At 39.6% G+C, this 54724-nt stretch carries 69 protein-coding genes, 9 tRNA genes and 1 pseudogene (1 of these 79 cut by a window edge); 65 read left to right on the forward strand and 14 right to left on the reverse strand.

Annotated features, from left to right (window positions below; translation table 11 throughout):
* Position 1: 1 nt before the first annotated feature.
* The 9 genes from HF881_RS05970 to HF881_RS06010 all read left to right on the forward strand — a co-directional run bounded on the left by HF881_RS05970 (position 2) and on the right by HF881_RS06010 (position 766).
* Positions 2-73, forward strand: a tRNA-Glu gene (locus tag HF881_RS05970).
* A gap of 5 nt (positions 74-78) precedes the next feature.
* Positions 79-168, forward strand: a tRNA-Ser gene (locus HF881_RS05975).
* Positions 169-180: 12 nt separating this feature from the next.
* Positions 181-254 (forward strand) — tRNA-Met (locus HF881_RS05980).
* Positions 255-257: 3 nt separating this feature from the next.
* Positions 258-330 (forward strand) — tRNA-Phe (locus HF881_RS05985).
* A gap of 14 nt (positions 331-344) precedes the next feature.
* Positions 345-425 (forward strand) — tRNA-Tyr (locus HF881_RS05990).
* Between the two features lie 5 nt (positions 426-430).
* A tRNA-Trp gene (locus HF881_RS05995) sits at positions 431-501 on the forward strand.
* A gap of 14 nt (positions 502-515) precedes the next feature.
* Positions 516-588: transfer RNA gene (locus HF881_RS06000), tRNA-His, on the forward strand.
* A gap of 13 nt (positions 589-601) precedes the next feature.
* Positions 602-673 (forward strand) — tRNA-Gln (locus HF881_RS06005).
* A 9-nt stretch (positions 674-682) separates the two neighbouring features.
* Positions 683-766, forward strand: a tRNA-Leu gene (locus HF881_RS06010).
* 86 nt (positions 767-852) lie between these two features.
* Here the strand turns inward: HF881_RS06010 and HF881_RS06015 are convergent.
* From HF881_RS06015 to HF881_RS06035, 5 genes are read right to left on the reverse strand one after another with little or no spacing between them, the layout of a single operon-like run.
* Positions 853-1986, reverse strand: coding sequence for a site-specific integrase (locus HF881_RS06015; protein WP_049550050.1), 1134 nt, complete (start codon positions 1984-1986; stop codon positions 853-855).
* Between the two features lie 3 nt (positions 1987-1989).
* Complete coding sequence (locus HF881_RS06020; RefSeq protein WP_000598356.1) at positions 1990-2184, reverse strand: DUF3173 domain-containing protein; 195 nt, start codon at positions 2182-2184, stop codon at positions 1990-1992.
* Positions 2185-2243: 59 nt separating this feature from the next.
* Complete coding sequence (locus HF881_RS06025) at positions 2244-2630, reverse strand: hypothetical protein (RefSeq protein WP_061599443.1); 387 nt, start codon at positions 2628-2630, stop codon at positions 2244-2246.
* Positions 2631-2632: 2 nt separating this feature from the next.
* Positions 2633-3829, reverse strand: a complete 1197-nt coding sequence (locus tag HF881_RS06030; RefSeq protein WP_009732036.1) for a replication initiation factor domain-containing protein — start codon at positions 3827-3829, stop codon at positions 2633-2635.
* Positions 3830-3869: 40 nt separating this feature from the next.
* Entirely contained in the window at positions 3870-4343 is a 474-nt protein-coding gene (locus tag HF881_RS06035; RefSeq protein WP_000182279.1) for a hypothetical protein, read from the reverse strand.
* Positions 4344-4662: 319 nt separating this feature from the next.
* Here HF881_RS06035 and HF881_RS06040 point away from each other — a divergent pair, with 319 nt between their 5' ends.
* On the forward strand, positions 4663-5109 hold the full coding sequence (locus HF881_RS06040) for a helix-turn-helix transcriptional regulator (protein WP_000287814.1): 447 nt from the start codon (positions 4663-4665) through the stop codon (positions 5107-5109).
* A 163-nt stretch (positions 5110-5272) separates the two neighbouring features.
* Here HF881_RS06040 and HF881_RS06045 read toward each other — a convergent pair whose 3' ends face one another.
* Positions 5273-5599, reverse strand: a complete 327-nt coding sequence (locus HF881_RS06045; RefSeq protein WP_009732038.1) for a multidrug efflux SMR transporter — start codon at positions 5597-5599, stop codon at positions 5273-5275.
* Positions 5600-5771: 172 nt separating this feature from the next.
* On the opposite strand from HF881_RS06045, the gene HF881_RS06050 reads away from it, so the two are divergent.
* Positions 5772-6170, forward strand: coding sequence for a hypothetical protein (locus tag HF881_RS06050; RefSeq protein WP_009732039.1), 399 nt, complete (start codon positions 5772-5774; stop codon positions 6168-6170).
* 334 nt (positions 6171-6504) lie between these two features.
* Here the strand turns inward: HF881_RS06050 and HF881_RS10405 are convergent.
* Positions 6505-7025 (reverse strand): annotated as a pseudogene (locus tag HF881_RS10405) (IS3 family transposase).
* A 271-nt stretch (positions 7026-7296) separates the two neighbouring features.
* On the opposite strand from HF881_RS10405, the gene HF881_RS06065 reads away from it, so the two are divergent.
* The 8 genes from HF881_RS06065 (at position 7297) to HF881_RS06100 (ending at position 15353) form a co-directional block, all read left to right on the forward strand.
* A complete protein-coding gene (locus HF881_RS06065) occupies positions 7297-8574 on the forward strand; it encodes a gamma-glutamylcysteine synthetase (RefSeq protein WP_169446802.1) in 1278 nt (425 codons plus the stop codon).
* A gap of 75 nt (positions 8575-8649) precedes the next feature.
* Positions 8650-10134, forward strand: a complete 1485-nt coding sequence (gene thrC / locus HF881_RS06070) for a threonine synthase (protein WP_169446803.1) — start codon at positions 8650-8652, stop codon at positions 10132-10134.
* Between the two features lie 60 nt (positions 10135-10194).
* Positions 10195-11475, forward strand: a complete 1281-nt coding sequence (locus HF881_RS06075) for an MATE family efflux transporter (RefSeq protein ID WP_169446804.1) — start codon at positions 10195-10197, stop codon at positions 11473-11475.
* Positions 11476-11478: 3 nt separating this feature from the next.
* Positions 11479-12099, forward strand: coding sequence for an HAD-IA family hydrolase (locus HF881_RS06080; protein WP_169446805.1), 621 nt, complete (start codon positions 11479-11481; stop codon positions 12097-12099).
* Positions 12100-12264: 165 nt separating this feature from the next.
* Positions 12265-13383, forward strand: a complete 1119-nt coding sequence (locus HF881_RS06085; protein WP_169446806.1) for a LysM domain-containing protein — start codon at positions 12265-12267, stop codon at positions 13381-13383.
* A 149-nt stretch (positions 13384-13532) separates the two neighbouring features.
* Positions 13533-14396: a DUF2262 domain-containing protein gene (locus HF881_RS06090; protein ID WP_169446807.1), complete on the forward strand. Its 864-nt coding sequence runs from the start codon at positions 13533-13535 to the stop codon at positions 14394-14396.
* A 158-nt stretch (positions 14397-14554) separates the two neighbouring features.
* Positions 14555-14980, forward strand: coding sequence for a MarR family winged helix-turn-helix transcriptional regulator (locus HF881_RS06095; RefSeq protein WP_000723483.1), 426 nt, complete (start codon positions 14555-14557; stop codon positions 14978-14980).
* A 10-nt stretch (positions 14981-14990) separates the two neighbouring features.
* Positions 14991-15353 carry a DUF1304 domain-containing protein gene (locus HF881_RS06100; protein ID WP_169446808.1) on the forward strand — a complete coding sequence of 121 codons (363 nt, stop codon included), beginning with the start codon at positions 14991-14993 and terminating at the stop codon, positions 15351-15353.
* A gap of 40 nt (positions 15354-15393) precedes the next feature.
* On the opposite strand, the gene HF881_RS06105 is transcribed toward HF881_RS06100, so the two are convergent.
* The 4 genes from HF881_RS06105 to HF881_RS06120 form a co-directional block, all read right to left on the reverse strand.
* The gene (locus tag HF881_RS06105; RefSeq protein ID WP_169446809.1) at positions 15394-16251 is read right to left on the reverse strand and encodes a DUF975 family protein; all 858 of its coding nucleotides are present in this window, start codon (positions 16249-16251) and stop codon (positions 15394-15396) included.
* A gap of 106 nt (positions 16252-16357) precedes the next feature.
* Positions 16358-17503 (reverse strand): site-specific integrase, encoded by a 1146-nt coding sequence (locus HF881_RS06110; RefSeq protein ID WP_169446810.1) that lies wholly within the window; start codon positions 17501-17503, stop codon positions 16358-16360.
* 351 nt (positions 17504-17854) lie between these two features.
* Positions 17855-18628, reverse strand: coding sequence for a hypothetical protein (locus HF881_RS06115; RefSeq protein WP_169446811.1), 774 nt, complete (start codon positions 18626-18628; stop codon positions 17855-17857).
* Positions 18629-18643: 15 nt separating this feature from the next.
* The gene (locus tag HF881_RS06120; RefSeq protein ID WP_169446812.1) at positions 18644-19399 is read right to left on the reverse strand and encodes an XRE family transcriptional regulator; all 756 of its coding nucleotides are present in this window, start codon (positions 19397-19399) and stop codon (positions 18644-18646) included.
* 174 nt (positions 19400-19573) lie between these two features.
* Between HF881_RS06120 and HF881_RS06125 the strand changes: the two genes are divergently transcribed.
* The 46 genes from HF881_RS06125 (at position 19574) to HF881_RS06345 (ending at position 52580) form a co-directional block, all read left to right on the forward strand.
* Positions 19574-19780 carry a helix-turn-helix transcriptional regulator gene (locus HF881_RS06125; RefSeq protein ID WP_169446813.1) on the forward strand — a complete coding sequence of 69 codons (207 nt, stop codon included), beginning with the start codon at positions 19574-19576 and terminating at the stop codon, positions 19778-19780.
* 81 nt (positions 19781-19861) lie between these two features.
* On the forward strand, positions 19862-20122 hold the full coding sequence (locus HF881_RS06130) for a hypothetical protein (protein WP_169446814.1): 261 nt from the start codon (positions 19862-19864) through the stop codon (positions 20120-20122).
* A gap of 47 nt (positions 20123-20169) precedes the next feature.
* A complete protein-coding gene (locus HF881_RS06135) occupies positions 20170-20877 on the forward strand; it encodes an ORF6C domain-containing protein (RefSeq protein WP_169446815.1) in 708 nt (235 codons plus the stop codon).
* Positions 20878-20975: 98 nt separating this feature from the next.
* Positions 20976-21266 (forward strand): hypothetical protein, encoded by a 291-nt coding sequence (locus HF881_RS06140; protein WP_169446816.1) that lies wholly within the window; start codon positions 20976-20978, stop codon positions 21264-21266.
* A 10-nt stretch (positions 21267-21276) separates the two neighbouring features.
* Entirely contained in the window at positions 21277-21705 is a 429-nt protein-coding gene (locus HF881_RS06145; RefSeq protein ID WP_169446817.1) for a hypothetical protein, read from the forward strand.
* Entirely contained in the window at positions 21702-22040 is a 339-nt protein-coding gene (locus tag HF881_RS06150; RefSeq protein WP_036756819.1) for a hypothetical protein, read from the forward strand. Before HF881_RS06145 ends, HF881_RS06150 begins: the two co-directional genes overlap by 4 nt.
* A complete protein-coding gene (gene dnaB, locus HF881_RS06155) occupies positions 22037-23371 on the forward strand; it encodes a replicative DNA helicase (protein WP_169446818.1) in 1335 nt (444 codons plus the stop codon). The genes HF881_RS06150 and dnaB overlap by 4 nt, the downstream gene beginning before the upstream one ends.
* 3 nt (positions 23372-23374) lie before the next feature.
* Positions 23375-24112 (forward strand): conserved phage C-terminal domain-containing protein, encoded by a 738-nt coding sequence (locus HF881_RS06160; RefSeq protein WP_169446819.1) that lies wholly within the window; start codon positions 23375-23377, stop codon positions 24110-24112.
* Complete coding sequence (locus HF881_RS06165) at positions 24113-24934, forward strand: ATP-binding protein (protein WP_169446820.1); 822 nt, start codon at positions 24113-24115, stop codon at positions 24932-24934. It abuts the gene before it with no gap.
* The gene (locus HF881_RS06170; RefSeq protein WP_143989128.1) at positions 24934-25608 is read left to right on the forward strand and encodes a DNA methyltransferase; all 675 of its coding nucleotides are present in this window, start codon (positions 24934-24936) and stop codon (positions 25606-25608) included. Before HF881_RS06165 ends, HF881_RS06170 begins: the two co-directional genes overlap by 1 nt.
* Before the next feature lie 6 nt (positions 25609-25614).
* Complete coding sequence (locus HF881_RS06175) at positions 25615-26406, forward strand: DNA methyltransferase (protein ID WP_169446821.1); 792 nt, start codon at positions 25615-25617, stop codon at positions 26404-26406.
* A complete protein-coding gene (locus tag HF881_RS10500; protein ID WP_240956789.1) occupies positions 26399-26626 on the forward strand; it encodes a hypothetical protein in 228 nt (75 codons plus the stop codon). The genes HF881_RS06175 and HF881_RS10500 overlap by 8 nt, the downstream gene beginning before the upstream one ends.
* A 220-nt stretch (positions 26627-26846) precedes the next feature.
* Positions 26847-27368: a DUF1642 domain-containing protein gene (locus HF881_RS06180; protein ID WP_169446822.1), complete on the forward strand. Its 522-nt coding sequence runs from the start codon at positions 26847-26849 to the stop codon at positions 27366-27368.
* A gap of 184 nt (positions 27369-27552) precedes the next feature.
* Positions 27553-27891 carry a hypothetical protein gene (locus tag HF881_RS06185; RefSeq protein WP_169446823.1) on the forward strand — a complete coding sequence of 113 codons (339 nt, stop codon included), beginning with the start codon at positions 27553-27555 and terminating at the stop codon, positions 27889-27891.
* A 150-nt stretch (positions 27892-28041) separates the two neighbouring features.
* Entirely contained in the window at positions 28042-28179 is a 138-nt protein-coding gene (locus tag HF881_RS06190) for a hypothetical protein (protein WP_006154920.1), read from the forward strand.
* Positions 28180-28196: 17 nt separating this feature from the next.
* Positions 28197-28424, forward strand: a complete 228-nt coding sequence (locus tag HF881_RS06195) for a hypothetical protein (protein WP_169446824.1) — start codon at positions 28197-28199, stop codon at positions 28422-28424.
* Positions 28421-28825, forward strand: coding sequence for a YopX family protein (locus tag HF881_RS06200; RefSeq protein ID WP_169446825.1), 405 nt, complete (start codon positions 28421-28423; stop codon positions 28823-28825). The genes HF881_RS06195 and HF881_RS06200 overlap by 4 nt, the downstream gene beginning before the upstream one ends.
* Complete coding sequence (locus HF881_RS06205) at positions 28822-29070, forward strand: DUF1372 family protein (protein ID WP_169446826.1); 249 nt, start codon at positions 28822-28824, stop codon at positions 29068-29070. Before HF881_RS06200 ends, HF881_RS06205 begins: the two co-directional genes overlap by 4 nt.
* On the forward strand, positions 29067-29468 hold the full coding sequence (locus HF881_RS06210) for a hypothetical protein (protein ID WP_169446827.1): 402 nt from the start codon (positions 29067-29069) through the stop codon (positions 29466-29468). The genes HF881_RS06205 and HF881_RS06210 overlap by 4 nt, the downstream gene beginning before the upstream one ends.
* A 9-nt stretch (positions 29469-29477) precedes the next feature.
* Positions 29478-29984 carry a MazG-like family protein gene (locus HF881_RS06215; RefSeq protein WP_169446828.1) on the forward strand — a complete coding sequence of 169 codons (507 nt, stop codon included), beginning with the start codon at positions 29478-29480 and terminating at the stop codon, positions 29982-29984.
* Positions 29968-30378, forward strand: coding sequence for a YopX family protein (locus tag HF881_RS10505; protein ID WP_240956790.1), 411 nt, complete (start codon positions 29968-29970; stop codon positions 30376-30378). Before HF881_RS06215 ends, HF881_RS10505 begins: the two co-directional genes overlap by 17 nt.
* Positions 30368-30532 (forward strand): hypothetical protein, encoded by a 165-nt coding sequence (locus HF881_RS06225; protein WP_169446829.1) that lies wholly within the window; start codon positions 30368-30370, stop codon positions 30530-30532. The genes HF881_RS10505 and HF881_RS06225 overlap by 11 nt, the downstream gene beginning before the upstream one ends.
* 22 nt (positions 30533-30554) lie before the next feature.
* Positions 30555-30908, forward strand: coding sequence for a helix-turn-helix transcriptional regulator (locus tag HF881_RS06230; RefSeq protein WP_169446830.1), 354 nt, complete (start codon positions 30555-30557; stop codon positions 30906-30908).
* A complete protein-coding gene (locus tag HF881_RS06235) occupies positions 30890-31354 on the forward strand; it encodes a hypothetical protein (RefSeq protein ID WP_033585811.1) in 465 nt (154 codons plus the stop codon). Before HF881_RS06230 ends, HF881_RS06235 begins: the two co-directional genes overlap by 19 nt.
* 115 nt (positions 31355-31469) lie before the next feature.
* Entirely contained in the window at positions 31470-32036 is a 567-nt protein-coding gene (locus HF881_RS06240; protein WP_169446831.1) for a tyrosine-type recombinase/integrase, read from the forward strand.
* 341 nt (positions 32037-32377) lie between these two features.
* Complete coding sequence (locus tag HF881_RS06245) at positions 32378-32695, forward strand: HNH endonuclease signature motif containing protein (RefSeq protein ID WP_169446832.1); 318 nt, start codon at positions 32378-32380, stop codon at positions 32693-32695.
* Between the two features lie 107 nt (positions 32696-32802).
* Complete coding sequence (locus HF881_RS06250; protein ID WP_007519093.1) at positions 32803-33141, forward strand: hypothetical protein; 339 nt, start codon at positions 32803-32805, stop codon at positions 33139-33141.
* The gene (locus HF881_RS06255; RefSeq protein ID WP_169446833.1) at positions 33138-34778 is read left to right on the forward strand and encodes a terminase TerL endonuclease subunit; all 1641 of its coding nucleotides are present in this window, start codon (positions 33138-33140) and stop codon (positions 34776-34778) included. Before HF881_RS06250 ends, HF881_RS06255 begins: the two co-directional genes overlap by 4 nt.
* A 58-nt stretch (positions 34779-34836) precedes the next feature.
* Positions 34837-35988 (forward strand): phage portal protein, encoded by a 1152-nt coding sequence (locus tag HF881_RS06260; protein ID WP_169446834.1) that lies wholly within the window; start codon positions 34837-34839, stop codon positions 35986-35988.
* Complete coding sequence (locus tag HF881_RS06265; protein WP_169446835.1) at positions 35969-36751, forward strand: head maturation protease, ClpP-related; 783 nt, start codon at positions 35969-35971, stop codon at positions 36749-36751. Before HF881_RS06260 ends, HF881_RS06265 begins: the two co-directional genes overlap by 20 nt.
* A gap of 16 nt (positions 36752-36767) precedes the next feature.
* On the forward strand, positions 36768-37889 hold the full coding sequence (locus tag HF881_RS06270) for a phage major capsid protein (protein ID WP_169446836.1): 1122 nt from the start codon (positions 36768-36770) through the stop codon (positions 37887-37889).
* 15 nt (positions 37890-37904) lie between these two features.
* Positions 37905-38195, forward strand: a complete 291-nt coding sequence (locus HF881_RS06275; protein ID WP_169446837.1) for a phage gp6-like head-tail connector protein — start codon at positions 37905-37907, stop codon at positions 38193-38195.
* Complete coding sequence (locus tag HF881_RS06280) at positions 38188-38364, forward strand: hypothetical protein (protein ID WP_169446838.1); 177 nt, start codon at positions 38188-38190, stop codon at positions 38362-38364. The genes HF881_RS06275 and HF881_RS06280 overlap by 8 nt, the downstream gene beginning before the upstream one ends.
* Positions 38348-38740, forward strand: a complete 393-nt coding sequence (locus tag HF881_RS06285; protein WP_169446839.1) for a phage head-tail adapter protein — start codon at positions 38348-38350, stop codon at positions 38738-38740. The genes HF881_RS06280 and HF881_RS06285 overlap by 17 nt, the downstream gene beginning before the upstream one ends.
* The gene (locus HF881_RS06290) at positions 38733-39134 is read left to right on the forward strand and encodes a hypothetical protein (RefSeq protein ID WP_169446840.1); all 402 of its coding nucleotides are present in this window, start codon (positions 38733-38735) and stop codon (positions 39132-39134) included. The genes HF881_RS06285 and HF881_RS06290 overlap by 8 nt, the downstream gene beginning before the upstream one ends.
* Entirely contained in the window at positions 39135-39515 is a 381-nt protein-coding gene (locus HF881_RS06295; RefSeq protein WP_169446841.1) for a hypothetical protein, read from the forward strand. It begins immediately after the preceding gene.
* Between the two features lie 22 nt (positions 39516-39537).
* On the forward strand, positions 39538-40122 hold the full coding sequence (locus HF881_RS06300; RefSeq protein ID WP_169446842.1) for a major tail protein: 585 nt from the start codon (positions 39538-39540) through the stop codon (positions 40120-40122).
* A 50-nt stretch (positions 40123-40172) separates the two neighbouring features.
* Positions 40173-40466, forward strand: a complete 294-nt coding sequence (locus HF881_RS06305; RefSeq protein ID WP_007519106.1) for a hypothetical protein — start codon at positions 40173-40175, stop codon at positions 40464-40466.
* A gap of 199 nt (positions 40467-40665) precedes the next feature.
* Positions 40666-44916: a phage tail tape measure protein gene (locus HF881_RS06310; RefSeq protein WP_169446843.1), complete on the forward strand. Its 4251-nt coding sequence runs from the start codon at positions 40666-40668 to the stop codon at positions 44914-44916.
* Complete coding sequence (locus tag HF881_RS06315) at positions 44916-45611, forward strand: phage tail protein (protein ID WP_169446844.1); 696 nt, start codon at positions 44916-44918, stop codon at positions 45609-45611. Before HF881_RS06310 ends, HF881_RS06315 begins: the two co-directional genes overlap by 1 nt.
* A complete protein-coding gene (locus HF881_RS06320; protein WP_169446845.1) occupies positions 45608-50038 on the forward strand; it encodes a phage tail spike protein in 4431 nt (1476 codons plus the stop codon). Before HF881_RS06315 ends, HF881_RS06320 begins: the two co-directional genes overlap by 4 nt.
* Positions 50035-50244, forward strand: a complete 210-nt coding sequence (locus HF881_RS06325) for a hypothetical protein (RefSeq protein WP_169446846.1) — start codon at positions 50035-50037, stop codon at positions 50242-50244. The genes HF881_RS06320 and HF881_RS06325 overlap by 4 nt, the downstream gene beginning before the upstream one ends.
* The gene (locus tag HF881_RS06330; RefSeq protein WP_169446847.1) at positions 50234-50881 is read left to right on the forward strand and encodes a hypothetical protein; all 648 of its coding nucleotides are present in this window, start codon (positions 50234-50236) and stop codon (positions 50879-50881) included. Before HF881_RS06325 ends, HF881_RS06330 begins: the two co-directional genes overlap by 11 nt.
* A gap of 16 nt (positions 50882-50897) precedes the next feature.
* The gene (locus HF881_RS06335; RefSeq protein WP_169446848.1) at positions 50898-51314 is read left to right on the forward strand and encodes a hypothetical protein; all 417 of its coding nucleotides are present in this window, start codon (positions 50898-50900) and stop codon (positions 51312-51314) included.
* Positions 51301-51633, forward strand: coding sequence for a phage holin (locus HF881_RS06340; RefSeq protein WP_169446849.1), 333 nt, complete (start codon positions 51301-51303; stop codon positions 51631-51633). Before HF881_RS06335 ends, HF881_RS06340 begins: the two co-directional genes overlap by 14 nt.
* A gap of 2 nt (positions 51634-51635) precedes the next feature.
* Positions 51636-52580, forward strand: a complete 945-nt coding sequence (locus HF881_RS06345) for an N-acetylmuramoyl-L-alanine amidase family protein (RefSeq protein WP_169446850.1) — start codon at positions 51636-51638, stop codon at positions 52578-52580.
* A gap of 105 nt (positions 52581-52685) precedes the next feature.
* Here the strand turns inward: HF881_RS06345 and HF881_RS06350 are convergent, their stop codons facing one another.
* From HF881_RS06350 to HF881_RS06360, 3 genes are all read right to left on the reverse strand, one after another.
* Positions 52686-52865, reverse strand: a complete 180-nt coding sequence (locus HF881_RS06350) for a hypothetical protein (protein ID WP_169446851.1) — start codon at positions 52863-52865, stop codon at positions 52686-52688.
* Between the two features lie 141 nt (positions 52866-53006).
* Complete coding sequence (locus HF881_RS06355) at positions 53007-53156, reverse strand: hypothetical protein (RefSeq protein WP_169446852.1); 150 nt, start codon at positions 53154-53156, stop codon at positions 53007-53009.
* Between the two features lie 601 nt (positions 53157-53757).
* Positions 53758-54724, reverse strand: partial view of a site-specific integrase gene (locus HF881_RS06360; protein WP_169446810.1) — the 3' portion only. 179 nt of this gene lie beyond the right edge of the window; the window shows 967 of its 1146 coding nt (coding positions 180-1146); its start codon lies off the right edge, out of view; it ends in the stop codon at positions 53758-53760.

Raw genomic sequence — 54724 nt, forward strand, 5'->3', positions numbered from 1 at the left:
TGGTCCGTTGGTCAAGGGGTTAAGACACCGCCTTTTCACGGCGGTAACACGGGTTCGAATCCCGTACGGACTATTTTTGGAGGATTACCCAAGTCTGGCTGAAGGGAACGGTCTTGAAAACCGTCAGGCGTGTAAAAGCGTGCGTGGGTTCGAATCCCACATCCTCCTTTTTATTATTAACGCGGGATGGAGCAGCTCGGTAGCTCGTCGGGCTCATAACCCGAAGGTCGTAGGTTCAAATCCTGCTCCCGCAATTTGGCTCGGTAGCTCAGTTGGTAGAGCAATGGATTGAAGCTCCATGTGTCGGCGGTTCGATTCCGTCTCGCGCCATGTACTTATGACTAGGAAGGGTAGCGAAGTGGCTAAACGCGGCGGACTGTAAATCCGCTCCTTCGGGTTCGGGGGTTCGAATCCCTCCCCTTCCATGGATACGGGCATAGTTTAAAGGTAGAACTAAGGTCTCCAAAACCTTCAGTGTGGGTTCAATTCCTACTGCCCGTGTTAATAAGATTATGGCGGGTGTGGTGAAGTGGTTAACACACCAGATTGTGGCTCTGGCATGCGTGGGTTCGATCCCCATCACTCGCCTATTTTATATTATTGGGGTATAGCCAAGCGGTAAGGCAAGGGACTTTGACTCCCTCATGCGTTGGTTCGAATCCAGCTACCCCAGTTACTATTTGCCGGCGTGGCGGAATTGGCAGACGCGCTGGACTCAAAATCCAGTGTCCGCAAGGACGTGCCGGTTCGACCCCGGCCGCCGGTATAGATTGAAAGACAAGGTTTTCGGACCTTGTCTTTTTTTATTTGATTGTTGAATTTGTAACGCTGAGTTACTTAAAATTACTAATTTTATAACAGATCATCTAATTTATCCGCTAATTTTTGTTGCTTGCTTGGATACAAATGTGAGTAAGTATCTATTGTTGTAGTTATAGATGCATGGCCTAATCTTTCTTTTACGACAAGATAATCTTCTCCTTGATTTATTAGTAGGGAAGCATGTGAATGCCTGAAGTCATGAATTCTTATCTTTTTTAAAGAACCATCTCTTTGCAATATTTTTTTATATTGTTTTTCGATTGAATCTTTAGTTATTGTAATCGGGCTATTTTGAAATATCTGTAGATCATCTAGGTTGGTTGTAAATTCTTTCAATCTTTCATGCTGTATTTGTTTCCACTCTTCTAGTGTCTCTACTAGTTTGGTATTCATGATGATTCTTCGAGTTCCAGCCTTTGTCTTTGTGCTACTAATGTGTTCTTCACCTTTTTTGACGTATACTGATTTACTTACATGGATTGTATTTGTTGAAAACTCTATGTCCTTCCACGTTAGAGCAAGAGCTTCTCCCAGTCTTAGACCAGTAAAAAATAGAACTGTGAATAGTAATTTTATATTGTATTCTTCGTTGCTAAATAGTGTTAAGAAGTGCTTAAATTCTTTTACTGTCCAGAAATTTAATTTTGCTTTTTCTATTGGTAATTTTTTCAGTAATCCTACGGGATGTTCCTTGTAAAATCCCTTTCTTAATCCAACATCCATAATTTTCTTTAGTAAAATTATAATTTTATTAATAGTATTTGGACTTAGCTTCTTTTCTGAGTTTTGAGCATTTTTATCTCTTAGATGTTCTCTGAATTGATAGATATCTTCATAAGTTAATTTAGCTACATCATCAACTTTTTCAAAATAGTTTTTTATATGCCTGTTATAGTTGTTTTCTTGTGTATCTATATAGCTTTGTTTTCTGTTGTTTATTTTATCCTCTTCTTTTAAGAGATCATAAAGGATATCAATTGATATTTTTGAGTTGAAACTTTTTTCTTTAAGTTCGACACTTCGTAAGTATTGTTCGGCCTCCAATGCTTCTTTTTTAGTTTTGAATCCTTTTCTTACAATTCTACGTTGTTTTAGAGATATTGGATTTATACCATTGGAAACATCGACAATCCAAGTTCCGTCTATATTTTTACGTAAAGCCATAAGTTACGCTTCTTTCTGGAGTTCAATTCCTAATAGTTCTTCAGCGACACTGGCTGGAATTGTACCTATCCGTTTGTTATCGTAGATATTAAAACCACGATTCACTAATAGTAATTTGCCAGTATGGATAATCTTTCTTGCAGTTCCTGGAGCAAATCCAAGTTCGATAAGGTCATCTTTTGTTACAGTTTTAATCATGTTATCTCCTTTTCTAATTAGATTAAGTAAGGGGAGGATTTACTCCCCTTGTCTGATACTTATTTTTGTTTTACATCTACTAAATGGATAGCATCCGCTTTATAGTACATTGTCGTACTAATCATAGTGGCTTGTAAATTGTCAAATGTAACTGGTACTTCATCCATTGCTTGGATATAGTCATTATCAACTAAAGCTTCTGGATTGTCTACTGAGACTTGGGTTGATTTCTTTTTGAATTGTCCATCCTTGATCGTTACATTGTATTTCCAACCAATGATTTTATCGGTATTAAAACGTCTTTCGCTACCATCTCGGTTTTTGATAATTTCTCCGTTTGCATCAGCTCGGACTTCCGTTTCAAATTTTGGAATGACTTCATCCAATTCAAATTTTGTTCCAATGTTATTAAAATTCCAGTCATTTTGTGAAAGCATTTTTGCCATAGTTAATTTCTCCTTTTGATATTTTCTTTGATTGTGGGGATCAAATCCTCTCTTTTAAAGAGTATTGCCCTTTCTATTAATCCACTTGCTAAATCTGGTGGATATTCCATATTGTTGAGTGCGAGATAGTTAGACTTCTCATACTCATGCAGTAAGTTATTGTCGTATAGAAATTTATACGCTTTTAGAATAGCTCCAGAACCTTTATAGGTAAACCATTCTAATTTTTGTTCTAGTTCTGTTTTTGGTTTTGAAATAATGATAGACACAGGTTTTGAGTGACCTAAAAACTTTTCCCAAGATCTCAAAGGTTTTGAGAAGTGACTATCACTATAGAACCTCACTTTTTCTTTGAGATATCCCTTGGTAAAGTTGAGAAGATCTATTTCTGAATGCAACCATTCTTGAATGAAGTAGTGAGCTTTTTCTTTCCTAAGTTCTAACTCAGTTCTTATCCAATTTTCTATATACCGCTTGCTGATACCGAGCTTCTCAGCTCGTTCTAAGCGTTTATCGTAAATTCTAAGTCTTTCATCATCATTGGGTTTTCTCAAATATAAGGTCTGGCCGATTGTTTCATCTCCGTAGGTATTGTAGTAGGTACTTTTTCCATATATAAAGCGTTTCTTCTGACAAATCTTTAGAAGCTGATTAGGAGTGAAATAGGGTGTTTCATTAAAATCATCTATTGCAATATCAATTCGTCTTACTGAAAATTGATTGTAATTGTAGTAGAGGTTGTTCAGAAACTGTCTTTCGGACAGACTATTTGGATCTAATACCATATCTCTATAGAACTCGAGTGCCTGTCCTGACATGACAAGCATGTAGGACGACTCTTTCGCTCCATAGTAGATACGGATATTTCCATAATGAAGCTGGCTATCATAGTTATAGTATTTAAGGCTCCCTATATTCTCAATAAATAGGTCATAGTCAAGAAATAGAATGTCTTCGATTATTTCTCTTGGCGAAAATTCAGTCTTATCAAACTGAATTTGAATCCAGTCAAATACAGAACGTAAATGTTCATTTTTTGCCATAGATTTTGATTCAACTTTTTGCCTAATTTTGCCACCCTTAAAATCTGCGAAACCCTTGGCAATACTGAATTCTTTCGATGGTACACCTAACTTGCAGAGGGTGGTGTTACTACACACCCTATCGGTCAAAAATGGTCCGTCCGCATCTACGCTCATTTTCGGCTTTCTGCCTCATGGCTCAGCCGAAAACTCGCTATTAGCCGAACCTATTTTTTGACCTCTTGTTAACAAACCCTAGTAAGCCGGTTTGCATCGACTCTTCAATATCTTGGATTTTCTTTTTTAGGTTGGAATTCTCAATTTTTATCAGTCGCATTTCTCGCTTAAATTCCTGTTTTAAGGCGCTCAGTTCATCGTAGAGCTCATCTATTACTTGGTTTAGGGATTCATGTTCATTGTCTGCTAGACTCCCAAATACGGCTTGTATAGCCTCTTTTAGACCTATTTCAAGTTTTAGTTTAGCTAACTTTTGAAATTGTCTAAGGTCTTCGTCTGTAAAATCATAGGCAACTGTATAACTTAATTGATGAGTTCTGGGATTTCTACTGATAGGAACTTTAATTTTCTTAAATTCCTTGCCACTTATCTCTTTAATCAGTTGAATCCAATTTTTAAGAGTAGAGGTAGAGTTTAGGCCAGAAATTTGATTTACTAACTCTTTATTGGTCATCTTTTTGTGAAACCTCCGAAATTTTCTTGTGCAACTGAAGAGTTTTCTGTGGTATAATTGTTACATAATATGTTTTGATCTTGGAACGAACGGCACATTTGTTTCAAGATTTTTTATTTTGTCGAATCCTACCTCCTTTATTAAAATTTTTTAAATCGACTACTAGTTACATACGCTTTTACCTCCTTTTATGCTATAATATTCTCAATGGAATATTCAATCTCAAAATAAATATTCCTTATGGAATAATTCTATTTTATACCGTTTAGAATATTTTGTCAAGCTAAAATATACGAATAAGAATATCTATAGGAGAATTATGTATACAGAGGATTATAAATTTTCAGAGAGGTTAAAAACTCTCAGAAAATCAAAAAAGTTAACTCAAGTACAAATATCGGAATTAATTGGAGTTCAACAAGGGACATATTCTCGGTGGGAGAATGGAACGTTAGAACCAGGATTAGAATTCGTTGTGAAATTAGCAAATATCTTTGGGACTACTACAGATTATTTGCTGGGACAAAAACCTTATTCAATTATCAGTAGTTTACCTCTAGAACAATTAGATCTTACCAATATTGCAAACTTTTCAAAGGATGAGTTTGATATTTTGAAACATTCAATAGCAGTTTCGGTGGCAAGAAATAAAATAAAGGCAACAGAACTAAAAGATAGAGTTATAGAAAAAAATCAGTTGTCAGAAAAAGATGCAGAACTTTTGAATAAGATTTTTGAAGAAGTTAAAACTTATTGGGAAAATTAGGAGGACGCTAGTCTTCAAAATTCCCTCCCAAAATGTGTCCAAAATATTGACAGAATTCTAGCTTTTCATTATAGTTCTTATGGAACTTTTTTTCTACAACAAAATAGGCTCCATAATATCCATAGGGGATTTACCCACTACAAATAGTATAGAGCCGGTTTTATTAATGTCCTGCATTTCCTAATAAGTTAACCATGACAACACCAATGATAATCAAAATTAAACCGATAATGCTATAAACATTTAGTGTTTCTTTGAAAATCATTACTGCGATAGAGGCTGTCAAAACTAAACCGACAGCTGACCATGTTGCATAAGCTATTCCTAAAGGAATTTTTTGCATTGCTAGTGAGAGGAAATAGAAACAAACGCCATAGCTAAGTAGGGCAGAAACGGTTGGAATAGGCTTTGTAAAACCGTCTGATAATTTCAAAAGGTTAGTTCCCAATATCTCTCCTACAATGGCGATAAAAAGATAAAAGTATGACATGTCTTTAACCTCCTATATGTCATGTTTTTGCTCTAAGAGCTATTATAGCTATCCGTTTTTTATAAATCTTGGCACAAGTCATGAGAATTTGTAGTAAAACTGTGGCAGACACTTTTTCAGAACCAATAGCTGATAAGTTTAGTATATCATAAGATAAATTTTAAAAAAAGTCTTGATTTATTTCAATGTCTTGCGTGGTCTCGATTTTACTGGTAAAATTACTTTTAAGAACTTTAAAAAAGAGGTTTCTATATTTGACAAAACAATGACTTGTTGTCCCGAATGTGGGCATCCTTTGGAGAAAAAATTTTTAAAAGATGAGGGAGATATTCCTTATTGTTCACAATGTGCGAGTTTTCGTTTTCCAGTCTTTAATACAGCAATTAGTGCGATTTTATTTAATGAAAAACATGATAAGATTCTCTTGATTAAGCAATATGACATGGCTGAGCATATTTTGCTAGCTGGTTATGTGTCTAATGATATTCACAACCAATTTCTACAATCATTAAAGGCAATTAATTTAGCCTCTCTTATTACGGATATGGGTAATAAAATTGCACAAAACTAGTCCAAAACTCTTTTTAATAAGGAGTATACTTTCTAGCATTTTATAGTTACTAAAAAGTATCTAAACTTTGGAAGTGATACTAAGTTTTAAAAAATATTATGGAAAAAAAGCTTATAAAATCAATATTTCTGAGATTTAAAACTAATAATATTAGACTCAAAATCCAGTGTCCGCAAGGACGTGCCGGTTCGACCCCGGCCGCCGGTATAGTAATGAAGACAAGGTTTTAAGACCTTGTTTTTTTGTTATGTGACTATTAGTCCGTCTCGCTCCGTAAGGTGCGAGACAACTAAACCACCCGCTATTGTACTGCCCCCAAAAGTTAGACAATTAATTAAGTAAAGGATTTAGTTCTGTATTGTACAGGACTAAGTTCTTTTAGTTTGACTTTAATTCGTTTGTTGTTGTAGTAATCGTAGTAATCGATGTAGTTTACAATGGTTTTCTCCAAATCTTCAAGCGACTGAAACATCTTCTCATATCCATAAAACATTTCTGATTTCAAAATACCGAAGAAGAACTCCATCATACCGTTGTCGGGGCTGTTGCCCTTGCGTGACATGGATGCGTGAATTCCTTTACTCTTTAGGAATCGATGATAAGAATTGTGTTGGTATTGTGCCAGCCAATTTGGAAGCATTCCACTACTTGGAAGTGCAAATTCGAGAGAAACACTTCTTTGTGAACAACCTTCCAGCAGAACTTTATCAATTTTTTCTTGCTTTAATTCAGGGAAATAGTAACGGTTTTTCCCTTTCTTGATACTTTCTATTCCGTAACGATCAATCAACCGGATTAAGTATCTAAGATTTGAAAGATTAATTCCATATTTTCTGAAAGACGCTTAAAGCTGATTCCTTATTTTCTTAGTTCATAGATTTGAACTTTATCTTCATAATTCAATTTCATAATAAAACACCCCAAAAGTTAGATTTTTTCTGTCTAACTTTTGGGGATCAGGACATAGACGGGTGATTATGATTTCCTACTAAATTCTATCTTTTTTAAAGTGTTATAAAGGCTCAATAATTATTTTTGAGTGACATTCTAATTGTTTTTGAAAGGAATTTTGGTATAATATTACTTATTCACATTTTATGTAGATTATGAAAGAGTTTGGTGGTTAATGTCTCGTTCGGTTGACTTGCTTAAGAAGCGCTACTTAGAAAATATGAAAGAGAAGCCTGATTTATTTGTGGGAATTGAGCTGGAGTATCCTGTTATCAATTTAGAGGGGAATGCTACAGATAGTGAGGTTGTAAAGGATCTCTTTCGGTATTTACCATCAGTTCTGGGTTTTACTATCGAAAAAGTAGATGACTTTGGAAATCCAATTCAGTTGCAAGATCCAGTTAGCCAAGATACTATCTTATTCGAAGTCTCCTATACAACTATCGAGTTTGCTTTCGGTAGGGCGGAAACTATCCAAGAGGTTGAAGAGCGTTTTAGAGCCTACATTGATTTGATTCAGAAAAAACTTGGGGAAGCAAATCATGCTATAGTTGGCTCTGGAATCCATCCATACTGGGAGAAGAATGAGAATCAACCTGTTGCTTATGCACGTTATCAAATGTTAATGAATTATTTGAAGTTGAGCAGAACAGTTCTAAGGTCAGATTTACATGATTACCCGCAATATGGTGCTTTTATCTGTGGAAGCCAAGTTCAATTGGATGTTTCAAAGTCTAACTATTTGCGTGTCATCAATGCATTTACTCAGATCGAAGCTGCCAAAGCTTATTTGTTTGCCAATTCTGAGTTTTCGGGGGCAGATTGGGATACCAAAATTTCTAGAGATATTTTCTGGGAAAAATCTATGCATGGTATCTATCCAGAGAATGTAGGTGTCAATGCTAGACTCTTTAAGGATGAGGATGATTTTTTTGACTATCTAAATCATTCTGCGATTTTCACAGCGGGGCGTGATGGGCAGACCTATTATTTTTATCCTGTTCAGGCTAGGGATTATTTGACTACACCTGAAATTCATGCCTTCTCTCTTGATGGGGAAGAGATTCTTCTTTATCCTCAGGAGGAAGATTTCCAAACTCATCGTAGTTACCAGTACCAAGACTTAACGACTCGAGGGACTATCGAGTTTCGTAGTGTGTGTACGCAACCTCTAAATAGAACCTTTGCTTCAGCAGCTTTTCACTTGGGCTTGTTGGTCAATTTAGACAAGCTTGAAGCTTACTTGCGAACTGCTCCATTTTTTACCACAGCTGGTCGTGATTACAAGTCTTTAAGGAGACAATTTTCTAAAAAACAACTCACAGATGAGGAAGAAGCTGCGGTTCTCGAGTTTTCTAAAGACTTACTCATTCTAGCTGAGGAAGGACTGGAGAAAAGAGATAAGCAAGAAATGATCTATTTACAGCCTTTGAAAGAAGAATTGGGATTATAATTTTTGCTATAAAGCGAGAATTTTCTGAAAAATCATGATATAATGGAAGAGACTATAGATAAAGGATAGAGATTCATGACATTAGTTTATCAATCAACGCGTGATGCCAATAATACAGTAACTGCCAGCCAAGCTATTTTGCAAGGTTTGGCGACGGATGGTGGTCTGTTTACACCGCTTACTTATCCAAAGGTGGATTTGGATTTTGAAAAATTGCAAGATGCTTCTTACCAAGAAGTGGCTAAGTTAGTTTTGTCAGCCTTTTTAGATGACTTTACTGCGGAGGAGTTGGACTACTGTATCAACAATGCCTACGATAGCAAGTTTGATACCCCAGCTATTGCGCCATTGGTGAAACTGGATGGGCAATACAACTTGGAATTGTTCCATGGTTCTACGATTGCCTTTAAAGATATGGCCTTGTCCATCTTGCCATACTTTATGACAACAGCTGCTAAGAAACATGGTTTGGAGAACAAAATCGTCATTTTGACAGCGACATCGGGTGATACTGGAAAAGCAGCTATGGCTGGATTTGCGGATGTACCTGGTACTGAGATTATCGTTTTTTATCCAAAGGATGGTGTCAGCAAGGTACAAGAGTTGCAAATGACCACTCAAACTGGAGACAATACTCATGTTATCGCTATTGATGGAAACTTTGATGATGCGCAAACAAATGTGAAACATATGTTTAACGATGTAGCTCTTCGGGAAAAGTTGGCTACTAACAAACTGCAATTTTCATCAGCTAACTCTATGAACATTGGTCGTTTGGTACCACAGATTGTCTATTATGTTTATGCCTACGCTCAGTTGGTCAAGTCTGGTGAGATTGTGGCTGGTGAAAAGGTCAACTTCACAGTACCAACAGGAAACTTTGGAAATATCTTGGCTGCCTTTTATGCCAAGCAAATTGGTCTTCCAGTTGGCAAATTGATCTGTGCTTCAAATGACAATAATGTTTTAACTGACTTCTTTAAAACACGTGTTTACGATAAGAAACGTGAGTTTAAGGTAACGACTAGTCCATCTATGGATATCTTGGTATCCTCAAACTTGGAGCGTTTGATTTTCCATCTTTTGGGGAATAATGCGGTTAAGACAACTGAACTCATGAATGCCTTGAATACACAAGGACAATATGAATTGACAGACTTTGATGCAGAGATTCTGGATCTCTTTGCAGCTGAATATGCGACTGAGGAAGAAACTGCGGCAGAAATTAAACGTGTTTATCAAACAGATGCTTACATCGAGGACCCCCACACAGCTGTTGCCTCAGCAGTTTATAGAAAATACCAAGTGGCTACTGGCGATGTAACAAAGACCGTGATTGCTTCAACAGCTAGTCCATACAAGTTCCCAGTGGTTGCAGTAGAAGCTGTAACAGGGAAAGCTGGCTTGACTGACTTTGAAGCTTTGGCTCAATTACATGACATTTCAGGAGTGGCAGTGCCGCCAGCAGTTGATGGGCTTGAGACAGCTCCTGTTCGTCACAAGACAACAGTGGCAGCTGCTGACATGCAAGCAGCGGTTGAGGCTTATCTAGGACTTTAAGACAGAGGAAGTAAACTCGGTTGGGAAACCAACTGAGTTTCTTTTCATCAGGAGGACAGATTGTTTAGGAAAAATAAAGACATTCTCAACATTGCCTTGCCCGCTATGGGCGAAAACTTTTTGCAGATGCTCATGGGGATGGTGGACAGTTACTTGGTCGCCCACTTGGGCTTGATAGCTATTTCGGGTGTTTCAGTAGCTAGCAATATTATCACGATTTATCAGGCGATTTTCATTGCTCTGGGAGCTGCTATTTCTAGTGTTATTTCAAAAAGCATGGGGCAGAAAGATCAGTCGAAGCTAGCTTATCATGTGACTGAAGCGTTGAAGATTACCTTGCTACTGAGTTTGCTTTTAGGGGTCTTGTCTATCTTTGCTGGGCAAGAGATGATAGGACTTTTGGGGACTGAGCAGGCTGTGGCTGAAAGTGGTGGACTTTACCTTTCTTTAGTGGGTGGTTCGATTGTTCTTTTGGGCTTGATGACTAGTTTGGGGGCCTTGATTCGTGCGACTCATAATCCACGTCTACCCCTCTATGTTAGTTTTTTATCCAATGCCTTGAATATTCTCTTTTCAAGTCTAGCTATTTTTGTTCTTGATATGGGGATAGCTGGTGTTGCATGGGGGACTATCCTGTCTCGCTTGGTTGGTCTTGTGATTTTATGGTCACAATTAAAGCTGCCTTATGAGAAACCGTCTTTTGGTCTAGATAAGGACTTGTTGACTTTGGCTATACCAGCAGCGGGAGAACGTCTCATGATGAGAGCTGGAGATGTCGTCATCATTGCCTTGGTTGTTTCTTTTGGGACGGAGGCAGTAGCGGGAAATGCAGTCGGAGAAGTCTTGACACAGTTTAACTACATGCCTGCCTTTGGCGTCGCTACGGCAACGGTCATGCAGGTGGCTCGAGCAGTTGGAGAGAATGACTGGGAAAGAGTAGACGAGGTAAGCAAACAAACCTTTTGGCTTTCTTTCGTCCTTATGTTGCCCTTGACACTTGGCATCTATGCCTTGGGAATACCGTTGACACATCTCTTTACGACGAATCCTGTAGCGGTTGAAGCTAGTGTTTTGGTGGCGCTTTTCTCACTACTAGGGACTCCTATGGCGATAGGGACAGTGATTTATACGGCAGTTTGGCAGGGGTTGGGGAATGCTCGTCTCCCCTTTTATGCGACAAGTATCGGGATGTGGTGTATCCGCATTGGGACAGCCTATCTGATGGGAATTGTGCTTGGTTGGGGCTTGCCAGGTATTTGGGCGGGAACCCTTTTGGATAATGGTTTTCGTTGGTTATTTCTACGCTACCGATACCAGCGTTATATGAGCTTGAAAGGATAGGAAATGCAAAAAACAGCTTTTATTTGGGATTTAGATGGGACCTTATTGGACTCTTACGAAGCGATTTTGTCAGGGATTGAGGAAACCTTTTGTCAGTTTTCTATTCTATATGATAAGGAGAAAGTGAGAGATTTTATCCTCAAGTATTCGGTGCAGGATTTGCTGGAGCAGGTGGCAGAAGAGCGAAATTTGGATGCTAAAGAGCTCAATCAGGTGCGTTCCCAGAGTTTGGCTGAGAAGAATGCCCAGGTAGTTTTGATGCCAGGTGCGCGTGAAGTACTAGCTTGGGCAGATGAAGCAGGGATTCTGCAGTTTGTTTATACCCATAAAGGAGACAATGCCTTTACCATTCTAAGAGACTTGGGTTTGGAATCCTATTTTACAGAAATTCTGACCAGTCAGAGTGGCTTTTCACGGAAACCAAGTCCAGAAGTGGCTACATATTTGCTAGACAAATATGAGTTGAATCCTAGGACTACCTATTATATAGGGGACCGGACTTTGGATGTGGAATTTGCCCAGAATAGTGGGATTCAAAGCATTAACTTTTTAGAGTCATCTTATGAAGGGAATCAGAGGATTCAAGTACTTGCAGATATTCCTTATATCTTTGAGGAAAAGTGATGAGAAGATTGTGTCAGTTTTGTGACAGAAAGCTAACAAACTATTTCAACTGATCTAGTTTGTTACAAGGAATGGACAGTTCTGTTAAATAGCCCCGAGAGGGCTTTTTTTCTACTTTTTTTGTGTTATGATAGACAGGTACTCATTTGAAAGGAATGTGAAAGAATGAAGAAAAGAATTATTTTAGCCTCAACAGTAGCCTTGTCTCTTGCCCCAGTTTTGGCAACTCAAGCAGAAGAAATTGCATGGACAGCACGTAGCGTTGAGCAAATCCAAAATGATGTGACGAAAAACAAGAACAAAAATAGCTATACAGTTCAGTATGGTGATACCCTGAGCACAATTGCAGAAGCCTTGGGTGTAGATGTCACAGTTCTTGCTAATTTGAATAAAATCACTAATATGGACTTGATTTTCCCAGAAACTGTTTTGACAACGACTGTCAATGAAGCTGAAGAAGTAACAGAAGTTGAAATCCAAACTCCCCAAGCAGACTCTAGTGAAGAAGTGACAACTGCGACAGCAGATTTGACAACTAATCAAGTGACAGTCGATGAACAAACAGTTCAAGTAGAAGATCTTTCTCAACCAATTGAGGAAGTACCAAGTGCAACAGAGACCGAAAAAACAACAGAAGTAGCGCCAAGTTCAGAAGTTTTTGAGACAACAACAGTTGCTGAAGAGACACCATCTACAGAAGTACCTGTAGTTGAAGAAACAGCTGAAACGACTCCAGCGGAAAAACCAGTAGCAGCTGCACCAGCAACAGAAACGCCTGCTGATACAACGGAAACAAGTGCAACAGAAGAAACAGCAGCATCAACAGCAACTTCTGACACCGCAACTTCGACTTATCAAGCAGAGCAAAGCCAAACTCCTTCAAGAACTTATTCAGCTCCAGCGGCTCCTGACTATGCAGGACTTGCTGTAGCTAAGTCTGAGAATGCTGGTCTTCAACCACAAACTGCAGCCTTTAAAGAAGAAGTAGCCAACTTGTTTGGCATCACATCCTTTAGTGGTTACCGTCCTGGAGACAGTGGCGACCATGGAAAAGGTTTGGCCATTGACTTCATGGTTCCAGTGAGTTCAGCACTCGGAGACCAAATTGCAGAATATGCAGTCCAAAATATGGCTAGCCGTGGCATCAACTACATCATCTGGAAACAACGTTTCTACGCTCCATATGATAGTAAATATGGACCTGCCTACACTTGGAATCCAATGCCAGACCGTGGTAGTGTGACCGAAAACCACTATGACCACGTTCACGTATCTATGAATTAAGAATAATAAGAAGCTATACATTTAAAAGTGTAGCTTCTTTTTGTGTAAAATAGTATTAATAAGTGAAATAAAATCTAAAACATGTTAAAATGTAAGCGAATACAAAACTATACTAACGCTTTTAAGCATAGAGAGAAAGGATGAAGTGAATGACAAATCGATTAAAAACTCTATTTGAGAAAACAAGAGATGATTTTGAAGAGGAATTTTGTGGTGAAATTGTCGAATTCTTGATTTTTACCCTCCAAAATGTAACTGGGGCCGCTTCTTTAAAAGATGGTTGTAAAATGCCGTCCGTTCATTTTAAAGCTAGTGTCAATGTTGCAACCCAGGAATTCTCTGAACGTGAGGGACGTTTGGAATGGGTATTGACTCCTGAGGAATTTGAAGAAAAGAGATGGGGCTTTAGTTTTGAACCCTACAAAATTCATCATATCAAATGTCAAAAACGCCCTTTCATGGAGTTAGAGCCATATATGTCAGAAGTAGCTAATAACTGCTACCACTTGCTGGAATACCTAGATGACCAATCCTCAGACTCTAGGTTAGAGACCTTGATTGAAACCTATCAAAAACCGGTCATCATTCAAGACGATATTGGCGAATTCACCTTAAACAGAGCCTATTCTTGGTTTGAAGGATTTATCACTTACGAGGGTGGTAAGATTCATGCTATCTTTGCTGCGAGTGCAGATGAAAGTCTCCCTCCAAGTTCTTTTGATGATCTAAAGAAATTTATGGGAACTTTCCAAGTTCAAGATACTCGGATTAAAGACTATATTGTCAAAGAACTGTGGGAAACAGCTCAAGACTGGATAGATTCAGATGAAAATGATGTGGAGTTAACAGAAGAGTATTTTACCAACTCTCTTTCCTTGAGTGAACTATCGATCAACGAAGACAGGGAGTTGACCCTCTACTATGATGATAGCGAGGAAATTTTTGCAGGCCATGCCATCGAAGTTGTCATTGATAAAGAGGGAGAAATCCTTCGAGTAGATTTGGTAGGTTAGTGCTGGATTTTATCTAGAATATAGAAATAATAGCCTTTTGGGTTTGAAACCAAGAGGCTATTTTTCGTGAGTAAGCAAAATGGTTGCGTTTTTAATCTTTCTGTAATATACTTGATAAGTCAATAGTTGATAAATCAAGTGTACACAAGGAGGTAGAAATGAAAAAAATTAACGACTTACTGTACCAGCTCCATTTAACAGATCAGATGATCACTCAACTTTTTGAGAAACAATTGGGAATTAGTTTGACCCGCTATCAAATCTTGCAGTTTTTACTGCAGCAGTCACCCTGCAACCAGATTGCCGTTCAGGAGAAGTTGCAAATCGACCAGGCGGCCTTGACCCGTCATTTTAAGATACTAGAGTCAGAGGGCTATGTCAGTCGCAAGCGTAATCCGGCCAATCAACGAGAAGTCTTAGTTGAATTAACCCAAGAAGCCAAGAATCAACTCTTAGTCAGTCCGCCTAAACATCATTTGCGAGTGAAGGAACAGATGGAGAGCATCTTATCGACAACCGAGCAGAAAGAGCTAACAACTTTACTGACGAAACTAGTGTCAGGTTTAGAAAAAATAGAATTTTAAGGAGAAAACGATGTCAATCATTACTACTATTTTAGCAACCCTTGTTGCCCTCGAACATTTTTATATCTTTTATTTGGAAAGTGTGGCTACGCAATCAGATACTACTAGTCGCGTGTTTAATGTGGATAAGAAAGAACTGGCTCGTCCTTCAGTGAGTTCACTGTTTAAAAATCAAGGGATTTATAATGCTTTGCTGGGTGTCTTTCTCTTGTACGGGATTTATTTCTCACAAAGTTTGGAAATTGTGACCATCTTTGTTTTATTTGTGCTTGGTGCAGCGACCTACGGTTCTCTAACAGCAGATAAGAAGATTCTTCTGAAGCAAGGTGGGCCTGCTATTTTGACTCTGCTGAGTATGTTGCTTTTGAAATAAGAAAACTAGCGTCCTGAACGACGCTGGTTTTTGTATGCTCTTATCCATTTCGACGTTTACGGGCTAGTAGGACTCTATAAAAGAAGATGTGATTGTTTTGGATATAGGGAAGGATTGAAAAACTAGCAATTCCAAAAGTGATCCAGTTGAGGAAGTACCAAGGGAGTAGTTGTAGGTCGAGGACAAAGCGTTGAAATTTGTAACCCTTCATCAAGAAACGGCTGGTTTTCAGGATTTGACGGGGTTTAGCCTGGCCTAAATCCAGAGTGTCGCAGAGGAGGAATTCTACCTGCGAGTAGGCATAATGTTGCGGAACGTAGAGGATGTTCCCCACAATCATCAAGATGAGACTCGCGAAAAAGTAGAGCCCAAAGGTCATAAGGAACTGCTCGGTTTCAACGGATGAAAGGTCTAGTTTTGGAAATTCAGGATGTAGGGCAACAAATCTTCGAGCCAAGAGATTGCTATAAAAGAGAAAATAAACGCCTACTAAGTTTGGAATACTCCATAAAAAAAGATAGAAACGTTTGAGGAGCAGGGTTAGAAAGGTTTGTGAGAAGCGCTCTTCAGCAAAGAGGGTCAGGCTTGATTTTACTGAGAGTTCCGTATCAGGATCCTTGAGGAGTCGGAGTGTCGCAAAGGCAGCACCTGCTAGAAAAATTGTGCTCATAAAAGAAACCACTAGTGGGAAGAGATAGGCTTGGAGCACTTGCGTCAGCATGCTGAAAAAGGATTGCTCTAAAACATTTTCTTGGAGACGAGCCAAGGGGTTGAGAAAGCCTGATAAGATGACCAGCATACTAGGAAGGAGATAGACAAGAAAGAGGCGGGGATTTTCAGCCTGAAATTGCCTAGTCTGCAGACGAATGGTTTTTAAATCAATTTTTGGGTATTTCATTCTTTCATTATACCATAAATAGTACACAGCTTGCTAATCCTTTGAAACCAGTGGACTTCTAGCGTGTTAAGCAAAAGTGAATACGATATTGAATACGACTTTACTTTTAGCTGGAGCGGATGAAATCCATGAGCTGGTCAACGACTTCAACACGTTGATTATCATTGATGTGGGTATACATATCAAGGGTGATTTGAACATTATTGTGACCGAGTCTATCTGAAATGATTTTCGCTGTAACACCAGCTTCAAACAGAAGAGAAGCATGTGTATGCCTAAATCCGTGAGGCGAAATTTTTTTAAGATCTTTGTGTTTACAAAAGAATCTGCTAAGTTTCACTTTCATAGTTGCAGCCAAAAGCCATCCCCCACTATTATTCGTAAAGATATAATTCGAATCATGTTTGTAAGGCACACCAGCCTGGAAATATTCTTTTATCTGCTGACGTTTCCAGAGCTTCAGTACATTCAGGGTTTCATCATCCAAGGTGATAACTCTCTTACTCCTTTTGGTTTTAGGGTCCTGAACAGTTTGTTTTTTTCCAATCACGACAGCCGTGCGAGAAATGCTTAACCGTTTATTTTCAAAGTCAACATCTGACCACATGAGGCCGATAGCCTCTCCAGTTCTCAATCCAGAAAAAGCGAGTAAGTGAAAAAAGGTATAGTCTACTGGCTTACAATTTGCTTTGTAAACTTTAAGGAACTCCGTTAGTTCCTGTTTTGTATAGTAGTTTTCTTTGCCCTTTAAGGGTTTATTTTTAGGCTTGATAATCTTATCTAAGGGATTTGACTTAATGATGTCAAGAGAAGCGGCATACTTGAAAATACGGCTAATAACAGAGTAGTAATTAGCATATAGGATATAGCGTTTACTTAACTTGATAGCAACCTTTTGACAATAAGCTACACTGATTTGCTGAATCTTCATATCTGTAAAATATGAGTCAACCATAACATTAAGTTTCTTCTTAGTGTTCTGATAAGTTGTTGGTTTTACAGTGCTCTTGTAGCTTTCAAGCCATAGCTCAGCAACTTCAGCGAATGTAGGGTTCTGGAAATCTTCATTGTTTGAAAAACCATTCTCTTCGACGTCTAAGAGAAGGTCACGTTCGGCAACCTTGGCCTCTTTAATGGTTTTAAAACCACGTCTTGTTGTGCGTTTTTCTTTTCCAGTTGCAGGGTCTATACCCAGATATGTTTGAAAGAGGTATCTAGTCTCTCCTTTTTTTGTAATGTATTTTTTTATCATAAAATGTCCTTTCTTTTCGATTGCTTGCCCGCATAGTTGAAAAGGTGCAGAATTTATGATAAACTATAGCTGTATTTTTTTATCATCTTTTCCATTGCTTGCTAGATGGAAGGTTGAAACCTCACACTCAAAGTTTGGCGACGGCGAGTGTGAGGATTTTTTTATTTTTAATTCAACAAAAAACGGTAACTAAATTTATAGTTACCGTTTCTGCGTGGCAGCTTGTGCCAACCAGATTATTTGCACTAGGATTTCTCCTAGGTTAGTAACTATATATTATCAAATATATATCCTTTTGTCAAATAAGATAGCGCGCTTTGATTTCATCGCTTAAAATTTTCAGGGGATTATTTATTTTTTTAAGACTTTCAACTTAATTCGAATCTTGAATGAATCCTTAACTGTACGAAGTCTACCACTATCCGGATTAATATCTTTGTAATCACCGCCATAAATTTCAGCATTTTTGATAACTTCATTATTTGGATCTACGGTTAATCTTAATACCTTTCTATTTTTGGACTTAGTGACATAGCCTAAGTGATAACCTCGAACCACAATTTTAACTGCATTAGGGTCAAATTTATTATCAAATTCAGGGATAAACTCTACATCTGGAATTTTAAAAGGCAAGTATTTATAAAATCTTCCTCCAAAAATTAATTCCTCTTTAATTTCTTTAGAAGTATATCCTAAATAAGGGGTATCATCTGATTCTCTTATAAGTTCTTGACATAAATCTGAGAAAGCTTCTTGGCGATAAGATATTCCTTTCACTTTGAGAATAACATCATAAATAGTTCTCTCGTCAATCTCCTGTTTTTTTATTCTGTCTTCTATTTGAACAACCAATAGTTTATTCAGCTCTTCAATTTCATACTCTAGTTGATCAGTATTAGATTGCCTAGGAAAAACACCAATCAAAAAGAGAATAACTAAACTGCCGATAATAAAAGAGAAAATTGTTAGTAGTATATTTCCAACGATACCAAGCAGAAAAACAGATATTAAAGTCAGCAAAACCAAAAAGGCTATTAAAGACCTTTGATTTTCCAGTTTACTAATTGTTTTTCTGTGTTCGTCTATTAGTACTTTGATTTCCTTTTCAGTAAGAGTAGTAGACATATAAGCACCTTGACCTTAATTTTCAGATGGCATGAAGTTTCCGACAATTTTTCCAATAATTCTAGGATCTTCTTCAAATGGTGCGAACTTATCTTTATATTTTGGATTAAGGGAGACTAAACGCAATCCATCAGGTTCACGATAAACCTTTTTAATATACGTTTGACCGTCCCAATCAACGGCATAAACCGCTCCGTCATAATCAAAACCAGTCTCTTTTATGAGGACAACCTCTCCGTTTTGGAATTTAGGTTCCATTGAGTCTCCGAAAACCCAAGAAGCAAAATCGTGGTCTAGGTCTTTATCATAAAAAACAGTATCATAGTTCCCATCGTTGAAGTATGAAAAACCAGTACCAGCTGATAGTTTTTCAAAAACACGGTATTCAAAAAGCTTTTCCTCAATTGTGATTACTTTATTATTTTGCTCTTTCAATTGTTCGTTAGCGTAGTTAAGAACCTTTTGTTTTCTCGGAGTTGATAGCTTGACAACTTTTTCAGTGATTTTATGAATCAATGGGGATGTGGGGATTTTTAGCTCATTTACTTCCTGAGTTTTATCCTCTATCAAGTCTGATTTATTAACTCCAAAATAGTCCGCAAGTAATTCGATCTTTCCTATCCGAGGATAAGTTATGCCTTTTAACCAATCTCTTACAGTAGTGTACTTCAATCCGAGATCAGAACAGAGCTTATTTCTATCAATCCCTTTGCTACTCATCAAATTCTCTAAGTTCGCAGAAAAAATTTCTTTACTTTTATTATTGCTCATTTTTATCGCTCCTTTATATAGTATATATTACGGCAAAAACGCAAAAAAGTAAAGAAAAAAATAAAAAAATACGGCAAAAACGCAAAAAACACTTGACATTGCGGTTTAACCGCATTATAATGTAGTTATAGTTGAGCTAGTCAATTATAAAAAAATGATAGAAAGGACAGCAACATGCCAAAAATGACTCTTAAAACATTGCGAACTCTAAAGAACTGGCGACAAGTGGACGCAGCAGAGGCTATTGACGTCTCTGTTGACACTTGGGGAAATTGGGAGCGAGGAAAAACAGAACCTACTGTAACCCAAGCTTATCAAATCGCTACTACTTTTGATGTGTCTATTGATGACATTATTTTTTTACACGATATTGCGGTTTAACCGTAATATAAAAGGAGCACTATGAACAACGCAGTTAAACGATTGGTAGTTGGCAGTAATGTCCTAGAGTAGGAGAGGGATATGAGTAAACCATCAAAAAAATCACTACCAATTCAAAATTTAGAAATTAAGATAGATAGCGACTCTAGTATTCCACGAGTTATTTTGAACGGGATTGATTTTCAAGCAGAAGATATTGGTCTTCAAGGTATCAAGATAATTTGGGAGACAAAGAAAGATGAAGTACCAGAGACACTTATTCAGGTTGATTATATAAATAACCGTGAAGCATCTCATATAGTATCTGTCAAACAGTCGTTTAAAAATACTTTACTTAAATAGTTTTGGCGAGTTTTATTTACATTATATCAAATTTAGAAAGGAATATTATGAACGAAATTTTTAACTTTCACGGGCGGGAAGTCCGTACAGTGATGTTTGATGACGAGCCGTGGTTTGTCGGGAAAGATATAGCAGAGATTCTTGGATATGTAAATTCAAGAGATGCTCTGGCAAAACACGTTGATGAAGATGATAAGCTAACGTCGCAAATCGCGACGGCAGGTCAAATGAGAAATCAGACAGTTATCAACGAATCTGGTCTCTACTCTCTTATCTTATCCAGCAAGTTACCTCAAGCCAGAGAGTTCAAGCGTTGGGTAACATCTGAGGTCTTACCAGCTATTCGCAAACAGGGTGGATTTATCCGAGAGGATTTGGACGAGGATGCCTTTATTGCTCTATTCACTGGGCAGAAGAAGTTGCGTGAGCAACAGACTAGCATGCTGGAAGATATCGACTATCTCAAGAGTGAGCAACCGATTCATCCGAGCTATGCTCAATCGCTACTGAAGAAGCGCAAGGCTCGGGTCGTTGCTTGCTTAGGTGGTATTGACAGTCCTGCTTATGCTGATAAGATTTTTGCTCAATCAGTATTTAGACAAGCTGAGATTGATTTCAAGGACCACTTCAACATCAGTCGCTATGATTTGCTACCTAAAAAGTTTGCAGAAGCCGCATTGGCCTATTGGATGACTTGGGAACCAAGTACCAATACTAAGATGAAGATTATGGAACTGAACGCTTATGCATTGTAGAGCAAAAAAGCACCTGACAGCAATCAGGCGCATACTTAAATAATTAAAACCATTATATCACAAAAATGCTTGCCCGCATAGTTGAGAGGATGTAGAAAATGGAAGGAATAACGTTACAATTACGATTGGACGGCGAAAGTGCTGAATTGTTCACGAATCAATTATTGGCCTTTGCTAAAAAGCAGGTCAAGGAGCAGTTAGAGAATGATCGTATGCCAATCAATCAACAGGCTTTGATGAAGAAGTTTGGCTTTACTCATGGCTATATTAAGAAGTTAGAACGTAAAGGATTAAGATTTCGTAAGCAAGGGAAAGATATTATGTACGATGTCAATGATGTTTATGAGATTTTAGAGTTAGAAAAACAAGTACGAAAATTAAGAGCGTAAGGAGAACAAAATGACAGAACCAACTTTATCAAGCCAATTGCTTGGCTTAGCAGTGATTTTCATTGGGATGTTTATCCTAATGGTGCTTACGGCTAAAAATGAAAAATCGGATAAGCAAAATGTAGTGGTCATTATTGAAGAAACAGAAGATTTCAGGGAAGTTGCTCGAAGAAACCTGAGAATGTGTGACAGAAAGTCTACCTATGACACCCAACCACCTATAGGTCTTGCTTCATCGATTGAGGATGTACCACAAGTTTTTAGAGCATGCATCGAAGACTATGATAGACTTGCCTATGATTTTCAGGAAGAAGCAAGTAATAATGAACTTCTAAGAAAGCAAAATGCCGAGCTTTTAGTTGAAAATGGTCGCTTGCTTTATCAGGAAATGACTTTGGATTTCCGTAAGAAGCCAAGAAAATGGAGGGCAAAGATATGAGTGTTAGTCGTGAAATGAGTGAGATGGAAATCCGTGTGTTAAACATGATCATGAATTGCGCGACTTTCGACCTGCCAATCCAAGCCAGTGAAATTCGTTTAGAAACTGGGCTCTCAAAACGTAAGGTAGAAGAAATTATCGAAAGCCTGCGTGTCAATTTTGGGCATCCTATCGTAGCCAAGAAGATGAAGCCAAACGGATACTACTTGCCACGAAGTGAGGAGGAGCGACAAGCTGGTCTTGCTCCTTATCGCAGACAAATATTGACCGAGCAAAAGAACCTTGCTGCGGTGATGAATGTTGATCTAGAAAAATACTGGGGGAATAGCGCATGAATGAAGAATTTAGAATATTACCTCATGATTTAGCTGCTGAACAGTCTGTTCTTGGTTCAGTATTCATCTCTCCTGATTCACTTATATTTCTAGCGGATGAATTGGTTCCAGATGACTTTTACAAGCCGGCAAACAAAATTGTATTTAAGACCATGTTGTCCTTGCTTGAAAAAGGTGAGCCAATCGATGCTACGACTATGGGCTCTGCTCTCACGAATCAAGGAGATATTTCAAAAATCGGGGGTATCAACTATGTTGTCGAGCTAGTAAACTCCACTCCGACATCAAAGAATGTGGAGCACTATGCAAAGCTTGTGAAAGAAAAGGCTACGCTCAGAAAGATGATAGCAAACCTATCTGACTCCCTCTCGAGTGCTTATCAGGGTGATGTACCTGTTGGTGACATCATCGCAAGAACTGAAAAGTCTATGCTTGACATCAGTAATCAAAATGCAGGGACAGGATTTCGTAATGTGGCCGATATCCTTGATACACATATGCAGATGGTGGAGACTCGCTCTCAGACAGATGGAGTTGTGACAGGTCTATCGACTGGGTTCGTTGGACTGGATAAGATTACGACTGGTCTTCATGAGGACAATCTTATCATCCTTGCCGCTCGCCCTGCAATGGGGAAGACAGCGCTAGCTCTAAATATCGCTCAATATATCGCTGTAAAAGAGAAAAAGCCTGTTGCTATTTTCTCGCTTGAGATGGGGGCGGAGAGCTTGATTGAGCGGATGTTAGCATCTGAGGGCATGGTAGAAGGGTATCACCTAAAAACTGGGAATCTGAGTGTTGAGGAATGGAGTAGGCTAGTGCATGCGCAAGGGAATCTCTATGACGCTCCTATTTTTGTTGATGATACGGCTGGTATTCGTATCTCTGAGATACGGTCAAAAGCTCGAAAACTTGCCCAGGAGATGGGGGGTCTTGGAGTCATTATCATTGACTACTTGCAACTGATCACTGGCTCAAAAGGTGAGAATCGTCAGCAGGTAGTTTCTGAGATTTCTAGGGAATTGAAGATACTAGCTAAGGATTTGAAAGTACCTGTCATTGCCCTGTCACAACTAAGTCGTGCAGTTGAACAGAGACAAGAAAAACGTCCAATGATGTCAGATTTGCGAGAATCTGGCTCTATTGAGCAAGATGCTGATATTGTAGCCTTCTTGTATCGTGATGCCTACTATCAGAAGGAACAGACAGACAGTCAAGAAGCTAACAATGTAACCGAGCTGATCCTGGAAAAGAATCGGCATGGTAGTTTAGGGACGGTTAAACTATATTTTCACAAAGAATACACAAAATTCTCAAGTGTGGAGGAGTAGAAGATGGCACAACGAAGAATGTTTAGCAGGAAGATTACTGAAACAGACAGATTTCTTGAGATGCCTTTATCATCACAAGCTCTCTATTTTCATCTTAATATGGGGGCAGATGATGAAGGGTTCATTGACAAGGCTAAGACTACCCAGAGAACAATTGGGGCAAGTGATGATGACATGAGGTTACTTATCGCAAAAGGATTCTTGATTCCGTTTGAAAGTGGAGTGGTTGTTATCCGACACTGGAGAATCCACAATTATATCAGATCTGACAGATTTCAGTCTACTTTACATCAGGATGAAAAAAATCAACTAGAATATGACCACTCAAAAACAGCTGTGTTAAAACCTTTGGAAAATGTCATACCAAATGGATACCATTCGGATACACAGGATAGGGTAAGTAAGGTTAGCTTAGATGAGGATAGCTTAACTACCTACCCTAAAGAACCTGACAATATCCCTTACAAAGAAATTATCGATTATCTCAATTCAAAGACTGGGAAGAATTATAGAGATAATGTTCAGAAGAACAGATCTCTGATTAAGGCTAGATGGTCTGAAGGATATCGACTAGATGACTTTAAGCAGGTGATTGATAACATGGTTAAGGATTGGTCAGGTACGAAGTATGCGAAATACTTGAGACCAGAAACCCTCTTTGGAACGAAGTTCGACGGTTATTTGAATCAAGGAAATGTTGTTAAACGTGAAAAGAAAACAGACGAAAGGCTAGGGTTTTAGATGAAACAGTTTAAACAATTCAGAACTAGAACAGTTCTTGATGATGTCTGTGAAATCCATGGATGCAATCTTTGGTCTGTTAAGATTCCTGTCAAGGGCAAAGTTGAGGAAATCAGTCAATGTCCTGAGTGCGAGAAAGAGAACATTCGACGCTTTGAAAAGCAACTGAATATGGAATCCGAGGTCAAAAGTAAACTATCGGATACATACGAAGTCTTTGCTCGTGACAGTATCGTTTCAAGTAAGTTGGGCAGCAAGTCACTACATGATTATGAAATTCGAGTTGACATCGACGAAAATGCTATGAATTTTGTGAAACGTTTGGAACGTTGCTATGCCAAAGGTGAGACTGGGAATGCTATCATCACTGGTCCGTCTGGTGTTGGTAAGAGTCATCTGACATATGGTTTTGCTCGGTTTCTCAATGAGCAATTTAAGTCTTATGATGAACCGAAAAGCGTGCTCTTTGTTTCAGTTGTGACCTTGTTCGACAAGATTAGAGAAAGCTTTGAGTTTGACAATGGTTTCTCAGAAGCGAAGATGGTCAAGCTACTGTCTGAGGTTGATTTCCTCTTTTTGGATGACCTTGGGAAAGAGAGTCGTAAGGCTGACACGAAGCGGAACGAGTGGGCACATCAGATATTGTTCAAGATCCTGGATAATCGGACGAATACGATTATCAACACTAATCTATCTAGTGAAGAAATTAAGGAGCTTTACTCGGACGATTTTGGGAATGGTGCTTTATCAAGTCGTATCTTTGAGGGAGCAACTGGAAAGTGCTTTGTGTATCCAGCTGGGATGAAGGATAGGAGGTATTGATGAGAGAGTTTTTTAACAACGATTGTATGGACATCATGAAACAATATCCTGATGATTACTTCGACCTAGCTATTGTTGATCCACCTTATTTTTCTGGTCCAGAAAAAAGAGAATACTATGGTCGAAAAGTTAGTCCGATTGGTGTCAATAGACTGTATGGCAAAACCTCAGAGTGGCAAATTCCAAATAGAGATTATTTTGATGAACTTTTTAGGGTATCTAAAAATCAAATTATTTGGGGTGTGAACTACTTCGACTATTCTTTTGGTTCTGGCCGTATCGTTTGGGACAAAGTTAATGGTCATTCAAGTTTTTCAGATTGTGAGATAGCATACTGCAGCTTACATGATAGTACACGGCTGTTTCGCTATATGTGGAATGGTATGATGCAAGGCAAGTCAATATCTGAAGGCCATATTCAGCAAGGAAATAAGGTATTGAATGAGGTTAGAATCCATCCGACTCAAAAACCAATTAATCTTTATCTTTGGTTGCTACAAAACTATGCAAAAGACGGAGATAAGATTCTTGATACTCATGTCGGTTCAGCAAGTAGTTTGATCGCTTGTCAAGAATTAGGTTTTGAGTATGTAGGCTGTGAGTTAGACGGAGACATCTTCAACCTTGCTAAACAGAGGCTTGATGCTTATGAGAAGCAGTTGAAGTTATTTTAGGAGGTATTGATCATTAAAAAAATGACAGTTTGGGCGCTTTTTGATAGTGGAAATGGTTCTTATTTTAAGGGTGCTAACTCTCTGAATAGTTCGGGGGGGGGGGCGAATATTGAAATCTATTCAATCGGAATGGATATAGAAAACAAGAACAATCATTTCATAAATTTGAATCTTGCCGATTACAAACGCTTATTTGGAGACAACACACTTTTTGATACGCTTGACAAATTGCCACGCCCAGATTTAATCATAGCTAGCCCACCATGCGAATCATGGTCAAATGCTTCTGCCATGGAAAACGGGAATGCGTGTTGGAAACGCAATGATGTGTCTGATAGCTTGTTTGCTCCACAAGTAAGACCTTCACCGTTCACGATCAGGGCAAATAAGGATTACGAGTCAGCCTATATAAATTATCAGTACGACAGGCAATTTTTAAAAAGGGTCAATGGCGAGCTAACAGCTTTCAATACAATAGAAATCATAAAAAGATATAGACCACAATTTTGGGTTATTGAGAATCCAGCAGCTGACAGACTGTGGCCTTACATCGAGGACATTATTGGATTCAGAATTCCATACAAAAACCTAGCTAGATACAATAATTATGATTATCCTTTACAAAAACGGACAATTTTTGGAAGTAATATTGAACTTAATCTTAAAAATAAAATTATCAAGCAGGATATCGAGTGGAAAAACTTCTCAAAATCATACAACGAGAGATCTAATATACCTGAAAAATTGGTGTCAGAAATATTCAAAAAAATTTACAAGGAGTTTAGTAAAGATGATTGAACTCTATTTCATTTACAACGGTCACCGCAAGATACTCATTGGGAGTTTCGGCCACATACATAGCGCAATCAATGAACTAAAGAAACATCAGGCTAGTTATTCAGCAATCAGTCATCCACGATTTCGGAAAAGCATGAGTGGTGAGAACATCAGGATTGACTACGGAGCAGCTGATTGCTATTACTTAGCAACAAAATCAACGTGTCGCGAACCACGTTAAAAGCGAGCTAGAATATGCGTCAGACTTGGACGAATGACGTATAAAGAATTTGCTAGCTCTTGTGTCTTTGAGCCATGAGGGACAAGAGCTGGATTTTTAAAAAAAGAAATCAAAGCAGATGAGATATTGTCTGGTCTAATCACAGAAACCATCCAGAATCGAATCGAGATGCTAAAACAAGAACTTGTTGAATTGGGAGTAGAAATGGAGGACTTAGAAGATGAATAAAGAAAAAGTGTTTATAGAGGGATATGAAGTTGGTTTTCTAGTAGACACAACGGGGGCTAGGGAAAAGAAAATTCAAGTCGCTAGTGGAGAAATCGTGAGCATAGACGAGAGATTCATTTACAAATCAATTGAACTTGAGAAAGTCGCAATCCCGCAGTTTGTGGCGGATTATATAGAGTTTAAAAAGGCAAACGATTTTCATGTTTATGGGGCGATGAGAGTGATTGAAGATCATTACGATAAGAGAGTCCCTGAATGGTTTTACGAAAATAATATCGAAACATTCGCACTTGCTTGGATTCTAGGTTATGAGGTCGAGAAAGAGAAACGGTATATTGTAACTCTGAAATCAAGTGGACAAAAGTTGTACTATCACACTGAAAATGAGGATTATATTTTCTCTAGTTATGATGGAGTATTCTATTCAGGATATCATACTAAAACAGATCTAGAAGAAAATGACATGAGTTGGGTGTTTGATTGCCCAGGTATGGAAATTAAAGAGGTTGAGTGATGTCATGTAGTGAAAGTTTAAAAAAAGAAAAAGAATTGACTGCTATTATTTTAAATCTCAAGATAGAAGTCTTACAAAATGATGATAAATTGAGCAGTCAATCATTAAGCAACATCAAAAGGCAAACAAGGGATCTATATGAATGCCTAGTATGGTTGCAGTATAGTGCGGAGGAGTCGGATAGATGAGTTATGATTTGGAAATCTTGGGAAAAATAGAAAGCGGAGATTATATTTGCATAGATGAACCTGAAAATAGTTCTCCGACCTACAATCTTGGGGAAATGTTTAGGAATGCTATGAATTGGGATTTCAAACAAGGTACTATCTACAATGTTGCTCAGATTTTTGAAAACATTCAACGTGGCATCTCAGAACTGGAACAGTATCCTGAAAAGTATGTACAGTATGAACCTGAGAACAAATGGGGGACCGTCAGCAGTGCGTTAGAAGATTTGAGATCATTGAGAGATTGTATTTTAGAACAAGAGATTGATACAAAATATTTATATATGAGGTGGTAATATGACACGACCAAACAGATACCCGTACACACGAAGTCAATGGATTGAAGAAACCGATGATTATTATACATATGCAGACGATAAGTGTTTTCAAATTCGAGTTTTAAAAAATAGACTCACTAGAGAATTCAAGAGCAAGGAGGTGGAGTGATGGAAGAAGTTATTATGGCTACGTTACCTAACAAAGAATTAAATCGTTTAATTAAAATTGAAATTGCAGTTGAAAATTTAATTGAAAACGGAATACTTGATGAAGATGTCTTTAATGAGTATTTGAAGGAAGCGTAAATCGAGGAGGTAGAAGAATGAGTAGATTTGAAATTTCCCTGTCTAAAGATGACCTTGAACATATCGCTAACGGTTATGACATCAAAATCAAAATCAACGGTAAAAGATTTTCGGAAACAAATGAAATCATTTTGAAGCCTGCATTGACAAATGATGTTATGGCTCCAATATTGAATTATAGAAATAAAATAATCGATACTGAAAAGCAAAATATTGTTAATAATTTCATGGGAGGTGCAAGATGATACCAAAATTCAGAGGGTTATCCATTGACGAAAACAGCAAAGGAGAATGGCAATACGGACATTTGATTGAAGATAGAGGAAGAGCATTTATTATCAACGAAGTGGTAGAAGCTAATGAACAATACATTACTATAGGTTCTTGGTGTCCTGTAAGTATAGAATCAGTAGGACGTTTCACAGGGATGTTTGATAAAAATTTACGGGAGATATACGAGAAAGATATTTTAGGTACAAAAGATGGTTTGTTAAACGGATTTATCGAATATAGAGAAGATTTAGGAATGTTTGTGAATAGCTTGATTAGATACAACAATTTTGAACGATTATGTAATGTAGCTAATTCAAGAGAAATCATCGGCAATGTCTACGAAAATCAGGAGCTTTTGGAGGTTCCAGAATGAAACGCTTCTTAATTGGCTATACCTTACTTACTACTTGCTTATTATTTATGCAACGATCGATTATAGACGAGCAACAAAAACCCTTACTAGTCTATCATGCTGATAGCAAATATCAGATTACGGGCAAGGTTACGGAAAAACGAAAAATCGGAAGTCTTTTCACTATCACGGTTAATGGTAACGTTTTTGTGGTTAGTGAGCAGAAGTACAACAATACAGAAATTGGAAAAGAGGTAAAATTATGAAATACAAAACTAAAATCAATGGAAAAGAAATCGAATACGGTGCACTAGTTGAAAAATCACATTTTTCAGACGAAGAATGGTCTGCCATCTATGCAGAAATTGCAGAAGAAAATTACCCAGAAATTTTTAAAAAAAGAAAATCAGATACAGCATTTATTGACACGCTTGGTGCTTTGACTTCACTAGAAGAACGATATGAAGCATTACTAGAGCTACTGCCACAAGATCAATTCTCTCGCGCTGGCACTCATCCAAAATGGGTAGCTGATGCAGTAGCAGAAAACACTCTGAACAAAGTGGATACACAATACGATGTGTCTGTTTTAATTGAACGATGTGAAACTCTAGAGGAATTGAAGAGTGAGCTGACAGAATACTTTGATTTAGAAGAAATGTAGGGTAAAAATATGAACAACACAGAATTAGAAAAAAAAGTACAACAATGGTTTGTAGATAGAAATCTACATGAAGCGAATCCAGTCAAGCAATTCTTAAAGCTCATGGAAGAATCAGGTGAATTGTTTGAAGGTATCGCAAAGGATAAATCTGAACTGATCTATGATGCGCTTGGCGATATCCAGGTAGTATTGATTGGACTGGAGCAACAAATTAAGAATGGTGCTCAGTTCTCTGCTAGCCAACAGGAACTTGAATTGCTGCTGATGGTTTCAAGTCTGGGCAATATCGCGCAAAAGCTTTATGCTCACATTTGTCACAACGGAACTCAGACACCTCTTATTAAGTCTGATTTGATGTTTCTCGATAGTGTAGTTAGCACTGTTTCATTTTTAAACGGGACAGATGCAGAAAATTGCTTGCAGATTGCGTATGATGCTATCAAAGACCGAAAAGGGAAGATGATTGACGGGGTATTCGTAAAAGAGGAGGATTTACCAGATGTTACCAAGATTTAGAGCATGGTATGTGTTAGCAGAAGAAATGATTAATGAAATACTGATGATTTCATTTGTCAGAAAGGAAATCATAGGGAAGTTTAGCGATGGCTCTACATCGGTTCCGTTAAAATTTGAAGATAAGCGAAATGGAGAAGATGTTATCCTTATGCAGTCAACAGGTCTTTGTGACAAGGAAGGTACAGAAGTTTTTGAAGGCGATATCTTACATCATCAAATACAGAAAGAATATACCTTTATTGTCAAATATGACAAAGAGAAAGGTTGCTGGTACGGTGACGGTCTAAGTCGCACATATCGGATTAAAATCACAAAGGAATTTTTACCGTATTACAAAGTCATTGGAAATATCTATGAAAATAAAAACTTGCTGGAGGTTGAGAATGAGAATTAAAACTTCGAATGGCGCAATCGTCAACGTCAACAGCATGAAACGAAGCATCACAATCGAAGGAATCGAGCTCGGTTCAGATTGCCAAGCTTTAGTATCTAAGCATCAAGATGGTACAGGTACGATCACTTTAGTTTTTGATGGCAAGATTATTTGAAATACGTAAGGAGATTTGAAAGATGCAGCTAAGATTGAAAGAACTTAGAGAGGACCTGTGTCTCTCTGTAGTACAGATGGCAAAAGAAACAGGTGTTTCACAAAATACAATTCATTTGTATGAGCGAGGTGGATATCCATCTATTAAGCAAATTGAAACGATTGCTAAAACCTATGATGTAAACCCTGCATGGTTAGTTGGGTGGATAGATGATGAAACGATGCCTGCAATCCAGGTAGTCGAAAAAGTGGTCTATAAAGAAAGTCCAACAGCAAGACTGCCAGATTATCACAATAACAATAACGATGGCAAAATTATCAAATGGGTTAAATCCAAAAGATACATGGGAGGTAAGGTTTGGTCAAAAAGAACTTAACAAAAGCACGAAGGGATTATCTCGAGTTTGAACTCGATGATAAATATTTAAAGATTGACAAACTTATTGGCCAACGTAGACATGAGCTAGAACGTTTGTACGAAGTTAAGCATCTTACCGTTCCTGGTATTGATGATACTGGAGCAAGTGGCAGTGGGACATTCGTCAACAGGTCGGAGAATCTAGCGGTTGCTTATGCAAGCGATCCTATGATTTTAAGATTAGAAAATCTCCAAAACGCTATTTCCCAATTACTAGAGAATCTAGAACCAGATGACAAAAAAATCTTTTATCTTCGCTGGGGAGAACATACTGGATACGACTGGATTCAAGTTTGGCACATCATGGAAAATGGAGAAACTGGGTACTTGTATAGACACAGCAAGCAGATTTACAGAAGACGAGAAGTGATTCTCGATACACTTTCAAATCTGCTCTTTATGTAAAGTTGTCAAAAAAACATATAGAATTGACAAAAAGAATGTGGTAAATTAGTATCGTGAAGAATAGCAGAGAGGAAATCTCTGCTTTTTTTGTGCATTAAAAAGGAGGTGAAGATATGTGGTAGTTGTTGAACCAATCAGAAATAGAGATGATGTTCAGCTTATGATTAAATGGATGACGTTGCATAGTGCAGTCAAAGAGTCAGATAGACAACGGAACCTCATGCTCTTCCTTTCTGGTGTTAATTTGGGATTTCGTATTGGTGATATCGTTAAACTGAAAGTAAAGCACGTTAAAGGTTGGCATGTCCAGATCGTCGATGAAAAGACAGACAAACCAACTAAACGAAAGATGCCAAAGAAATTCAAGAATGCTATGAGGCAGTACATCAAAGATAAGAAAGATGAAGACTTCCTCTTTCCAAGCCGAAACGGAAAGCACCAGCATATAAAACCTAACACAGCTTACAAGATCATAAAGAAAGCTGCTGAAGAAGTCGGTCTAGAAAACATAGCTACTCACTCGATGAGGAAGACCTTTGGCTTATTCATGTACGAACAAACCAAGGATGTCGCTCTGATAATGGACCTACTGAACCACTCAAGCCAGAGTATTTCACTGAGATACATAGGCAAAAACCAAGATTCACAAGACCGAGCCATGACGAAGTTTCAGGGCTTTTAATTTTTTTATTTTACTATCAATTCATTGTTTTGAGGTTATGATGATTTCATTTCGCACTTGCAAGATAAACGCTTGATAAATCTGAATTAAAACTCATGTAGCGAATTCACTAGAATATGTAAAACAAGGAATTGAGAGAGTAAAAATAGCGAGGTTTACAAAAGTATGTTAGGTCTAATACGAGGATTGATTCTCAAGATAAAAGATAAAGATAACAGAGAATATTTTTTTGATTCTCAAATTGAAGAATCTATTATTCGATTTCAAAAACTAGCAAACCAAACTTTAATTAGCTCTGACAATTTTGCTGAATCACTTTTGGAAATCAAGAGGATAATCTTTTGAAAATAGAAGTAGGAACTAGAGCAGACCGAACAGAGTTTTATAATTCCAGCGAATGGAGAGAGCTTCGTAAGTTTGCACTTGAACGTGATCACTACGAATGTGTTTGGTGCAAAGACGAAGGCAAAGTCACGAGAGAGAACTTAGAGGTTGACCACATCAAGGAGCTTGAGTTCTATCCAGAGTTCGCTCTTGACTTAGACAATCTTAGAACTCTATGCAAAGAATGTCATAACAAACGTCACGGACGTTTCCAATTTCGAAAATCTAAAAAAATGATTGAGAAAAATTTCAGAACAGACGAATTTTGGGGATGATAACACCCCCCGGTCAAAAAAAATCCAGTATTTTTAAGGCTTTGGGAACCGGTGGGAGGGGTTAACTGTCCAAATTTTTAACAAAAAATTAAAGGGGGTGGGGGGTAATGGAAGAATACTCAGAAAAAAATATAAAAGAATTAGAAAATCAGCTACTTTCTAAAATCGGCTATTTTAGTCCTAGAAAAAAGGATGCGATCCAGTACGAAAAAGTGAATCGTTATCTTTATCTCGTCAGACTGCTCTATGAGCTGAAAGCCAAACTTCATGAAGACGGATTGGTCATCACTGTCCACAACGGCCAACAAAGATTCCAAAAAGCGAATTCTCTCATCAAGGAAATCAACACAACAAGCAATCAGCTTTTGGCGATTGAGCGCTCGTTTGATTTCGAGGTTGAAAATTCTCCTGTTGAGAAATCTACGTCTGGAAGTGATCTGTTATGATTTCTCATCCGCTAGTTGATGACTACATCAAAATGGCCGAGAGTGGAGAAATCGTCGTCAACAAGGAAAGAAAGCTGCTGTTTAAAATTATCAAGGAGAAAATCTATCCTCGTGATGATTTGTATTTTGATAATGACCTGATTGAGAAATTCATTCGGTTTACGGAAAAGAACTTTTTTCCTCTAGCGAAATACCAGCTTTTCTTGACCCCGTTCATTTTTCTTTTTAGGAAAGAGGATGGAGAGCCACACTTCGACGAGCATCTATATACTTTATCTCGTGGTGGTGGTAAGAATGGTTTTATGTCGGCAAGGTCAGCGTTCTTTATCAGCCCTATCTACCCTATCAGAGATTATGATGTGACCATCACTGCCAATTCTGAGAAGCAGGGCAAGGTTTCGTTTGAGGAGGTCTATGAGACTATCCAAAGGCGAGGTCTTGAGGACCATTTCTATCTAACTAAAATGTCTATTACAGGTCGAGCGAATAACTCGGTCTTTTCTTTTCGGACGAACAATCCGAAGACCATGGACTCAGCTCGTGATGGTTGTCTTGAGTTTGATGAGATTCACCAGTTTGAAGATGATAAGGCCGTGAAGGTTCAACGGTCTGGTCTTGGTAAGATTGCTCATGCTCGGACTTTCTACAACGGGACGAATGGATATGTGCGTGAGGGATTCTATGACAAGCTGATAGATAAGTCTATGCAAATCTTGAATGGAGAGGTTGACGATTTCAGGCTATTCCCTTTCATCTGCAAGCTAGACAATGCGGACGAAGTAGATGATATGAAGAACTGGCCAAAGGCAAATCCGATGTTGGATGAAAGCACTCCTTACGCTAAGAGGTTGCTTGCAAGAACCAAGGCTGACTATGATGACCTTGAGTTGGAACCGTCTGGCCGTCAGGAGTTCATGACAAAACGGATGAATCTTCCCGAAGCGGACCTTGAGAAAGATGTTACTTCTCGAGAAAAGTTAGTTGCTTGTTTACGGTCTCCTGGTATCGACTTGAAAGGTCGGTCATGTGTGGCTGGTTTTGACTATGCGAGCATCCGAGACTTTGCGAGCGTTGGTTTGCTATTTAAGAATGGTGATGAGTTCATCTGGAAGCAACATTCATTTGCACGGAAATCGTTTTTGAAAGCTTTCAAGCTAAAAGCACCTATTGAAGAATGGGCTGAAAAAGGCTTGTTTACAATCGTTGATGGTCCGAGTATTGATCCTCGGCTTTTGATTGCCAAGCTGGAAGAATGGAGAAATCTTTATCAGATTGAGCTTGTATGTGCTGATGGTTTCAGAATGGACTTGTTGAAGCCATTGCTAGAAGAGGCTGGGTTTGAATATGAGTTCTTGAGAAATCCTGGGGCGATTCAATCCAAGGTCGCACCAATCATCGAAGATGGATTTGCGAATGAGCGGTTTATCTTTGAAAATGACAACTCTATGATTTGGTATACAGATAATACCTATGTCAAAGAGGACAAGGATGGCAATAAGCGTTTCTTGAAGAAAGAGCCTGTCAGAAGAAAGACAGATGGGTTCCATGCTTTGATAGCTGCTCTCTACAAGCGTGAGCTTGTGCAAGAGTCGAATATTGGGGAATTCCTTGACATGATTGATAGTTGGGAGTTTTAATCTAAGCATAAATTTTGGGTGGGTGGTCGGCAGAAATTAAAAGAAAGGAGGAAGTGCATTGGGGTTACTGAATTTATTTAAGCGTGAAGTGCCAGAGGTTGGTTTTGAGTTCGAGGAACTTGAGCGGATGTTTGGGAATCTCCAACTTAAAAGTTTAGCGATTGATAAGTCAGCTGAGTTCATCGCTCGAATTTTCGCTAAGTCAGTGTTTAAGTATCAAGAAAATGGCAAGGTTAAGTCTTCTGATTGGGACTACTTGCTGAATGTAAGGCCTAACAAGAACGAATCTGCGTCAGATTTTTGGCAAAAGGTCGTCTATCGGTTGATCACTAAGAATGAGGTCCTAATCTTTCTTACAACTGATGACCAGTTGCTTGTTGCTGACTCTTATACACGGACAAAATATGCTGTTTATGATGATGTGTTTGAGTTTGTAACTTGTAGAGGATATACCTTTGAGAAGCGTTTTCGGATGAGTGAAGTCATTTTCTTACAGTACAACAATAACCGACTGCAAGATTATATTTCTGACTTATTTGCTGATTACGAGAAGTTGCACACTCGTTTGGTCGAGGCCTTGGCTAGGAATAATCAAATTAGAGGAACTCTGAAAACCAAAAATAATGGGAGTTTTGATCAGCAGATGCGTGATAAACTCCAATCATATGCTGATGGTCTTTTTAAATCATTTAGTACCAAGACGATTGCCATTGTTCCAGCTCAAGATGGAATGGAATATTCCGAGCATACGAATACAACAGGGACTTCAAATATTTCTGTTGATGAGTTGAAGAAACTTCGTCGGCAATTTGATGATGAGGTCGCGGACGTCTTAGGGATTCCAACAGCTTTAAGTCATGGCGATATGGCCAATCTTGAAAATAGCCAAAAGATGTTCAATAGTTATTGTTACCAATCACTCGTTAAGAAAATGAGTGATGGACTTAATTTCGCTTTAGTGTCAAGACGGCAATACGAGCGCAATAATCTATTTTTAATCATCGGCGAAGGTCAGAAAGATAAGTTTGCACTTGCTGAAAACATTGATAAGCTTATTTCTTCTGGGGCGATGACTCGAAACGAGGTGCGCTCTGAACTTGGCTTAGAATCTGTCCCTGGTGGCGATAAATTCCTCATCACCAAAAACTATCAACTTGGTGAACAGTTAGAGAAAGGAGGTGAGAAAGAAGATGAAAGTAATTCCGATTAAGGGTACGATTATTTCTAACGATGATCGCTGGATTTATGACTGGCTTGAGTGGGAAGCTACCGCTCCAAAAGATGTCGTCCTCCCTGAAAGTGGTGAACCGATTGAGGTTCATATCAATTCGGGCGGTGGAGATGTTTATGCTGGTAGTGAAATCTATACTGCTCTACGCTCGTATCCAGGTGATGTGACCGTGAAAATTGTCGGTATTGCAGCAAGCGCAGCAAGCGTGATTGCAATGGCAGGAGACACGGTTGAAATCAGTCCGACTGCCCAAATCATGATCCACAACGTTTCAACGCAAGTGAACGGAGACCATAATGCCTTGCTTCATGAGGCCGGTGTGCTAGAAGGGTTTAACAAGTCTATTGCTAGCGCTTATGTTCATAAGACTGGAAAGGCTCTTGATGACTTGCTTGACTTGATGAACAAGACTACCTGGTTTGATGCTGAATCAGCTTTGAATCATGGATTTGTAGACAAGATTATGTTTACAAACGAAGTCGCTCCGACTCTGGTAGCGAGTGAAACTCCTATGATCCCAAGTGATTTTATCGAAAAAATGAGGTCAGCAATGACACCAGATATCGATAAAATCGCAGAACTGGTAGCTAAAAAGCTAGAAGCTAAACTACCAGATATACAAATAGACAAAGAGGCTTTTGAAAATAGCGAATTTCTACAGAAGAAATTCAATTTTCCAGAAAGTCCAGAAAATAACACAGACAAGGCTGTTCCTAAAGGGTTCGGTCTTTTTATGTTTTAAGAAAGGAAAAAACAGAATGACAATGCAATTATCTAACCAATTTGAAAAACAACGTCAGGCATTTTTGGATGCCGTTGCAAATGGTGCACCTCAAGAAGAACAAGCGAAGCTATACAATGACATGATCGAGTCCATGACAAATGAAATGATGGCTCAAGCTCGTGATGCTGCCCGTGAAGAAGTTTCAACCTTAAATCCATACGATGCTAAGCTGACCGCTGAAGCTCGTGAGTTTTTCAATAACATTGAAAAAGCCGCACCTAAGGGAGTTGAAAAACTCTTCCCACAAGAAACAATCGACCGTATCTTTGAAGATATGGTTATGGCACGTCCACTCCTTCAGCATATCGGCCTTAAAAATGCTGGTATCCGTTTGAAATTCCTTAAATCAGAGCAAACTGGTCAAGCTGTTTGGGGCAAAATCAATTCAGAAATCGAAGGACAACTTAAACAAGAATTCAACGATGAAGAAGCAATTCAACACAAGTTGACTGCTTTCGTTGTGATTCCAAAAGATGCCGAAAAATTTGGTCCAGCTTGGTTGCAAAAATTTGTTTCTGCACAAATTACAGAAGCCTTTGCCGCTGCCCTTGAAGCTGCTTTCTTGAACGGCGATGGAGACAACAAACCTATCGGTCTTTCTCGTACTCTCTCAGGGACTGTTGAAAGCAATAAGACAACTTATGCTGAAAAAACAGCTCAAACTGCTAAGTTGACTTTTGCTGACTCAGCAACCGTAGTCAAAGAATTGACAAATGTTTACAAACATCACTCTGTAAAAGCGGACGGAACAACTCCAGTTGCAGTAGAAGGCAACCTTGTGATGGTTGTTAACCCAGCTGATGCTTGGGATGTAAAGAAACAATACACTTCATTGAATGCTCAAGGAGTTTATATCACTGCGATGCCATTTAACCTTATCTTGGTTGAATCCGTGGCGCAGACTGCTGGTAAAGTAACTACATTTGTCAAAGGTCGTTATGATGCCTTTGTCGGTGGCGGTATTTCATTCGGTCGCTACACAGAAACCTATGCTTTGGAAGATTTGGACCTCTACACTGCTAAGCAATTTGCTTATGGTAAGGCTCACGATGAAAAGACTGCAGCAGTCTGGACTCTACAACTTCCTCAAGCCTAATCTAGGAGTTGAGCCATGACTCCAGAAGAACAACTTCATCCGCTCCTAAAATCTTTCAAGGAGCGGATGAGGATTTTTCATAATGGGGAGGATGCAAACCTCTCCAAAATGTTGGAAAGTTCTGAGTCAGCCATTCTCAGTCTGGTCGGTAGTAAGGACTCTGCTAATCCACGAGTGAGAGAGCTTATTTTAGAACGTGCTCGATATGTCTACAATGATCAAGTTGAACTTTTCTACGGGAACTTTCAAGGGGATTTGATGGCATTATCACTAGAAAATTACAAATTGGAGGAAAAACATGATTAAGGTTTTAAAAGGATTTTATGACCTCAAAGAAGGGGTATATCGTTCTACTGGCCAAGAATTTGAAGCGACAAAAGAGCGCTTTGATGAAATCGACGGGGCGCTTCCTGGCTTTGTTGAATGGACAGAAAAACAACCAGAAGTAACAATTCCTGATGTCCTATCAGACTAATCGCCCTAGCTATCGATATAAAAAGCCTGAGGCTCAAAATGGAGACCTGAGAACCCCCTTGACTTTCTATACTTCTAAAGTCGAGGAGGGGCTTCATGGTCGTGATGTGAGTCACGAGAAGGCTTTTTTTACGATGGGCCAAGTTTACTCCCCTAGCTTTAAAGACATAGAGATTGCAACTGGTAAGTCTATGCAAGCTAAGATGACTTTGAAAATCCGAGATCCTTTGTCTGATTATCAGCCGAAGAATGAGCATTTTGTCGAAGTTGGCGACAACCGTCTCAGTGGTGAAAAATGGCAAATTATCGATGTTCGTCCTGATTTTGATAATCGGGATTTTTTGATAGTTATTATCGGTGGTGGTCAAGATGTCTAGTGGAGCAGAATTAAGAGGCTTTGATGATGTTCTTAGAAACCTTGAAGTTCATCTTGGCGATACTAAGGTCAAACGTGCTACTAGTCGTGCCTTGAAAGCAGTTGCAGATGAGACTCTAGAAGAGTTTAAAGGTGCTTTGCAAGTCTACAAAGATACTGGAGCAACTATTGAAAGTGCTACTGTTGGGCGTGTGACTGGTCTTGCTGCTGGCGTCCCTGTTGTGAAAATCGGTTTTGGTGAAGGCTCTCGTTGGCGCTTGGTTCACTTGAATGAGTTTGGATATAGCAAGAATCCACATCCGAGAGGTTTCGGTGTTATCAGACGCTTCTCAGAGGCCCATGCTAAAACATACAAATACAGGGTGGCTAGTCATTTGAAGATAGGAGGGTTTTAGATGGTCAAAGATAAATTCAATGAACTCTATGAGGCTTTGAAAAAAGATGAGACTTTAGCTGGAATCAGTATCAAATCTTTTAATCGTCCGGACTCGCTACCAAGCAATGAGACAAGCATCGTCATTAGACCTGTTGGTCCGCCGATGCAGGCGGTTCATGGTAGTAATACGAGTCTGGCTAAGACATTTCTCTATCAGGTCAATGTAGAGTCTATTGACTATACGGAGTGCAAAGTACTCCAAAGAAAAATTGAAAAGATTATGGAAGACCAGGGATTTTATCAAACTGTTGGTGGTTTGGATGAATGGATTCCAGAAATCAAACGATATGTAGATGCTCGGACCTACAAAGGGCAGAGCACTCTATACGAAGAATACTAAATTAAAGAAAGAGGTGCTATAAATGGCATTAGTTGGTTTTAAACGTATGACAATTCGTGTGTTGGATGGGAATGCTAATCCGACACTGGGAGAAAACCTTTTTGTAATTGAAGGACAAACTGGTAAAGGTGCGACTCGTACCGCTAAAATTTCTGGTCTTGCAAGTGATCCAGTAAAAACCTATGGTAGTGATGTCGCTTACCACGTATCCAATCGTGGTGTTGGCGATGTGAAGATGGAACTGACTGCTGTTGATATTCCTTCAACAGTACTCGCTAAAATCCTAGGACATCAAGTCAAAGATGAAATTATTGGTATTGGCGCTGATACAGTTTCTCCATACTGCGCTGTTATGCTTGAGTCTCAGACTGCAAATGGGACTCAGGCACAAGTCGGGTTCTTCAAAGGTCAGTTTTCAATGGATGCTGAAGAACTTGAAACGCTTAAAGATAAGCAAGAAGAACTTCCAGATGACAGCTTGAGTTTCGCTGCTATTGCAAGTGATGACACTGAAACAAATGGCCTTTACTATGTGAAATACATTGGTAAAGATGATGCTAAGCTCAAAAAATTCAAAGGGCAACTTAAAATGGTTGCTGCAGGGTAGGAAGAGGGCGTAAGCTCTCTTTTTATCTTTTTTTCTAGAAAGGAAAGTAAATGGCTAAGGTTAAATTTTTAATTAAAAATGAAAAGGGTCAAGATGTTCAAAAGACCAGTAAGGAAATTACTACCAAGGACTATCGCGACTACTTGATTCTCAATGAAGCACTATCATCTGATGTGTCAGAGGTAGAGAAATTAGACAAGCAATTGGAATTTATCGCCTCACTGTTTGAAGATTTGGAAGTGGAAGAACTTTTGAAATTCACGGATATGGCAGATATTTTTGCGGTATTTGCAGACATCTACTCTCATCTGGTGGGTGATGTTGACCCAAAGGAGAAAAAATAAAGCCAAGTGAAGCACTAAAACGGTTTTATGGGTTTGTCAAACAAGCTACTGAAGGACCGTACGGCATGAGTATCCGTGATGTTATGGATACGAGCTGGGAGGACCTGATGGGTGTTCTTGTTGAAACCGAATCTGCTAAAACTGAGGAAGTCATGGATCTTGCTGACTTTCTAGAAATGATTTAAAAAGGAGGATTTGAATGGCAGGTGGAACGCCGTTAGGTCAAATGTATATCGAGCTAGGGCTGGACGTGTCGAAGTTCAATCCTACCCTAAATGGTGCTAAGAATGCGGTTAAATACTTTCAAAGCAATGTAAAGGCGCTAGACAGCTCCCTTAAAAACAATGGGAAAAACACAGACTTGCTTCAAGCTAAGTACAAGACACTTGGTCAAGCTATTGAAGCGCAAAGAAAAGTCTTGGACCAGATGAAGAAAAGTTTTGATACTCTCGAACCTGGTACAGCTAAATTTGATAAGGCCGCTGCTGAGATTGAACGTGAGAATGCTAAGTTGGCAGTCATGGAAGGTCAACTCCGTAACGTGCAACAAGCTTTGATTGCAGTTGGTAAGGAGAATAGCTTTGCGAACCGTATCAATAAATTTGGAGACGGCCTTATCAAAAGTGGCGATAAAATCAAGACTTTTGGCGATAGTGTTTCAAGTCTGGGAGGAAAACTAACTACTGGTTTGACTCTGCCTTTGGTTGCTAGTGTTGGTATGGTTACGAAAGCAGCTGTTGACTATGAATCTGCTTTTGCAGGTGTTAAGAAAACAGTAGATGAAACAGCTACTGTATCTTACCAAAAATTGTCGGACGGCATTCGTCAGATGGCTAAAGAATTGCCAGCCAGTGCGGTAGAAATTGCTAATGTAGCCGAGGTAGCAGGTCAGCTAGGAATCAAAACCGAAGATATTCTCTCATTTTCTCGAACCATGATTGACATGGGCGAATCAACGAACTTGAGCGCCGAAGAAGCTGCGACAGCCATTGCCAAGATTGCGAATATTCTCGGTCTAACATCGGACGAATATGGACGGTTTGGGGCATCTGTTGTTGACTTGGGTAACAACTTTGCAACAACTGAGCGTGACATCGTTGAGATGACAAATCGTTTGGCGGCTGGTGGTAAGCTGGCTGGTCTAACTGCTCCAGATATCCTTGGTCTTGCTACTGCGATGAGTTCGGTTGGTATTGAGGCTGAGGCTGGTGGTACCGCTATGACTCAAACTTTGACGGCTATTGGTAATGCTGTTTCATTGACAGGTAAGGGCGCAGCAGATGACTTGAACCTCATCTCCAAAACTGCTGGAATGACCTCAGAGGAATTCCAACAGGCTTGGAAAGAGAAACCAGTCGTTGCTTTGCAATCATTTATCAAAGGGCTCAAGGATGCACAAGAAAAAGGCGTAAACATGAACGCTATCTTGGCACAACTTGGAATGACTGGTATTCGACAAAGCAACATGCTGAAATCCTTAGCTCTAGCATCTGATAAAATGGGCGATGCTGTTGATCGTTCAAACAAGGCCTGGAAAGAGAATACTGCTCTGACCAATGAAGCCAATAAACGATATGAAACCACAGAATCTCAATTGAAGATATTCAAGAACCAGGTAACTGACTTGGCTATTGAGTTTGGTGGGCCACTTCTAAAGGCTCTCCGTGACGGTCTAAAAGCTGGGAAACCTTGGATTGACATGCTAGCTGAAATGGCTAAGCATTTCAGTTCCATGTCTGAAGAGGAGCAAAGAAATGTTCTAAAATGGGCAGCGTTAACCGCAGGAGCTGGTCCAGCGTTAACACTTTTTGGAAAAGGTATTGGAATCGTAGGAGGCTTGACAAAAGGAATTGGCTGGCTTACTAAAGGGACTGGTAAAGCGGTCGGTGGCATGAATTTAATGCACAAAACTTTCCAAGCTTTTAGAACAACCGGGAATCTATCCTCTGCTTTTAAATTGGCATCTGGTGGAGCGGTAGCGCTTGGGAATGCAACAGCATCAGCTTCGACGTCTACTGGTCTCTTGACAACTGCAATGAGTGCCCTCTCAAATCCTTTAGGATTGACAGTCGCTGGTCTTGCCATTGCGACAGCTGCTGCTGTTCATTTTGGCAACGAAAAAGACAAGGCTCGTATCAAGACAGAAGAATTTGGCTCTCAGTTGAGCGATACTGCTCGTGGAGAATTGCGAAGCTTTCAAAAGACTGTTGATGAAACAAGCACAGCTGTCGCAAACTTCGGTACTCATGCTGGAGATGCCGAAAAGGTCTCTGGAGCCTTTAAAAAACTCTATGAAGAAATAGCTACTGCTGCCGATAAGACCAACAAACGAATGGAAGAGTTGGGCGCCAAGTGGGGCCTTAGTGAGGACGACATTGCCAAAGCCAAGGAAAGAAATGGCCGGGTTGTCTCTAATACTGAGGCTATGATGAATCAAATCAATGAGATCTATCAACGTCATAATGGAGATGCGAGCAAGTTCTCTCAAGAGGAGAAAGAAATCATCCTGAATAATCAGAATGAGATGATCAAGGCTAAGTTAAAGTTGATGAGTTTGTCGGAAGAACAACAAACAGCAGCACTTCAAGCCTTAAATGGTAAAATCAGCTCACTCAACGAAACACAGTTAAAACATACTAGAGATGTTTTAAAACAGGCTATGGATGAAGAAAAGAAACTCTACGAGAACTCAAAGAGTGAGTGGAAAGAGTTACTTGACGGAAAAGCAATAGATCAAGAAACTTACAACAAGAAAATGCAAGAGCTTGAAGCTAACCATACTCAAACGATGGAAGCTCTGGGAAGTAAGTATTACCAGGTCATGCGAAATCTTGACGATAAGGTGAAAGCTCGAACTGGCCAAAGTTGGAACTATTGGGAAGAAGCTAAGAAAGTTCTAGAAGAATACGGCCTGTCCTATGAAGAAATCGGAAAGAAAGCTGCGGAAGCCTCTCAAAAGGTAGGTAATTCACACAGCATTCTTGCCAATTACACCAGTGAGATGAGCAAGGAAGTGAAAGAGGCTAACGATGCCTGGTCCTTGCTGGTTGGGAATATCAATGAAAATGGTAATTTTGAAGTTAAATCAAATGTTAAGGAAGTGATCGGAGAGGCTGCCAAATCTGCTGAAGGTTGGGAACAATTGCAGTTTATCGCTAAAACTGCGGAAATCAACTCAAATGCTCGTGCTACTATTGCAGAGGCTCTTGTCGAATCTGGTAAATGGAAAGACATGACCCTCGAAGAGAAACAAGTGATTGTCAAGAATCAAGCTGGTCTACAAGCTATCTTTGATAGTGAAACTCACTTAAAAATTTGGAATAGTATGCCAGCGGAAGTCAAAGAACTTCTCATGAAGAATACAGACATCATGAACAAGGCGGAGGAAGCTTCAAAGGCTCTGTCTAACTATGAAGCTCTGAAACCAAAACAGAAGGAGTTGCTGGCCAATGATGAAAGTGTCCGACAAGCAGTCGCTCGCTCAACTGATACTCTGACGACCTGGAATGCGACCACACCGTTTACAAAAGATTTGAAAGCTGATCCTACGAATGTTTTGAACAATGGCCAGTTATCTATCGATAAGATTACGGCTTGGAATTTTGCATCTGCTGAGACGAAATCTTTGGATGCGGTAGATAATACGAGCGCAGCTGTCGGAAGTGCGATTTTGAGTGTTAATTCACCTAAGCAAGAAACTCCCATCAATTTGTTTGCTGCTGACCAAACGGGCGGTGTGCGAAATGAGACGAGCGGTGCTATCAATGCGATTAAGCAGTATGACCCTATTAGTATTTTGGCTCAAAATAATACTCAAGGAACTGTTAACCAGGTACAAAGTGGGGTTGATTCTATTCGTGATAAAACTGTAACAATTAACGCCCAAGACAATGCTTCTGGTGTACTTTCAGGGATTCGAAGCTGGATAAATAGTGTAACAGGTAACTTCTTCACAAATATTTTTGCAAGCAGACACGCCCACGGGACCAACTACCACCCTGGTGGTTTAGCTATCGTCAATGACCAACGAAACAGTAACTATAAAGAAATGGTTACCCTGCCGGATGGCAGGAGTTTCATTCCTGAAGGCAGAGATGTCTTGCTCCCTCTTCCTAAAGGGTCTAAAGTCTTGAGAGCGGATAAAACTAAACGCTTGATGCGTGAGATGGGGATTCCCAAATACGCGACAGGAATTGGTATTCCTAGCGATGCGAAATTCTTAAAAGAAATAGAGCAAGCTCAACGTAAAATAGTTGTTCAACATCAAAATAGTAACAATGGTCAAGATTCAGATAAAGTCATTGCTGAGATGAGGATTCTGAGAGCAAGTATGGAGAGGATCCTTACTGCTATCCTTGAAAAATCGTCAGATGTCTACCTAGACAATGACATTATCTCACGCAAAACCTATGAACAACATGGAGCCATCTATGCAAGGGAGGGAATTTAATGTTTTACATGATTATTAATGGTTTTAATACGTCTACTATCCCTCACTGTGTTGTGACGGATTTTGGAGAAATTGAGGCTGCCAAACCTCATGCAGAATCAGTAGATGTATATGGTTTGAACGGAAGCTATCGAGTGCTAGATGGCTCTTATGAAAGCTACGAACGAACGATATCCTTTTATGTACCAAAACTTGTAGATATTTCAACAATTGTAGATAAATTCCAGCTCAAAGAAAATGTAATAGAATTCAGTTATCAACTTGGATCATATTTCTATGCAGACTTTTCAGGAGCAACCTACAATCGTAACGGAATGCATGCCTGGAAGATAGATGTCAAGCTAGTCATGTACCCTTTCCGATACCAAAAGAATATGGATCCTATGGTTCTTACGGCATCTGGTACAGTCAACAACCCTGGCACGGTTTACTCTGAACCAATCATTGAAATTGAGGGGGACGGTGATGTCTCTCTCACGATTGGGCGTAAGACCATGTATCTTGCGATTAAGACCAAGGCTACGATTGATTGTAGGCAAGGCAAGCAGAACATCTACAACGCTACTGGTGCAGTCCAGAACACACTTCGGAAGCGTGGAGGGTTCTTGGAAATACCGACTGGCAAGGTTGGTGTTTCGTTTACTGGGAATGTTCGTAAGATTACTATTCGACCGAATTGGAGGTATAAGATTTGATTTATTTAACAAATGGGAATATGCCTCTGAACGCTGCCTATGCTGATGAAATTGTTCAAGAGGATAACAGCACCTATCAATTGACCTTCCGATTTCCGACATCCGATCCATTGTGGGAGAAGTTGAAGGAAGAGACTTTCTTAACGGCTGATGACCTACACGGTGAGCAGGATTTTGTGATTTTTGAAGTTGAGAAGAAGCACGGTTATATTCAAGTCTATGCGAACCAGGTGTTCACCCTCTTGAATAACTATGTGGTCAATCCTATCTCTTTGGATAGAGCGACTGGCTCAACTGCTCTCAGTCGTTTTGCTGGAGCGATCACTCGTAACAATCCATTCTCATTCTTCTCTGATATTGAAGACAGACACACCTTCAATATCGGCTCTAAGAATGCCATGGAAGCCTTCGCGAAAGATAAGCACTCTATTATTGGCCAATGGGGTGGTGACCTTGTACGGCATGGCTACCAGGTTCGACTTTTAAAAAATGGCGGTTCAGAAAATGAATCGCTTTTTATGTATAAGAAAAACCTGTCTAGCTATCAGCATAAGACATCTACTAAATCTTTGAAGACTAGAATCACCTTCAAGACTACCGTCAAAGGTGAGGGAGAAAAGGCGCCTGACCGCAAGTTTTCCGTGGTCGTGGATAGTCCGCTCATTAACAAGTACAGTCAAATCTACGAAGATGTGATTGAGGTTAATGATGAGGACGTGAAAGATGAAGCGAGCTTGCGAAAATATGGCGAGCAGTATTTCAAGACATCGCTCTGTGACATGATGGAAGATAGCCTTGAGCTTGAGGTCGTTGGCCAGAGTGACGTGCCTGTCCAGATATATGACATTGTGAGCCTGTTTTATGAGATCTACAATCTGGATGTGCGCAAGAAAATCACCAAGTACACCTATTCGCCGATGGCCAAGAAGCTGAAATCTATTGGATTCGGTCAATTCCAGTCAGGTCTTGCGAATGCAATTGGCAACGCAGTGAATGATGCCGTCAAGGGTGAAGCCCAACAACTTCAAGATGATTTTGAAAGGCAGTTAGCCAGAGAACTCAAGAATGCTGATCTTGCATTTGATAGGCAGAAAGAAGAGTTGGTCAATCAATTCACAGACGGTCTCAACGCTGCCAAAGCCAGAGCCGAAGAAGTCAAGAGAGAACTCTCTGATACGATTGACCAGCGTTTCAATAGCTTTAATAATGGCCCACTACAAGAGGTCAAGCGTAGAACTGAAGAAGCATTGAAAAATTCTGGGGCCAGCAGTCTACTCGCTCAAGAAGCGAAGCGGATTGGTCTGGATTCTGTTGCTAGACTTGAAGCGTTTAAGTCACAGGCTACGAGCGCTCAGACGGCTCTATCGGGTGAGTTGGACTCCCTGAAGCGAACCATCGCGAACGATATTCGACCGAAGCAAGCACAGGCTGAAGCTGAGATTGCCAAGCAGGTTGAAGCGCTTATCCAGACCAAAAAAGAACTGGCTGGTGTGAAGTCAGCGCAAGCGACGTATGAAGAGACAACGACTCGCAGACTGTCAGAGCTGACCAATCTAGCCAATGGTAAAGCCAGCAAGTCAGAGCTCACGCAGACAGCCGAGGAGCTGGCCAGTAAGATAGCGAGTGTGCAGGTCGGGGGTACAAACCTTTATGCATTGAGTAGAAATAAGGATATCCTTCGAAGTAGCCATTTAACAGATTTGAAATTTGATATTTCATCTGGTGAAATTTCATTTAAAGCAACTGGATTAGATCCGTATTTTGGTGAAGCAACGACTCACCCAAAGACAGTAAGTAGTAGAAATGGCGTTCGTATTCCTGTCATTGCAGGCAAATCAATCTATGTGACGATTTCGAATCCTGTCTTTGCCAAGAATTTTATTTCGTATTTCGACGAAAGGGGTAATACGGTAAAACGTTATCAGTATTACGGTGCTAATTCTTTCGCGGTTCCTCCGAGAGATTTGCAAGGAGTGAGTTTTATTACTCTACGTTTTGGTTGTGGTGGTTCGAACTTTGAAATTGGTGATGTACTCAAAACCAAAATCAAAGTCGAATATGGCACGATACCGACCGATTGGAGCCCTGCCCCTGAAGACCAAGACGAGCGTGTCTCAGCGGTTGAGTCAACCTTTAAACAAAAGGCTGACTCACTAGAGGCTGGTGTGAACCGTCTGACTGAAGGTCTCAGAACCAAAGCGGATATCAGTTCACTCAACGTGACTGCTGAGAATATCAGACAGTCGGTGAAGCAGCTTGAGACAAACACGCAGAACAAGCTAGATCAGAAGTTGAGTCTGGCTGAATTTGAGGTGAGGGCTGGTTCTATCCGTCAGGAAATCCTGAACGTAACCAAAGAAAAGGCAGATAAGACTCTGGTCACAACTGAAGCTGGGAAGCTGCGTGAGGAGTTTGCGAGTCTTAGGGTCGGTGGGCGGAATCTGTTGAAGGGCTCAAAAGGGCCGTTTAAGCCAGACAAAAACCCTGCGAACTTTGATAACCAAGTGCTATATTACAACGAGACGTCAATGCATCTCGTCCAAAATGAGAGATACAGGATTTCCGCAAAAACAGACGGAATGTTTACAGCCACACACGAACCCAACAAAGAGAGTGATAATGTCGTTTTATGGTTAATGGATAAAACTGTCACAAATTATCAGATTGTGTCTAGTTTAAAAACGGGTACAACTGGCACAGAATTTGTCTGGAGCTGTCCGACTGGCACTTACCATCTGCGGGTCAATACCTATCGCAAAGATCCGGAAAAGCTGAAAAGTGTTTGGGAGGTCAAAGTAGAGCAAGGCTCGTTTAAGACCGACTGGTCACCAGCCCCAGAAGATACTGAGGGCCTCATCACTGAGGCTAAGGCTACCTTTGAGCGGACGGCTCTGGGGTTGCGAACTGACTTATCAGCTATTCAGGAATATGTCAATAAAGACGGGCAGCGACAAGAAACCTTGCAGCGTTACACTCGTGAAGAGAGCGCAAAGCAAGCGACAGCTGTACGTGAGTTGGTCAATCGTGATTTTGTCGGAAAGGCAAGCTATCAGGAAGACGTGCGAGGCATTGAACGCAAGTTTGAAGCTATCACCAACCCTCAAAATGGCTCGATAGCGACTCAGATAGCGACCTACAAAACAGCAGTAGATGGCCGATTTGCTGAAATCACGTCAATGATTTCTGGTAAAGCCAACCAGGCTGACTTCCAGCGTGTCCGAGAGACAAGCCAGCTCTATGAGCGAATTTTAGGCAATACTGAAAATGGAATTGCGGATAAGGTTGCTCGCATGGCTATGACCAGCCAGCTGTTCCAGGTTGAGGTATCTAAGAATGAGGGCCTGAAAACAGTTCAAAGTCAGCTTGCTGGTTCATGGGGAGTCCATAATAAAAACAGCGTCAATGAAATCATCGCTGGTTTTAACCTAGCTGGCAAAAATGCAGGCATTAAAGCTGAGACGATCAGACTTGAAGGTCGAACCTTGCTTGATGAATTAACCGCTATTCAGGGTTACTTCAAACGATTGTTCGTAGGTGAAGGTACGTTTGCGACTTTGAACACGGATATTTTACGAGCTAACTCTATTACAGCTGACAAGTTAGTCATGGATATAGCTATGGCAAGACGCTTCGTCTCGAGCGACATCTTCACAGATACGCTTGCTGCTAAAGAAGCCTTCATCAACAAGCTTCGCTCTGTCGTAGTCACTGCGACTTTGCTCGAAGGTTATAAAGGTCGCATTGGTGGATTCCAGATTGGTACGCATGAGAAAGATTCATCGGTGTACTGGATCACTGGTCAAAACCAATTTTCAGTTGGTATGAGTAACGGGACTGGCCAGTGGTCACAGACGGCTTTGTGGGTCAATTGGGGCAACAATTGGGGGTATCCTGGAGACTATGCGTGGTACGTGAAAAATAACGGCAAAATGTATTGCTATAATACGGCCGAATTTTGGAACACGCCTGTTATCCATGGGGATCTCCGTGTTACTGGTCACATTTTCTACAACAATAAAGATTCAGGAAAATCTGGTTACTGGATTCATTCGTCTAAATACTCAAATTTTGAGCCTTCGGATAACTATCTGTATATGTATTACAGCGGTTCAGGTTACGACTGGATTCCGATGAATAAAGAAATCTCAGACCGTCGATATAAGCACAATATCGAAGACAGTACAGTCTCTGGCCTCGATGTTATCCAGAAGCTTAAAACGTACAGCTATCGCAAAGAATACGATGGAAAAATAGAAGATATCGCTTGTGGTATCATAGCGCAGGATGTCCAGAAGTACGCTCCTGAAGCATTTTTTGAAAATCCTGATGGCGCATACTCTTACAACACATTTGCTCTTGTGCCTTATCTTATTAAGGCCATTCAAGAGCTTAATCATAAAATAGAAAAATTGGAGGAAACAGCATGAATGAACAAGACAAACAAATCAGCAGTCTGGCGATTAAATCGTTAGGTGAAAAAGTCAGTAATGAGGCTACTCAATCAGCTACGCTAGAAGCCCTCTATACAGTAACTGCTATGGAGCTTGAGCAAATGAAACGAATCATCGAGTCAGACGAAGAGCTTAAAGCAAAATTTGAAGAAGTGAAAGGAAAAATGACAAATGGCAATTAGTAATTATGAACTAGCGACCAAACCTTATACTCGTGGTTTTGGAGACAAAGTTACAACCGTTGTAGAAATCCGTTTGCAAGACGGGAATCGTTATAGCACTAACCAGCGGGAATTGGCTGGTGATCGTACACAAGACCAAGAAGACGTTCTTGTTCAAGCGGTGCTGGATATCCTAAAAGCCGAGCTAGATCCAGGCAGTGCCATTGTCAAAACACAGGCGCAGCTTGAACAGGCTAATCAGAAGATTGCGCAGAATGAGAACGAGCAAAATCGTCTCTCTGCGCTTGCAAATAAAATCGACAAAGTAGTGCGTGTCATGGCTCAAGATTCTATCATGGGTGAGAAAATCGCCTACGGAACAACCTACAAGGAGCTTGTCGAACTCTTCCCGTTCGCCGAGGAAGGTAAAGTCTATCAACCAGGCGATATGTTTGTGATTGAAAATCCTGAACATGTCGAATTAAACGGTGAGGGCAAGCGTGTCTTGATTCAGACAAATCAGGCTTTCACCTACAAAGGCGAATCTCTCAAGTATCTTGAAGGCGTACCATCTCAAAATGGTATTCTTGCAATCTGGAAGTGGGAAGGGCAAAAAAACGAAAGTGATCTTGGGACCACTCGAGTTCCTGCACAGTAGATTGGAAGTGATCTGATTGGAATTACTAGCATTTTTGGATAAATTGAGTCCGATTCTAATCGTGATTATTCCTAGCTATTTCTCTTTTAAAAGCACGCAGAATACAAAAGAGACTGACAAGCAAATCAGTCTCTTATCTGACCAAATTAGTGCTATTAAAAAGACAGTCTCGAATGTTGAGACTATCGGCAAAGATAATAGCAAAGGATTGAGCGTTATTGGAAAAGGTCTTCAAAGATTACAGCGTTTTCGATTGCAAGAAAACCTAAAAAAAGCAATTAGACGAGGCAATACCAATCAGCATGAGATTGAGGAATTGTCTCGTCTTTATGAAAGTTATGTCGAACTTGGTGGAAATGGAGCCATCAAGGTACTGTATGAAAAATTTCTAGCATTGGAAATTGTGGAGGAAAATATAAATGCAACAGATTAACGAAATTATTATTGCTTTTGTTACAGGATTTGTAGCAGTAGCGACAGGCAGTATCGTCAAAGCAGTCAAAGACTATCTTGTTCAAAAAGGCGGAGAGAAGACTATCAAAATTGTTGAAATCTTGGCCAAAAACGCAGTCAATGCCGTGGAACAGGTAGCTTCAGAAACTGGCTATAAAGGTGAAGAGAAGCTGGAACAAGCCCGCACTAAAATCCGTGCAGAATTGTCAAAATATAACATTAGTATGACCGACCGTGACCTCGATACATTTGTCGAGTCAGCGGTCAAGCAGATGAATGATGTGTGGAAGGAGTGGTAAGAATGGATATTGATAAAAGCAGATTGAGAAGTGGATTACCTCAGGTCGGTGTGCAGCCCTATCGTCAAGTACATGCCCACTCAACAGGAAATCGAAACTCAACCGCACAAAACGAAGCGGATTACCACTATCGCAAAGACCCCGAACTAGGATTCTTCTCTCACGTTGTAGGAAATGGTCGTGTGATGCAAGTAGGACCTGTAAACAATGGTTCATGGGATGTAGGTGGTGGTTGGAATGCTGAGAGTTACGCAGCAGTCGAATTGATTGAAAGCCATGGCTCAAAAGAAGAGTTCATGCGTGATTACAAGCTCTATATTGAACTTTTGCGAAATCTTGCAGACGAAGCTGGTATTCCTAAAACGCTTGACTCTGATAGCCTTGCAGGCATCAAAACGCATCAGTATTGCACTAACAATCAACCTAATAACCACTCAGACCACGTTGACCCGTATCCTTATCTGGCAAAATGGGGAATCAGTCGCGAGCAATTCAAGAAAGATATTGAAGGCGGTTTATCTGAAGCTGGCTGGAAACGCAATGAAACTGGTTGGTGGTGGGAAGAGTCGGATGGTTCTTATCCGACAGACCGCTGGAAGAAAATCACTGGTGAGTGGTTCCGATTTGATAATCGTGGCTATTGCCTAATCAATCGTTGGTTTAATGATGGTAAAGACTGGTTCTATCTTGACAAGCGTGGCGCAATGGTTACAGGCTGGATGTATATCAATAACCGCTGGTATTACTTCAAGTCAGATGGGCGCATGGCCAAAGGTTGGGTGAAATATCGTGAGACCTGGTACTATCTCGACGAAAAGGACGGAGATATGAAATCCAATCAATTCGTTAAATATGGTAACGGCTGGTATTATCTCAAACCAGATGGATCCATGGCAGACAAGCCAGAATTTACAGTTGAGCCTGATGGGCTTATCACTACTAAATAAATTTAAAAAAAGAAAGGAGATTCTATTTTTCTTCTTAATGACCCGCAGGCAATAGCTTGCGGGCTTTTTTTGTTTGCAATGCAATAATAAAAGCAGTGACCGAAATCACTGCTTATCAGCTGTAGCAAATTCATAAAGTTTTTCCGCTGTGAGAAGGGCCATTTTGTCCATGTTTGTTTTTCCTTTTCTGAGGTCAGAAACGGTAGTCCATGGCACACCAGCACCTTGTGAAATAGCAGATGTAGAAATAGAACTGTTAAGTAATTCTTGAATAACTTTTCTCATATTATTTGTCCTTTTTATTTTTTAGATAGATATATACATTGATCACAATTATAAAAATAGCTATTGCACTAACCATTGCTTTTCCTCTTTTCATTTGATAAAATAGAGGTGTGAGGGGCTTTCGCCCCCACCTCTTAGCGTTTACCTTTTTCTTTTGCGGGAGTTGGGTTTACGCTTTTTGTTTTGCCTTGCGACTGTTATTGCAGTCACCAGACTTGCTATAGCAGTTACCGTTTCAGGGATATTATCTATCGCCTTTTCAAGTAACCTAAGCCAATCTTCTTTGTTCAACTTCCTCACCTCCTTTCCTTATCTTGATTATATTATATCACGGTAAACCGAGAAAGTCAAGCGTTTTGATGAAATTTTTTTAAATTTTTTCAAAAAAAATAGACCTTGTCCAGAGGTCGGGGAGTTGGAGGGGGCACCCTCCAAAAGCATTGATTTAATAAGATTTTATTTTACCTTTTTCATAATAATCTCCCTAAAGAAGTCACCCAATCAGGTGGCTTTTTTGTCAGTTTGTAAGTCATATTTAGGTGTCTTCCTGAAAGTAGTATTCCTTTTAAGACAAAGAAAAAAATAGTGATATTACTCACTGATTCTTTTGTAAACTATTAGAACTAAATTGCAGCCTTCTCAACTATACGGGCAAAGGTGAGTATGAAAATGAATACGAAGATGAATACGATTTAAAAAAATGACGAAAATTAACGGAAATGATTTTTAAATAAAAATAAGCGAAAACTCAACTATTGATAAGCGACAGAAAGCATTGGTAAACATTTGTCACTTATACCATAAATAGTACACAGCTTGCTAATCCTTTGAAACCAGTGGACTTCTAGCGTGTTAAGCAAAAGTGAATACGATATTGAATACGACTTTACTTTTAGCTGGAGCGGATGAAATCCATGAGCTGGTCAACGACTTCAACACGTTGATTATCATTGATGTGGGTATACATATCAAGGGTGATTTGAACATTATTGTGACCGAGTCTATCTGAAATGATTTTCGCTGTAACACCAGCTTCAAACAGAAGAGAAGCATGTGTATGCCTAAATCCGTGAGGCGAAATTTTTTTAAGATCTTTGTGTTTACAAAAGAATCTGCTAAGTTTCACTTTCATAGTTGCAGCCAAAAGCCATCCCCCACTATTATTCGTAAAGATATAATTCGAATCATGTTTGTAAGGCACACCAGCCTGGAAATATTCTTTTATCTGCTGACGTTTCCAGAGCTTCAGTACATTCAGGGTTTCATCATCCAAGGTGATAACTCTCTTACTCCTTTTGGTTTTAGGGTCCTGAACAGTTTGTTTTTTTCCAATCACGACAGCCGTGCGAGAAATGCTTAACCGTTTATTTTCAAAGTCAACATCTGACCACATGAGGCCGATAGCCTCTCCAGTTCTCAATCCAGAAAAAGCGAGTAAGTGAAAAAAGGTATAGTCTACTGGCTTACAATTTGCTTTGTAAACTTTAAGGAACTCCGTTAGTTCCTGTTTTGTATAGTAGTTTTCTTTGCCCTTTAAGGGTTTATTTTTAGGCTTGATAATCTTATCTAAGGGATTTGACTTAATGATGTCAAGAGAAGCGGCATACTTGAAAATACGGCTAATAACAGAGTAGTAATTAGCATATAGGATATAGCGTTTACTTAACTTGATAGCAACCTTTTGACAATAAGCTACACTGATTTGCTGAATCTTCATATCTGTAAAATATGAGTCAACCATAACATTAAGTTTCTTCTTAGTGTTCTGATAAGTTGTTGGTTTTACAGTGCTCTTGTAGCTTTCAAGCCATAGCTCAGCAACTTCAGCGAATGTAGGGTTCTGGAAATCTTCATTGTTT

The sequence above is a fragment of the Streptococcus sp. WB01_FAA12 genome (assembly GCF_012843315.1).
GTDB lineage: Bacteria > Bacillota > Bacilli > Lactobacillales > Streptococcaceae > Streptococcus.

Coding starts and splice junctions, on each gene's coding strand:
- HF881_RS06020 (WP_000598356.1), bottom strand. CDS start 2,184: ATGATTAAAACTGTAACAAAAGATGACCTTATCGAACTTGGATTTGCT.
- HF881_RS06100 (WP_169446808.1), top strand. CDS start 14,991: ATGTCAATCATTACTACTATTTTAGCAACCCTTGTTGCCCTCGAACAT.
- dnaB (WP_169446818.1), top strand. CDS start 22,037: ATGAATGAAGAATTTAGAATATTACCTCATGATTTAGCTGCTGAACAG.
- HF881_RS06090 (WP_169446807.1), top strand. CDS start 13,533: ATGACAAATCGATTAAAAACTCTATTTGAGAAAACAAGAGATGATTTT.
- HF881_RS10505 (WP_240956790.1), top strand. CDS start 29,968: ATGTTACCAAGATTTAGAGCATGGTATGTGTTAGCAGAAGAAATGATT.
- HF881_RS06190 (WP_006154920.1), top strand. CDS start 28,042: ATGGAAGAAGTTATTATGGCTACGTTACCTAACAAAGAATTAAATCGT.
- HF881_RS06035 (WP_000182279.1), bottom strand. CDS start 4,343: ATGACCAATAAAGAGTTAGTAAATCAAATTTCTGGCCTAAACTCTACC.
- HF881_RS06270 (WP_169446836.1), top strand. CDS start 36,768: ATGACAATGCAATTATCTAACCAATTTGAAAAACAACGTCAGGCATTT.
- HF881_RS06195 (WP_169446824.1), top strand. CDS start 28,197: ATGAGTAGATTTGAAATTTCCCTGTCTAAAGATGACCTTGAACATATC.
- HF881_RS06185 (WP_169446823.1), top strand. CDS start 27,553: ATGAGTTATGATTTGGAAATCTTGGGAAAAATAGAAAGCGGAGATTAT.
- HF881_RS06040 (WP_000287814.1), top strand. CDS start 4,663: ATGTATACAGAGGATTATAAATTTTCAGAGAGGTTAAAAACTCTCAGA.
- HF881_RS06065 (WP_169446802.1), top strand. CDS start 7,297: ATGTCTCGTTCGGTTGACTTGCTTAAGAAGCGCTACTTAGAAAATATG.
- HF881_RS06265 (WP_169446835.1), top strand. CDS start 35,969: ATGAAAGTAATTCCGATTAAGGGTACGATTATTTCTAACGATGATCGC.
- HF881_RS06215 (WP_169446828.1), top strand. CDS start 29,478: ATGAACAACACAGAATTAGAAAAAAAAGTACAACAATGGTTTGTAGAT.
- HF881_RS06080 (WP_169446805.1), top strand. CDS start 11,479: ATGCAAAAAACAGCTTTTATTTGGGATTTAGATGGGACCTTATTGGAC.
- HF881_RS06105 (WP_169446809.1), bottom strand. CDS start 16,251: ATGAAATACCCAAAAATTGATTTAAAAACCATTCGTCTGCAGACTAGG.
- HF881_RS06130 (WP_169446814.1), top strand. CDS start 19,862: ATGAGTAAACCATCAAAAAAATCACTACCAATTCAAAATTTAGAAATT.
- HF881_RS06160 (WP_169446819.1), top strand. CDS start 23,375: ATGGCACAACGAAGAATGTTTAGCAGGAAGATTACTGAAACAGACAGA.
- HF881_RS06145 (WP_169446817.1), top strand. CDS start 21,277: ATGACAGAACCAACTTTATCAAGCCAATTGCTTGGCTTAGCAGTGATT.
- HF881_RS06340 (WP_169446849.1), top strand. CDS start 51,301: ATGCAACAGATTAACGAAATTATTATTGCTTTTGTTACAGGATTTGTA.
- HF881_RS06120 (WP_169446812.1), bottom strand. CDS start 19,399: ATGAGCAATAATAAAAGTAAAGAAATTTTTTCTGCGAACTTAGAGAAT.
- HF881_RS06045 (WP_009732038.1), bottom strand. CDS start 5,599: ATGTCATACTTTTATCTTTTTATCGCCATTGTAGGAGAGATATTGGGA.
- HF881_RS06255 (WP_169446833.1), top strand. CDS start 33,138: ATGATTTCTCATCCGCTAGTTGATGACTACATCAAAATGGCCGAGAGT.
- HF881_RS06025 (WP_061599443.1), bottom strand. CDS start 2,630: ATGGCAAAAATGCTTTCACAAAATGACTGGAATTTTAATAACATTGGA.
- HF881_RS06310 (WP_169446843.1), top strand. CDS start 40,666: ATGGCAGGTGGAACGCCGTTAGGTCAAATGTATATCGAGCTAGGGCTG.
- HF881_RS06325 (WP_169446846.1), top strand. CDS start 50,035: ATGAATGAACAAGACAAACAAATCAGCAGTCTGGCGATTAAATCGTTA.
- HF881_RS06290 (WP_169446840.1), top strand. CDS start 38,733: ATGTCTAGTGGAGCAGAATTAAGAGGCTTTGATGATGTTCTTAGAAAC.
- thrC (WP_169446803.1), top strand. CDS start 8,650: ATGACATTAGTTTATCAATCAACGCGTGATGCCAATAATACAGTAACT.
- HF881_RS06250 (WP_007519093.1), top strand. CDS start 32,803: ATGGAAGAATACTCAGAAAAAAATATAAAAGAATTAGAAAATCAGCTA.
- HF881_RS06150 (WP_036756819.1), top strand. CDS start 21,702: ATGAGTGTTAGTCGTGAAATGAGTGAGATGGAAATCCGTGTGTTAAAC.
- HF881_RS06285 (WP_169446839.1), top strand. CDS start 38,348: ATGTCCTATCAGACTAATCGCCCTAGCTATCGATATAAAAAGCCTGAG.
- HF881_RS06210 (WP_169446827.1), top strand. CDS start 29,067: ATGAAATACAAAACTAAAATCAATGGAAAAGAAATCGAATACGGTGCA.
- HF881_RS10500 (WP_240956789.1), top strand. CDS start 26,399: ATGATTGAACTCTATTTCATTTACAACGGTCACCGCAAGATACTCATT.
- HF881_RS06015 (WP_049550050.1), bottom strand. CDS start 1,986: ATGGCTTTACGTAAAAATATAGACGGAACTTGGATTGTCGATGTTTCC.
- HF881_RS06125 (WP_169446813.1), top strand. CDS start 19,574: ATGCCAAAAATGACTCTTAAAACATTGCGAACTCTAAAGAACTGGCGA.
- HF881_RS06350 (WP_169446851.1), bottom strand. CDS start 52,865: ATGAGAAAAGTTATTCAAGAATTACTTAACAGTTCTATTTCTACATCT.
- HF881_RS06135 (WP_169446815.1), top strand. CDS start 20,170: ATGAACGAAATTTTTAACTTTCACGGGCGGGAAGTCCGTACAGTGATG.
- HF881_RS06305 (WP_007519106.1), top strand. CDS start 40,173: ATGGCTAAGGTTAAATTTTTAATTAAAAATGAAAAGGGTCAAGATGTT.
- HF881_RS06165 (WP_169446820.1), top strand. CDS start 24,113: ATGAAACAGTTTAAACAATTCAGAACTAGAACAGTTCTTGATGATGTC.
- HF881_RS06345 (WP_169446850.1), top strand. CDS start 51,636: ATGGATATTGATAAAAGCAGATTGAGAAGTGGATTACCTCAGGTCGGT.
- HF881_RS06295 (WP_169446841.1), top strand. CDS start 39,135: ATGGTCAAAGATAAATTCAATGAACTCTATGAGGCTTTGAAAAAAGAT.
- HF881_RS06110 (WP_169446810.1), bottom strand. CDS start 17,503: ATGATAAAAAAATACATTACAAAAAAAGGAGAGACTAGATACCTCTTT.
- HF881_RS06170 (WP_143989128.1), top strand. CDS start 24,934: ATGAGAGAGTTTTTTAACAACGATTGTATGGACATCATGAAACAATAT.
- HF881_RS06115 (WP_169446811.1), bottom strand. CDS start 18,628: ATGTCTACTACTCTTACTGAAAAGGAAATCAAAGTACTAATAGACGAA.
- HF881_RS06085 (WP_169446806.1), top strand. CDS start 12,265: ATGAAGAAAAGAATTATTTTAGCCTCAACAGTAGCCTTGTCTCTTGCC.
- HF881_RS06200 (WP_169446825.1), top strand. CDS start 28,421: ATGATACCAAAATTCAGAGGGTTATCCATTGACGAAAACAGCAAAGGA.
- HF881_RS06280 (WP_169446838.1), top strand. CDS start 38,188: ATGATTAAGGTTTTAAAAGGATTTTATGACCTCAAAGAAGGGGTATAT.
- HF881_RS06315 (WP_169446844.1), top strand. CDS start 44,916: ATGTTTTACATGATTATTAATGGTTTTAATACGTCTACTATCCCTCAC.
- HF881_RS06300 (WP_169446842.1), top strand. CDS start 39,538: ATGGCATTAGTTGGTTTTAAACGTATGACAATTCGTGTGTTGGATGGG.
- HF881_RS06275 (WP_169446837.1), top strand. CDS start 37,905: ATGACTCCAGAAGAACAACTTCATCCGCTCCTAAAATCTTTCAAGGAG.
- HF881_RS06330 (WP_169446847.1), top strand. CDS start 50,234: ATGGCAATTAGTAATTATGAACTAGCGACCAAACCTTATACTCGTGGT.
- HF881_RS06230 (WP_169446830.1), top strand. CDS start 30,555: ATGCAGCTAAGATTGAAAGAACTTAGAGAGGACCTGTGTCTCTCTGTA.
- HF881_RS06030 (WP_009732036.1), bottom strand. CDS start 3,829: ATGAGCGTAGATGCGGACGGACCATTTTTGACCGATAGGGTGTGTAGT.
- HF881_RS06205 (WP_169446826.1), top strand. CDS start 28,822: ATGAAACGCTTCTTAATTGGCTATACCTTACTTACTACTTGCTTATTA.
- HF881_RS06095 (WP_000723483.1), top strand. CDS start 14,555: ATGAAAAAAATTAACGACTTACTGTACCAGCTCCATTTAACAGATCAG.
- HF881_RS06225 (WP_169446829.1), top strand. CDS start 30,368: ATGAGAATTAAAACTTCGAATGGCGCAATCGTCAACGTCAACAGCATG.
- HF881_RS06140 (WP_169446816.1), top strand. CDS start 20,976: ATGGAAGGAATAACGTTACAATTACGATTGGACGGCGAAAGTGCTGAA.
- HF881_RS06180 (WP_169446822.1), top strand. CDS start 26,847: ATGAATAAAGAAAAAGTGTTTATAGAGGGATATGAAGTTGGTTTTCTA.